At 54.8% G+C, this 56,558-nt stretch carries 52 protein-coding genes and 3 tRNA genes (2 of these 55 only partly in view); 32 read left to right on the top strand and 23 right to left on the bottom strand.

Going from position 1 to position 56,558, the window contains the following annotated elements:
- Window positions 1-3,484: the 5' portion of an exodeoxyribonuclease V subunit gamma gene (gene recC, locus ACT3UM_RS08960; RefSeq protein WP_498897997.1), read on the bottom strand. The gene continues 134 nt to the left of window position 1, outside the view; the window shows 3,484 of its 3,618 coding nt (coding positions 1-3,484); the start codon lies at window positions 3,482-3,484; the stop codon falls past the left edge of the window.
- Window positions 3,485-3,659: 175 nt separating this feature from the next.
- On the opposite strand from recC, the gene ACT3UM_RS08955 reads away from it, so the two are divergent.
- From ACT3UM_RS08955 to chrA, 4 genes are all read left to right on the top strand, one after another.
- A complete protein-coding gene (locus ACT3UM_RS08955) occupies window positions 3,660-4,091 on the top strand; it encodes a DUF2384 domain-containing protein (protein WP_498897995.1) in 432 nt (143 codons plus the stop codon).
- On the top strand, window positions 4,088-4,606 hold the full coding sequence (locus tag ACT3UM_RS08950; RefSeq protein WP_498897994.1) for an RES family NAD+ phosphorylase: 519 nt from the start codon (window positions 4,088-4,090) through the stop codon (window positions 4,604-4,606). Before ACT3UM_RS08955 ends, ACT3UM_RS08950 begins: the two co-directional genes overlap by 4 nt.
- Window positions 4,607-4,708: 102 nt before the next feature.
- Window positions 4,709-6,391 (top strand): dihydroxy-acid dehydratase, encoded by a 1,683-nt coding sequence (ilvD, locus tag ACT3UM_RS08945; RefSeq protein ID WP_498897992.1) that lies wholly within the window; start codon window positions 4,709-4,711, stop codon window positions 6,389-6,391.
- 91 nt (window positions 6,392-6,482) lie between these two features.
- Entirely contained in the window at window positions 6,483-7,676 is a 1,194-nt protein-coding gene (chrA, locus tag ACT3UM_RS08940; protein WP_498897990.1) for a chromate efflux transporter, read from the top strand.
- Between the two features lie 126 nt (window positions 7,677-7,802).
- On the opposite strand, the gene ACT3UM_RS08935 is transcribed toward chrA, so the two are convergent.
- A complete protein-coding gene (locus tag ACT3UM_RS08935) occupies window positions 7,803-8,075 on the bottom strand; it encodes an XRE family transcriptional regulator (RefSeq protein WP_008958942.1) in 273 nt (90 codons plus the stop codon).
- A 221-nt stretch (window positions 8,076-8,296) separates the two neighbouring features.
- Between ACT3UM_RS08935 and purE the strand changes: the two genes are divergently transcribed.
- The 3 genes from purE (at window position 8,297) to ACT3UM_RS08920 (ending at window position 11,820) form a co-directional block, all read left to right on the top strand.
- Entirely contained in the window at window positions 8,297-8,812 is a 516-nt protein-coding gene (gene purE / locus ACT3UM_RS08930; RefSeq protein ID WP_022522693.1) for a 5-(carboxyamino)imidazole ribonucleotide mutase, read from the top strand.
- 11 nt (window positions 8,813-8,823) lie between these two features.
- Complete coding sequence (locus ACT3UM_RS08925; protein ID WP_498897987.1) at window positions 8,824-9,993, top strand: 5-(carboxyamino)imidazole ribonucleotide synthase; 1,170 nt, start codon at window positions 8,824-8,826, stop codon at window positions 9,991-9,993.
- A gap of 612 nt (window positions 9,994-10,605) precedes the next feature.
- Window positions 10,606-11,820 (top strand): diguanylate cyclase domain-containing protein, encoded by a 1,215-nt coding sequence (locus tag ACT3UM_RS08920; protein ID WP_498897985.1) that lies wholly within the window; start codon window positions 10,606-10,608, stop codon window positions 11,818-11,820.
- Between the two features lie 9 nt (window positions 11,821-11,829).
- Here ACT3UM_RS08920 and ACT3UM_RS08915 read toward each other — a convergent pair whose 3' ends face one another.
- The 7 genes from ACT3UM_RS08915 to ACT3UM_RS08885 form a co-directional block, all read right to left on the bottom strand.
- Window positions 11,830-12,633, bottom strand: coding sequence for a TraX family protein (locus ACT3UM_RS08915; protein ID WP_498897983.1), 804 nt, complete (start codon window positions 12,631-12,633; stop codon window positions 11,830-11,832).
- Between the two features lie 150 nt (window positions 12,634-12,783).
- Window positions 12,784-13,551, bottom strand: a complete 768-nt coding sequence (locus ACT3UM_RS08910) for a transporter substrate-binding domain-containing protein (RefSeq protein ID WP_498897981.1) — start codon at window positions 13,549-13,551, stop codon at window positions 12,784-12,786.
- A gap of 177 nt (window positions 13,552-13,728) precedes the next feature.
- The gene (locus tag ACT3UM_RS08905) at window positions 13,729-14,460 is read right to left on the bottom strand and encodes an ABC transporter permease (RefSeq protein WP_498897979.1); all 732 of its coding nucleotides are present in this window, start codon (window positions 14,458-14,460) and stop codon (window positions 13,729-13,731) included.
- Complete coding sequence (locus tag ACT3UM_RS08900; RefSeq protein WP_498897977.1) at window positions 14,460-15,164, bottom strand: ABC transporter permease; 705 nt, start codon at window positions 15,162-15,164, stop codon at window positions 14,460-14,462. The genes ACT3UM_RS08905 and ACT3UM_RS08900 overlap by 1 nt, the downstream gene beginning before the upstream one ends.
- Before the next feature lie 15 nt (window positions 15,165-15,179).
- Entirely contained in the window at window positions 15,180-15,950 is a 771-nt protein-coding gene (locus ACT3UM_RS08895; protein ID WP_498897975.1) for an ABC transporter ATP-binding protein, read from the bottom strand.
- Between the two features lie 207 nt (window positions 15,951-16,157).
- Window positions 16,158-17,159 carry a succinylglutamate desuccinylase gene (locus tag ACT3UM_RS08890; protein WP_498897973.1) on the bottom strand — a complete coding sequence of 334 codons (1,002 nt, stop codon included), beginning with the start codon at window positions 17,157-17,159 and terminating at the stop codon, window positions 16,158-16,160.
- 239 nt (window positions 17,160-17,398) lie between these two features.
- Entirely contained in the window at window positions 17,399-17,839 is a 441-nt protein-coding gene (locus ACT3UM_RS08885; RefSeq protein ID WP_035584209.1) for a hemerythrin domain-containing protein, read from the bottom strand.
- A gap of 215 nt (window positions 17,840-18,054) precedes the next feature.
- On the opposite strand from ACT3UM_RS08885, the gene wrbA reads away from it, so the two are divergent.
- A complete protein-coding gene (wrbA, locus tag ACT3UM_RS08880; protein WP_498897971.1) occupies window positions 18,055-18,654 on the top strand; it encodes an NAD(P)H:quinone oxidoreductase in 600 nt (199 codons plus the stop codon).
- 93 nt (window positions 18,655-18,747) lie between these two features.
- Here the strand turns inward: wrbA and ACT3UM_RS08875 are convergent, their stop codons facing one another.
- Entirely contained in the window at window positions 18,748-19,776 is a 1,029-nt protein-coding gene (locus ACT3UM_RS08875; RefSeq protein WP_498897969.1) for an SMP-30/gluconolactonase/LRE family protein, read from the bottom strand.
- Between the two features lie 160 nt (window positions 19,777-19,936).
- Entirely contained in the window at window positions 19,937-21,025 is a 1,089-nt protein-coding gene (locus ACT3UM_RS08870; protein ID WP_498897967.1) for a tartrate dehydrogenase, read from the bottom strand.
- A gap of 163 nt (window positions 21,026-21,188) precedes the next feature.
- Between ACT3UM_RS08870 and ACT3UM_RS08865 the strand changes: the two genes are divergently transcribed.
- Complete coding sequence (locus tag ACT3UM_RS08865) at window positions 21,189-22,112, top strand: LysR family transcriptional regulator (protein ID WP_498897966.1); 924 nt, start codon at window positions 21,189-21,191, stop codon at window positions 22,110-22,112.
- A gap of 4 nt (window positions 22,113-22,116) precedes the next feature.
- Here ACT3UM_RS08865 and ACT3UM_RS08860 read toward each other — a convergent pair whose 3' ends face one another.
- Window positions 22,117-22,653 (bottom strand): lipocalin family protein, encoded by a 537-nt coding sequence (locus ACT3UM_RS08860; RefSeq protein ID WP_498897964.1) that lies wholly within the window; start codon window positions 22,651-22,653, stop codon window positions 22,117-22,119.
- Between the two features lie 173 nt (window positions 22,654-22,826).
- Between ACT3UM_RS08860 and ACT3UM_RS08855 the strand changes: the two genes are divergently transcribed.
- Window positions 22,827-23,255 (top strand): secondary thiamine-phosphate synthase enzyme YjbQ, encoded by a 429-nt coding sequence (locus tag ACT3UM_RS08855; protein WP_035584192.1) that lies wholly within the window; start codon window positions 22,827-22,829, stop codon window positions 23,253-23,255.
- A gap of 112 nt (window positions 23,256-23,367) precedes the next feature.
- Window positions 23,368-25,614: a glycosyltransferase gene (locus ACT3UM_RS08850; protein ID WP_498897962.1), complete on the top strand. Its 2,247-nt coding sequence runs from the start codon at window positions 23,368-23,370 to the stop codon at window positions 25,612-25,614.
- On the opposite strand, the gene ACT3UM_RS08845 is transcribed toward ACT3UM_RS08850, so the two are convergent.
- From ACT3UM_RS08845 to ACT3UM_RS08835, 3 genes are all read right to left on the bottom strand, one after another.
- Window positions 25,596-26,300: a TVP38/TMEM64 family protein gene (locus ACT3UM_RS08845; protein WP_498897960.1), complete on the bottom strand. Its 705-nt coding sequence runs from the start codon at window positions 26,298-26,300 to the stop codon at window positions 25,596-25,598. The genes ACT3UM_RS08850 and ACT3UM_RS08845 overlap by 19 nt on opposite strands.
- Before the next feature lie 76 nt (window positions 26,301-26,376).
- A complete protein-coding gene (locus ACT3UM_RS08840; protein ID WP_498897958.1) occupies window positions 26,377-27,315 on the bottom strand; it encodes an ABC transporter substrate-binding protein in 939 nt (312 codons plus the stop codon).
- Between the two features lie 75 nt (window positions 27,316-27,390).
- Window positions 27,391-28,566 carry a TauD/TfdA family dioxygenase gene (locus tag ACT3UM_RS08835; RefSeq protein WP_498897956.1) on the bottom strand — a complete coding sequence of 392 codons (1,176 nt, stop codon included), beginning with the start codon at window positions 28,564-28,566 and terminating at the stop codon, window positions 27,391-27,393.
- Window positions 28,567-28,746: 180 nt separating this feature from the next.
- On the opposite strand from ACT3UM_RS08835, the gene ACT3UM_RS08830 reads away from it, so the two are divergent.
- The 3 genes from ACT3UM_RS08830 to ACT3UM_RS08820 all read left to right on the top strand — a co-directional run bounded on the left by ACT3UM_RS08830 (window position 28,747) and on the right by ACT3UM_RS08820 (window position 30,716).
- Window positions 28,747-29,625, top strand: coding sequence for a LysR substrate-binding domain-containing protein (locus ACT3UM_RS08830; protein WP_498897954.1), 879 nt, complete (start codon window positions 28,747-28,749; stop codon window positions 29,623-29,625).
- Between the two features lie 139 nt (window positions 29,626-29,764).
- Window positions 29,765-30,373, top strand: a complete 609-nt coding sequence (locus ACT3UM_RS08825) for an FMN-dependent NADH-azoreductase (RefSeq protein WP_498897952.1) — start codon at window positions 29,765-29,767, stop codon at window positions 30,371-30,373.
- Between the two features lie 43 nt (window positions 30,374-30,416).
- Window positions 30,417-30,716, top strand: coding sequence for an MGMT family protein (locus ACT3UM_RS08820; RefSeq protein ID WP_007113353.1), 300 nt, complete (start codon window positions 30,417-30,419; stop codon window positions 30,714-30,716).
- Between the two features lie 153 nt (window positions 30,717-30,869).
- Here ACT3UM_RS08820 and ACT3UM_RS08815 read toward each other — a convergent pair whose 3' ends face one another.
- On the bottom strand, window positions 30,870-32,438 hold the full coding sequence (locus ACT3UM_RS08815) for a carbon-nitrogen hydrolase family protein (protein WP_498897949.1): 1,569 nt from the start codon (window positions 32,436-32,438) through the stop codon (window positions 30,870-30,872).
- Window positions 32,439-32,477: 39 nt separating this feature from the next.
- Window positions 32,478-33,395 (bottom strand): DMT family transporter, encoded by a 918-nt coding sequence (locus ACT3UM_RS08810; protein WP_498897947.1) that lies wholly within the window; start codon window positions 33,393-33,395, stop codon window positions 32,478-32,480.
- 181 nt (window positions 33,396-33,576) lie between these two features.
- Here ACT3UM_RS08810 and ACT3UM_RS08805 point away from each other — a divergent pair, with 181 nt between their 5' ends.
- The 5 genes from ACT3UM_RS08805 to ACT3UM_RS08785 all read left to right on the top strand — a co-directional run bounded on the left by ACT3UM_RS08805 (window position 33,577) and on the right by ACT3UM_RS08785 (window position 42,154).
- On the top strand, window positions 33,577-35,598 hold the full coding sequence (locus tag ACT3UM_RS08805; RefSeq protein WP_498897945.1) for an FAD-dependent oxidoreductase: 2,022 nt from the start codon (window positions 33,577-33,579) through the stop codon (window positions 35,596-35,598).
- 356 nt (window positions 35,599-35,954) lie between these two features.
- The gene (locus ACT3UM_RS08800; RefSeq protein ID WP_498897943.1) at window positions 35,955-37,001 is read left to right on the top strand and encodes a threonine aldolase family protein; all 1,047 of its coding nucleotides are present in this window, start codon (window positions 35,955-35,957) and stop codon (window positions 36,999-37,001) included.
- A 292-nt stretch (window positions 37,002-37,293) separates the two neighbouring features.
- Window positions 37,294-39,216, top strand: a complete 1,923-nt coding sequence (locus ACT3UM_RS08795; RefSeq protein ID WP_498897941.1) for a PrkA family serine protein kinase — start codon at window positions 37,294-37,296, stop codon at window positions 39,214-39,216.
- 38 nt (window positions 39,217-39,254) lie between these two features.
- Window positions 39,255-40,541, top strand: coding sequence for a YeaH/YhbH family protein (locus tag ACT3UM_RS08790; RefSeq protein ID WP_498897939.1), 1,287 nt, complete (start codon window positions 39,255-39,257; stop codon window positions 40,539-40,541).
- A 44-nt stretch (window positions 40,542-40,585) separates the two neighbouring features.
- Window positions 40,586-42,154, top strand: coding sequence for a SpoVR family protein (locus tag ACT3UM_RS08785; protein WP_498897937.1), 1,569 nt, complete (start codon window positions 40,586-40,588; stop codon window positions 42,152-42,154).
- A gap of 80 nt (window positions 42,155-42,234) precedes the next feature.
- Here ACT3UM_RS08785 and ACT3UM_RS08780 read toward each other — a convergent pair whose 3' ends face one another.
- Entirely contained in the window at window positions 42,235-42,549 is a 315-nt protein-coding gene (locus ACT3UM_RS08780; protein ID WP_498897936.1) for a high-potential iron-sulfur protein, read from the bottom strand.
- 375 nt (window positions 42,550-42,924) lie between these two features.
- On the opposite strand from ACT3UM_RS08780, the gene ACT3UM_RS08775 reads away from it, so the two are divergent.
- Window positions 42,925-43,200 carry an Lrp/AsnC family transcriptional regulator gene (locus ACT3UM_RS08775; protein WP_008958975.1) on the top strand — a complete coding sequence of 92 codons (276 nt, stop codon included), beginning with the start codon at window positions 42,925-42,927 and terminating at the stop codon, window positions 43,198-43,200.
- Window positions 43,201-43,304: 104 nt separating this feature from the next.
- Window positions 43,305-44,150 carry a DNA/RNA non-specific endonuclease gene (locus ACT3UM_RS08770; protein ID WP_498897933.1) on the top strand — a complete coding sequence of 282 codons (846 nt, stop codon included), beginning with the start codon at window positions 43,305-43,307 and terminating at the stop codon, window positions 44,148-44,150.
- Between the two features lie 86 nt (window positions 44,151-44,236).
- Here ACT3UM_RS08770 and ACT3UM_RS08765 read toward each other — a convergent pair.
- The 3 genes from ACT3UM_RS08765 to ACT3UM_RS08755 form a co-directional block, all read right to left on the bottom strand.
- Window positions 44,237-44,323 (bottom strand) — tRNA-Leu (locus ACT3UM_RS08765).
- 45 nt (window positions 44,324-44,368) lie between these two features.
- Window positions 44,369-44,455: transfer RNA gene (locus tag ACT3UM_RS08760), tRNA-Leu, on the bottom strand.
- 59 nt (window positions 44,456-44,514) lie between these two features.
- Window positions 44,515-44,601 (bottom strand) — tRNA-Leu (locus ACT3UM_RS08755).
- 249 nt (window positions 44,602-44,850) lie between these two features.
- Here ACT3UM_RS08755 and rnr point away from each other — a divergent pair.
- The 9 genes from rnr (at window position 44,851) to ACT3UM_RS08710 (ending at window position 52,828) form a co-directional block, all read left to right on the top strand.
- On the top strand, window positions 44,851-47,268 hold the full coding sequence (gene rnr, locus ACT3UM_RS08750) for a ribonuclease R (protein ID WP_498897931.1): 2,418 nt from the start codon (window positions 44,851-44,853) through the stop codon (window positions 47,266-47,268).
- 2 nt (window positions 47,269-47,270) lie between these two features.
- Complete coding sequence (gene rlmB / locus ACT3UM_RS08745) at window positions 47,271-48,056, top strand: 23S rRNA (guanosine(2251)-2'-O)-methyltransferase RlmB (RefSeq protein WP_498897929.1); 786 nt, start codon at window positions 47,271-47,273, stop codon at window positions 48,054-48,056.
- Between the two features lie 234 nt (window positions 48,057-48,290).
- Window positions 48,291-48,668 carry a 30S ribosomal protein S6 gene (gene rpsF, locus ACT3UM_RS08740; RefSeq protein ID WP_007113338.1) on the top strand — a complete coding sequence of 126 codons (378 nt, stop codon included), beginning with the start codon at window positions 48,291-48,293 and terminating at the stop codon, window positions 48,666-48,668.
- A gap of 33 nt (window positions 48,669-48,701) precedes the next feature.
- Window positions 48,702-48,929, top strand: a complete 228-nt coding sequence (rpsR, locus tag ACT3UM_RS08735; protein ID WP_007113337.1) for a 30S ribosomal protein S18 — start codon at window positions 48,702-48,704, stop codon at window positions 48,927-48,929.
- A gap of 12 nt (window positions 48,930-48,941) precedes the next feature.
- Complete coding sequence (locus tag ACT3UM_RS08730) at window positions 48,942-49,793, top strand: hypothetical protein (RefSeq protein ID WP_498898032.1); 852 nt, start codon at window positions 48,942-48,944, stop codon at window positions 49,791-49,793.
- A gap of 15 nt (window positions 49,794-49,808) precedes the next feature.
- On the top strand, window positions 49,809-50,255 hold the full coding sequence (gene rplI / locus ACT3UM_RS08725) for a 50S ribosomal protein L9 (RefSeq protein WP_498897926.1): 447 nt from the start codon (window positions 49,809-49,811) through the stop codon (window positions 50,253-50,255).
- A 259-nt stretch (window positions 50,256-50,514) separates the two neighbouring features.
- Window positions 50,515-51,903 (top strand): replicative DNA helicase, encoded by a 1,389-nt coding sequence (dnaB, locus tag ACT3UM_RS08720; protein WP_007113333.1) that lies wholly within the window; start codon window positions 50,515-50,517, stop codon window positions 51,901-51,903.
- Between the two features lie 122 nt (window positions 51,904-52,025).
- A complete protein-coding gene (locus tag ACT3UM_RS08715; protein WP_064234698.1) occupies window positions 52,026-52,319 on the top strand; it encodes a hypothetical protein in 294 nt (97 codons plus the stop codon).
- A gap of 206 nt (window positions 52,320-52,525) precedes the next feature.
- Entirely contained in the window at window positions 52,526-52,828 is a 303-nt protein-coding gene (locus ACT3UM_RS08710; RefSeq protein ID WP_308337978.1) for a DUF6482 family protein, read from the top strand.
- Window positions 52,829-52,834: 6 nt separating this feature from the next.
- On the opposite strand, the gene ACT3UM_RS08705 is transcribed toward ACT3UM_RS08710, so the two are convergent.
- Together ACT3UM_RS08705 and ACT3UM_RS08700 are read right to left on the bottom strand one after the other, a co-directional pair.
- A complete protein-coding gene (locus ACT3UM_RS08705; protein ID WP_498897923.1) occupies window positions 52,835-53,239 on the bottom strand; it encodes a thiol-disulfide oxidoreductase DCC family protein in 405 nt (134 codons plus the stop codon).
- The gene (locus tag ACT3UM_RS08700) at window positions 53,239-54,864 is read right to left on the bottom strand and encodes a cryptochrome/photolyase family protein (RefSeq protein ID WP_498897921.1); all 1,626 of its coding nucleotides are present in this window, start codon (window positions 54,862-54,864) and stop codon (window positions 53,239-53,241) included. The genes ACT3UM_RS08705 and ACT3UM_RS08700 overlap by 1 nt, the downstream gene beginning before the upstream one ends.
- Window positions 54,865-54,994: 130 nt before the next feature.
- Here ACT3UM_RS08700 and hemH point away from each other — a divergent pair, with 130 nt between their 5' ends.
- Together hemH and ACT3UM_RS08690 are read left to right on the top strand one after the other, a co-directional pair.
- A complete protein-coding gene (gene hemH, locus ACT3UM_RS08695) occupies window positions 54,995-56,074 on the top strand; it encodes a ferrochelatase (RefSeq protein ID WP_498897919.1) in 1,080 nt (359 codons plus the stop codon).
- Between the two features lie 237 nt (window positions 56,075-56,311).
- Window positions 56,312-56,558 carry the start of a putative monovalent cation/H+ antiporter subunit A gene (locus tag ACT3UM_RS08690; RefSeq protein WP_498898030.1) on the top strand. It continues 2,105 nt past the right edge of the window, so 247 of the gene's 2,352 nt are visible here — the first part of the coding sequence; it begins with the start codon at window positions 56,312-56,314; its stop codon lies off the right edge, out of view.

The following is a 56,558-nucleotide window of genomic DNA, read 5'->3' as shown; positions in this document are numbered from 1 at the left end:
CTTCTCCGGTTTGGAAACGGCCACCTTCGTAGGCCGTTTCGGCGGCGGCGTGGGCGTCGCTGTCGGCCTCAGTATCTGGAGTGCCTTGCTTGGCCAGCCAGGCAAAAGCGGCTTGTGGGGCCAACGGTAGCGGGGCTCGCATACCATCGCACCAGGCATTGAGCAGTGCTTCTAGCTGGAAGCGCGCATTGTCGGCTTCTAGAGGCTCCAGGCGCACGTGGCCCGCTTTGGAAAGCAGCTGAGTGGTCATTGGCTGCTCAATATTGCCCGCCAAGTGGGCGACCCAGGGGCGTAGCAGATGCTGCCAGCGGTATTGGCCGCGGCCACGCCCTTGGCTGATTAAACTACTGCTGAGCAGTAGCAAGCGGCAGCGGTTGCCTGCGTCATCCTGGCGTAGCTCTCCCAGCCAGTCTTCCAGCGTTACCTTTCCTTCCGCTGTTTCAACTACATGCACCGCCTGGGGCGCTGCGACTACCTGGGGCCACTCTTGCAGTGCTTCTTCGTAAGCGCCAAACAGCGCCTCCATCGGTTCCGCCAGCGCTTCGCGCATCCGGTCACCAAAGGCGCCCACTGCCAGCACGCCCTGGCCTTTGAAGCGTTCCAGTGCTGCATGCAGCGCTTCTATTCTCGGTTGGCCGTTATCCACGGCGTGGCGCTGGGCGGCGATTAGCTGATCCTGTAGTTGCCAGTTCTGTAGCCCGTCCAGGGTGAAGGGTTCAACGTCCAGCTGGGTAAGCTCCTCCTGCTCGAAGTAGACCCCCAGGCGAGTGTTGAAAAACGCCTTGGCGGGTTCGCGTAGAAAGCTGCCTAGCTGGTTCAGGGTTAACGTGCTCTGCTGCTCGTTGTCCGCCTTAAGCTCTGGTGACTTTGAGTCTTGGATGCTTGCGCCACTGGGGGTGTGTAGGGCGTGCCATTCGTGAGCATACGTAAACAGCCGTGCTTGGGCAGGGGAATCGCTGATTTGTTCGGTAAAATAGCGGCGGCTAAACGGCTGCAGCGGATGCTCGGTGGTCAGGGCTTCCAACAGCGGCTCGCCGTTTTGGGTGTGCCAGCCCGCTGCTAAGTGGTCGCGCAGTTGGCCGACCAACACCGAGGGCGGCATGGGGTTGTTGTCGATCTGGCTGCGACCCACCCAGCTAATATAGAGCTGTTGGCGGGCAGAGAGCAGCGCTTCCAGAAACAGGTAGCGGTCGTCTTCCCGCCGTGAACGGTCACCGGGGCGGTAGTCGCTGCCCATTAGGTCAAAATCCAGCGGCGGCTGCGAGCGCGGGTATTCGCCGTCGTTCATGCCCAGCAGGCATACGTGCTTGAAGGGGATGGCCCGCATCGGCATCAGCGTGGCGAAGTTGACCGCCCCGGCTAGAAAACGCTGGGAAAGGCTGTGCTCGTCGATTTGCCCTAGCCAGTGTTCACGCACCATGGAGAGCGGCAGCGGGTCAAAAAGCTCCGCCTCTTCGGTGCTGTCCAACAGCTGCTGCAGCGCGGTTTCCAGCTTGGTGAGCATCACGCTCTCTTGAGCGTCGTCGGTAAGGAAGTAGGTTTCTAATAGCTCTCGCAGCCGGGCTACCCAGGTGGCAGCGTCGGTGGGCTGGCAGAACGTTTCCCAGGTGCTTTCCAGCTTTTCCAACAGGTTCGCCAGCGGGCCTGCCAGTGAGGCTTCCAGCCCACCAATATCATCAAACGGTTCGATGCCTTGCCACGCCTCCGCACTACCAACCGAATAACCCAGCAGCAAGCGGCGCAGGCCAAAGGCCCAGGTGTTCTGGGTGAGGCCTTCGGGCAAATCTAATCGGGTGCGCTGCTCGGCATTAAGCCCCCAGCGGATGCCCGCGCCCTCAATCCAGCGGCTCAGGGTTGGCAGGTCGTGTTCATCGATGCCAAAGCGGGTGCGCAGCGCGGGGACTTCTAGCAAGTCGAGCAGATCGCTTACCGAGAGGCGTAGCTCTGGCAGGCGCAGCAGTTTTTCCAGCGCAATCATCATCGGCAAGCGGTGGCGGCTGGCCTGATCCGAAAGGGTGTAAGGGATGTAGCGCGGGTCGTCGGGTCTAGCGTTCGCGTTGTAGCTACCGAAGGCGGAGCGGTACTGGCCGAACACGGCTTCAATATGGGGCGCGTAGCGGTCGATATCCGGCACCATGACGATGATATCCCGCGGGCGCAGATCCGGGTCGGCGCTGAAGGCCGCCAGCAGCTGATCGTGAAGTATCTCCACTTCCCGCTGGGGGCCGTGGGCAATATGAAACACGATGGAGTCGTCGCTGGCCGGGTCTAGCGCGGGCCAGTGGGTTTGGGTTTCCGCTACTGGGCGCAGCTCGCGGATATCGTCTTGGAGCTGGCTGAGTAGGCAGCTGTGTTCGCCATCGCTAAACGGCTCGAACATATCGATGCGCAGCGCCTGCTGCTCGAATAGGGTTTGGTAGTTGCCCGCGTCGTCGTGTTCATCGAGCAGGCGCAGGTAGTCGCGCCCCTGTTTACCCCAGGCGGCCAGCAGCGGTTGGGCGTGAAGGTGCAGGGCATCGTCGGCATCCCCGGTGCCCAATACATCCAAAGCGTCGGGCATGCCTGCCTTGCGCTGCTGGCGGTAGCGGCTGGCGCGCAGCAGGTCTTTGTGCTCAATGATATCCGCCCAGTAGTACTGGCAGGGGTTGTGCACGCAGAGCACGATCTGGCAGCAGCGCGACAGCGCCGCCAGGGCTTCTAATGTCTGTTGCGGCAGCGATGAGATGCCGAAAATAATCAGTCGCCGGGGCAGGCCGTGTGGGCAGTCCTGGCCTTCAAGCTGAACGGCGGCTTCCAAAAAGCGGCTGTGCACCTGGGCGCGGCTGCTGTTGAGGCCCGCCTCGCCTAGATTATTAGCCACATCATCGCGCAGTGCTCGCCACAGCTCTGGCTGCCACAGCTGGTGCGCTTCCAGCGGGCGGGCTTCGCCACGGGCGGTGATCAGCACATCGTTGCCCTTGGCCCAGGCGTCCAGCCAGTCGGCGCGATACACCTGATACTGGTCGAATAGATCCGCCAGCCGCTCGGCCAGCTGGTAGTGCTTGCGCTGGTCGCGATCCACTGCTAAAAAGCGCGCCAGTGGCGCGAAGGCTTCCTGCTCGGCAAGGCTGGGCAACAGGCGCAGAAGGCGCCATATCAACCGCGACTTATCGAACGGCGAGGTTTCAGGAACGGCTTGGTTGTCATGGGTTAGCTGCGTCAGCACCGTGCGGTAGGCCTGCCATAGGAAGCGCGCGGGCAACGTGACGTTCAATGCCGCAGCAATGCCCGCACCGCCTTGGGCAGGGTCTTCTGCCAGCGCCAATTTTAGCCACTGCCCAATGCCGTTGCTCTGCACCAGAATGGTCTCGTTCTCCAGCGGCGAGAGCGGGTGTTTGCGCATCCACTCCACCGCCAAACCGCGCAAATCTTCCAGGCGATTGGCATGCACCACCATAAAGCCCGGTGTTAGCGGCGTTTGCGAGAGCAGAGAGTTTGCAGACATGCACGATTCCTTAATGGATGGTGCCTCACGGCGGTGGCGGGGCGACTAAGTGTATGGTGCCATAAGTTTAGTTCTGAAGCTTGAAACCCTAGCGTCCTGTTTGAGAGCTGCTATGATGAATATGTGATGCATATAAGTTGTATATTGGTTGTATAGGCGTAGCAGGAGGTTGCCGATGGCAATGGGCAATGTAAAAGAATCACTTAATGAGCCTTCCGGGTATCTTGTGCCTGATTCGTTCGAGCGGTTTTTGGCTGACTTGAAGGGCGTTGCTCGAGAAGAGCGTCACCCATTGATTAACCCGAAGTTGTTTGCCAGTGCATTGAGCATCGATATTCAAACGCTTGCTAGTCAAGCCCACGTTCATCGTACGACGATCTCACGTGCCCAGGGGGCAGAAAAACTTCAACGTTATCTTCGTGATGCACTTCGTGTGCTCGGTGCAGCGGCGGATATTAATGGTGACTTCCATGACGCTCTGTTTTGGTTTCGCAACGAGCCGCTTAGCGCATTTGACTATAAAACACCCGAGCAACTCGTGAGTGAAGGGCGCTCAAATGACCTTCTGCGCTATGTTCAGTCGCTGCAAGCAGGTGTGGTGGGATGATATTGCTGCCAGAGCTGAAAACTCAGGCATACCGGGTACATGTTCCACGCTGGGCGTTTTCTCCTACTAGTGGGGCCGGTGCGAGAGAGCATGGCGGGCGACTGAACCGTGTTGGTGTAGAGGCGTTATATCTTTCACTTGAGGAGCAAACAGCGTTAGCGGAGTACAAGCAGCTTTCTGCATTGATGCCGCCTGGGCTGATTGTCAGCTATTCGGTTAGCGTGACTCATATTGTCGATTTTCGAGCAGGCTATCACTCGAAATGGGATAGCCTGTGGCAAGAGCTTAACTGTGACTGGCGTAAGTATTGGTTTAATCAGCGTATTGAGCCGCCTAGCTGGCTATTAGGCGATATGGCGTTGGAGCAAGGTGCTAAAGGAATACTGTTTCCTTCTTTGGCACATGCTTCAGGTACTAATCTCGTCCTCTATACCGAAACGTTAACAGAAAACGAAAGCCTAGAGGTCTATGATCCGAACGGTGATTTGCCGCGTGATCCACGCTCTTGGCAATAATTACTTTTAATAAACTTACTTATGCGACCTCTTCCCTTGCGCGAACGCCGTGGCATCGCCAAGCTATGCGGATACCGTGAACAACGCTAAGAGAGATTTCTAATGTCTGATTCATCGCAAAACTCCCGCCGCCACTCTTCCCAAGTGGTCGATGGCCCAGGCAAAGCCGCCAGCCGTGCTATGCTGCGCGCCGTGGGCTTTAACGACGAAGATTTCAAAAAGCCTCAGGTGGGTATTGCCTCTACCTGGAGCATGGTGACGCCCTGCAATAGTCATATTAATGAACTGGCCGAGTTTGCGCGTGACGGTGCCGATGCGGGCGGTGGTAAGGGTGTGATTTTCAATACCATCACCATTTCCGATGGTATTGCCAACGGCACCGAAGGCATGAAGTACTCGCTGGTCTCACGTGAAGTCATCGCCGACTCCATCGAAACCGTTGCGGGCTGCGAAGGCTTTGATGGCCTTGTCGCCATTGGCGGCTGCGATAAGAACATGCCGGGCTGTCTGATGGGGCTGGCACGCTTAAACCGCCCCAGTGTGTTTGTTTACGGCGGCACTATTATGCCCGGCAAGGGACACACCGATATCGTCTCGGTTTTTGAGGCCATGGGCGCTCACTCCCGTGGTGATATCGATTTGATCGAGCTTAAGAACATCGAAGAGACGGCGATCCCTGGCCCTGGCTCCTGTGGCGGCATGTACACCGCCAACACCATGGCGTCGGCCATTGAAGCCTTGGGCATGAGCCTGCCGGGCAGTTCGGCGCAGAACGCTACCTCTCAGGAGAAACGCGACGACTGCAAAGCGGCTGGCGAGGCGGTACTGGCGCTGTTAGCCGACGATATCAAACCCTCCGATATTATGACCCGCGAGGCGTTTGAGAACGCGATTACCGTGGTGATTGCCTTGGGTGGCTCCACCAACGCGGTACTGCACCTTATCGGCATGGCGCGCACCATAGGCGTTGAGCTTACCCTTGCTGACTTTACCGAAATTGGTAAGCGTGTGCCGGTGCTGGCAGACCTTCGCCCTAGCGGTCATTACATGATGAGCGAGCTGGTGGCGATTGGCGGTATTCAGCCGCTGATGAAAATGCTATTGGATGCTGGCCTACTCAATGGCAACTGCTTGACCGTCACCGGCAAAACGTTGGAAGAGAACCTTGCTGAGGTTGAGCCTTATCCCGCTGAACCACCAATTATTGCTCCGCTCGGTAATCCGATTAAAGCGGAAAGCCATCTGCGCATGCTTTACGGCAATCTTGCACCGGAAGGGGCGGTTGCGAAGATTACCGGCAAAGAGGGCACGCGCTTCTCTGGTTCAGCGCGGGTATTTGGCTCGGAAGAAGAAGCCCAAGCGCGCATTAATGATGGCACCGTAGTCGCTGGCGATGTGGTGGTGATTCGCTACGAAGGGCCGAAAGGCGGGCCCGGTATGCGCGAAATGCTCACACCTACTTCGGCGATTATGGGCCGCGGCCTGGGTAACGACGTGGCGCTGATTACCGACGGCCGTTTCTCGGGAGGCAGCCATGGTTTCGTGGTCGGCCATGTGTCGCCGGAAGCCTTTGACGGTGGCCCGCTGGCGCTGGTAGAGAATGGCGATATCATCACTATTGATGCTGAGGCGGATACCATTGAGGTGGATTTGTCTGATGAAGAGCTGATCCGCCGTCGCGCTGCCTGGCAGCAGCCTGAACCCCGCTACACTCGCGGTGTGCTGGCTAAGTATGCTCGCCTCGTTAGCTCGGCCAGCACCGGTGCGGTGACCGACCAAGAGTAACGCACATTAAAATGACGTTGTCATAAAGCGTTAAAGCGCAAGGCTTAGAATTAAAGCCTTGCGCTTTTTTAATTGGGTAGCAGGTGACCAGATGGTGGAGAAAACGCAGGTACGAGGGCGTGTCAGTGAGGTTTTTTGGGCTTTTTTAGCGCTCGGCTTAACGTCCTTTGGCGGCCCGGTAGCGCACCTGGGGTATTTTCGCACGGCCTTTGTGGAGCGCCGCCAGTGGTTAACTGAAAGCGCCTACGCAGATCTAGTGGCGCTGTGTCAGTTCTTACCTGGGCCCGCCAGCAGTCAGGTGGGCTTTGCGCTTGGCCTACTGCGCGCAGGCCCTTGGGGGGCGGCCATGGCGTGGTTGGCGTTTACGCTGCCCTCGGCGATTATCTTGGTGCTGTTTGCGTTTGGTGCGGCGGTGCTGGATGGCCCTATTGCGAGTGGCATTATCCATGGCTTAAAAGTAGTGGCGGTGGCGATTGTGGCCCACGCGGTGTGGGGCATGGCGCGTAATCTTTGCCCGGATAAAACCCGCACGGGCATTGCGCTTGCGGCGGTATTTGTGGTGGTGCTAGTCAGCGGCCCGCTGGGCCAGGTGTCGGCGATTGTATTGGGTGGCTTAGCTGGGCTAGCGCTGTGTCGCGATAGTGCTGCTGTCACAGCAAGTGAATCGCTGCATTTTCCAGTAACGCGCAAGGCAGGCATGGTGGCGCTGGGGATGTTCGCAGGGTTGTTAATTCTGCTGCCGCTATTGGCGGGAGTCGCCGCTTGGCTGGATATCGCCGACGCGTTTTATCGTTCAGGTGCATTAGTATTTGGCGGCGGTCACGTGGTGCTGCCGCTGTTGGAAGCAGAAGTGGTGCAGTCGGGCTGGGTGACGCCGGATGAGTTTTTAGCCGGTTACGGCGCCGCCCAGGCGGTACCGGGGCCGCTGTTTACGTTTGCTGCTTACCTGGGAGCGCTGCTGCCCGGCACTAATGGTTTAGTTGGTGCTTTGCTAGCGCTATTGGCCATCTTCATTCCTGGCTTTTTGTTATTGGTGGGCGTGCTGCCTTTCTGGAATCAATTTCGTCAGTGGAGTAGCGCGCAAGCGCTAATGCGCGGTGCCAATGCCGCAGTGGTGGGTATTTTAGGCGCAGCGCTTTATCAGCCGGTGTGGACTAGCGCGATCATTGGTGCAGAAGAGTTTGCACTGGCGCTTACAGGTTTCTTGCTATTAACCGTATGGAAGCTGCCCGCTTGGGTCGTGGTGGTTGTTGTAGCGTTTGGGGGGATTGCGATTGCGCCATGAGCCGTCATTACGAACGAAGTGAAGTAATCTCGGGATTGGGGTAAGCGTGAAAAAAAATTTCTTTGCAGACCGCCGGGAGGCGGCCTGCGTGGAGTGGAGAAGTGGGAACAGCAGAAAAAGTGTCTGCTATGGCGCCTCCAGCTCTAAGGTGCGACGCAGGGCGTGAAGTTCATCCACTCCCAGGTGCTCAAGCCTTCCGGCGAGCAAGTCGCTAATTTTCTGAACGGGAAGCCCTGCCCGGCGGGCAATTTCTCGGCTTCCTAGGTCTGATACGGCGATCAGACGCGTGATAATACGCATTAATCGCGTACGTTTTTCAAGTTCCCTGACGTCGAGGTCAGGGCTGCTTCGCGGAGGATCAAGCTGTTCCGCTGTGGCAGTTGCGCGTGCCGTGCTCATGTGGCTCCATCAGTCTGAAATGACCTTCACACAATGCCGCCAACCGATGCGCATTTCAATGCCTATTTTGATGAAAATTTCACGACCTCAGCAAAGCCCGCAAAGGGGCTAGCTCTGGTAAACTATGTGCCTTCCTATTTTTATGTGTATCGGGTTCGGTGCACGCTACTTTTTCGATTTTTTATCTCGCTTTTATAGGCCGTTGGGCCGAGGAGTTTTGCATGTCGTCGAACAGCGCACCCAAGGTGGGCGTGATCATGGGATCCAAGTCTGATTGGCCGGTCATGGAGCACGCTGTCTCCATGCTGGAGCGTTTGGGCGTGGCTTATGAAACCCGCGTGGTCTCGGCGCACCGCACGCCTGACCTGCTGTTCGATTATGCCAAGAGTGCTGCCGAGCGCGGCTTGCAGGTTATCGTGGCGGGGGCGGGCGGTGCAGCCCACTTGCCGGGCATGGTGGCCTCGCAAACGCCGTTGCCCGTGCTGGGAGTGCCGGTGGAGTCGAAAGCCCTTAAAGGCTTGGATTCACTGCTCTCCATTGCGCAAATGCCGGGCGGTATTGCGGTGGGCACCTTGGCGATTGGCAAAGCGGGCGCCACTAATGCGGGGTTGCTGGCGGCGCAAATTGTCGGCCTGCAAGATGCGACAGTACGCAGCGCGGTAGAAGCGTTTCGCGCTGAGCAAACTCAGAAAGTCCTCGACAACCCTGATCCGCGCCCCGAGCCGGAAGCGGAATAAGGAGTCTGGCTATGAACTCTGGTATTGCAAAGAGCGACGTTGTTAAAACTGACGTCGTACAAAACATTGGCGTACTGGGTGCAGGTCAATTAGGCCGCATGTTGGCGCTAGCGGGTTATCCGCTGGGCAATCGCTTTACCTTCCTGGATACCACCGGGAATCCCAGTGCGGGCATCGGTGAGGTGATTATCGATCCTGACAACCAGCACTTGGCCGAGTTTTTGGCCAAGGTTGACGTAGTGACCTACGAGTTTGAGCACTTGCCCGTTCAGTTGGTGCGTGAGATCGAGCAGCACAAACCGGTCTATCCCAGCAGCCGTGCCATTGAAGTGTGTCAGAACCGAGTCGAGGAGAAGACACTGTTTGATCGCTTAGGCATCCCCACGCCTGCCTACCGGGTGGTTGAGAGCGCCGAGCAGCTAGAAGCCGCCGCCCGTGAGCTGGGTTGCCCGGTGGTGGCTAAATCGGTCACTGAAGGCTACGACGGTAAAGGCCAAGCAGTATTAAAGCAGCCTGAGCAGGCGGCGGATGCGTGGAGCGCTATCGGCCATTCGCAGTTAGTCGTTGAGGCCTTCGTCGACTTTGTGCGCGAAGTCTCAATGATTGCCGTTCGTGGTCGTGATGGCGAGGTGGTGTTCTACCCCATGGCCGAGAACCAGCACGTAGACGGTATTTTGCGCTACTCGGTGGCGCCTCTGCCGGATTTGGATGCCAGTGTTCAGCAGACCGCCGATGGCTATATTCGCGCGTTGCTTGATGAGCTGGATTACGTGGGCGTGCTGGCGCTAGAGCTGTTTCAAACCCGCGATGGCAGCCTGCTGGCCAATGAAATGGCCCCCCGTGTGCATAACTCCGGCCACTGGACAATGGATGGCTCAGTGACCAGTCAGTTTGAAAACCATCTACGTGCGATACAGGGCTTGCCCTTAGGCGATACCCAGGCGATTGCCCCCACCTGCATGATTAACGTGATTGGTCGTGAAGGTGACAACGCAGCGATTCTAGCGCTTGCCAATACGCACCTGCATCGCTACGACAAAGCCGAGCGCGCCGGGCGTAAGCTTGCCCACGTCAATATCCTCGCGCCTAATCATGCCGAACTGCTGGAAAAAGTGAACGCCTGCAGTGCGTTACTGCCGGAAGCACCGCCTCCAGCGTTGAGCTTTTCCATCAATCAGTAGTTTTTAAAATCGCCTGCTTTAAGCTGTACCCCAGCCATTGGGTTAACTTCCAAGGGCTGAGGTGCATTTAATTTCAGACTAGACAGTTGAATTAGCGTTTTCCAACGTTCATAAAATTTAACAATGATTGCGGTGCTAATCATGAGTCCTTTAATTTACTCTGGTCTTACTCATCACATGAATACTTATAGCGCGGTTTTTCTAGCCCGGTAGGTAGATACCTATTTTTACGCATTTAAATTTGTCGATTTTTGGCATATTTAGGCAAAAGCATATGGATAACTAGATATGGGCAGCTCACCCGACGTGTTAACTCATGCGCAACGCCTGCGTCATGAAAAATTGCGTTTACTGTATACCACTGTTAAGCAGCCTGTCGTATCAGGTATATTAGCGAGTGTTTTCTTAGTTATTCTTATGTGGGGCATGGTCAGCGCCGTAATGTTAGCGGGTTGGCTTATCGCGATACTGCTGGTTTATGGGTTACGTTTACTCATAGCTACCCGCTTCTTACGTGCCTCTTCGCCAGATCAAGAGCATCGACGTTGGCTAGGTATTTTTGCGCTTACTATATTACTTACAGGATGTGTGTGGGGTGCCGGCGGTGTCTTAATGTTTGATGTTGGACGCCCTGAGCAAGTGGCAGCGTTAGTCATTGTACTATGTGGCGTAGCGGCGGGCTGCGTTACAATGCTCTCGTCAATTTGGTGGATGGTTCTGCTTTTCACACTGCCTATTGTGGTACCGCTACAGCTATTGTTCGTCACTTCCAATGCCCCTATGCATAGTATGCTTGCCGCGTTAGCGGCAATTTTCGTGTTTTCATTAATTGCCACCAGCTACCGATTAGGCCAAGTCATTCACGACAATATTGAATTGAATCTCACGATGGCAGCCCGTGAAGTACAATTGCTTGAAAGCGAAAATCGCTATCTGTCGATTTTTCAGCATTCACCGCTGGGCGTCTTACATTTCGACAGGAAAGGGTGTGTCACAGACTGCAATAACAAGTTACTAGAAATACTGTCCATCGATCGAGCTAGGTTACAGGGAGTCTGTATTCGGAAGGGGGCGGATGCTGATGTGGCTTCGGCTGTTCAGAACGCCCTGGATAAAGGTGCGGGATATTACGAAGGTAATTTGTTGATGCCTGCTTTGTCCAACCGCATAAAAGGTACGCCTGTGCGGGCTTTCTTTAATGGCGTACGTAGCGTTGATGATGAGATTGTGGGTGGCGTGGTCATTGTAGAGGACTTCACCGAACGTAAGCGTAACGAAGAGGTTATTTATCGCCAAGCCTACTATGACGCGTTAACCGATTTGCCTAATCGGCGCCTATTTATCGAGCGCTTGGAAGCGCTCTGCGACAAAACACAAACCGCAGTGCAGCGCGGGTTACTGATGTTCTTAGATCTGGATCGCTTTAAGTTGATTAACGATACCTGGGGGCATGCCACCGGGGATGATCTGTTGGTTCAGGTCGCAGGTCGTTTGCAAAATTGCTTACGTGAAGGAGATGTTGCGGCAAGGCTCAGCGGCGACGAATTTGTTCTGCTGGCGCGACTGGGAGAGAAACCAAACGAGGCTGTAGAGGCATCCGCGGAGGCTTACATGCGGACGGTACAGCAGCTGCTTTCACAACCTTACCGACTTGCCAATCGCGAGGTAGAGGTAACCCCTAGCATGGGTTATACCTGTTTTACCGCTGCCGCCTGTGACCACGAAGAAGTGCTCAAACAGGCGGATATTGCGATGTACCGCGCCAAAACCGAAGGGCGGGCGCGGCTGCGTCGCTACCAACCCTGGATGCGCGATAAAATGCAGTAATCCGAACGCTTAAGCCAATTGACCGATTAGCAGCACCCACAACGCGATTAACGCAAAGTGGCCGGGGTACCACGCTAGCCATAAACGCCTTGGCATCACTAAGTAGACGGGCGGGATTAGTTGCGCTGCACCTGCAGCAAGCAGTAGCACGGTGAGACACGTACCTACGGTAAACGATTTGGCCATGTCAGAGGCATTCATTTGCCCGGCAATCCAGAGCACTGGGAACGCCGCCAAGCCTGCCCATAGGCGCGCTTGAAAATGGCTTTCTGCTTGGCTCAAGGCGTGCATCGCGAACATTAATAATGGAATCAGCAGCAGCCCGTTGTGACCATACTCCACCCAAAAACCGAGCAAGTACCACACGGTAACGCCTACCGCCGCACCTGCTAACAGCCAGGGCAGGCCTAACGTTTGCTGCTGGTAGTGCTGCCAGCCTTGGCGCACTAGCGTACCTAAGGCCAAGCCACTGGCCAGCGTAAAACAGACATTTAGGATAAAAGCGTCTGATGAACGCGGCATCATCATGTAGGGGAGTTGGGCGACCAGGCCGATAATCAGAATACGCCGTGAGTAGCGCAACGGGTTACGGGTATTAAACAGCCCGTGCCAGGCAACCATGGCGGCAAACAGCGGGAAGGCGATACGGCCAATGGAAGAGCCTGCCCAGCTTAAATCCCAATCACCGGGCAATACATAGCGGGTGAGGTGGTCAATGGTCATAGTGATCAGCGCCAGCCATTGGCCCCAACCTGTCCAGTGGGAAGACGGGCGAGGGAGAGTGCCTGCATGTGGGCTAGTCGAGTGAGCCATAAAACCTCCGTGTTGAATAGGCGCAATGATACACAGACAGAGGTAGCTTTACCTAGTTCACTAAACTGGCTACGTTAGGCAGAAACGCATCACCCCAGCAAATGCCAGGGTGATGGTCGGGCTGATAGACATTAAGTCTTGCTGTGAAGCTTACTCTTGCCCACCGAAATAACGGTTGTAAATCTCGTCGTAAGTACCGTCTTCTTGCACTTCAGCCAGGGCTTCGTTGAACTGCTCGGCGAGTGCTTCGTCGCGTTGACGGAAGGCGATACCAAAGCCATCACCAAAATATTCTTTAGGTTCGGTGAGCATCTCGCCGACAACAACGTAGTTGCCTTCTTCGCTATCCAGCAGCGTGGACTTTCCGACCGGGTAGTCGAGGAACAAGATATCCAAACGCTCGGATTCCATGTCCAGCACCATGTCGTCGGCGGTAGAGTAGCGGTTGATGTCGGCGACATCGCCGTACATGTCGGTGACGTAGTTGTCCTGCAGAGTGCCGCGCTGAACGCCGATGGTCATGCCGGCGAGTGATTCTTCATTGGTTGCATCAAGGTCGGTGCCTTCAGGGGCAAACCAAGCGGACGGCGGGGTGATGTAAGGGTCAGAGAACAACACTTGCTCTCGACGGTCATCATTGATCGTCATAGAGGACATAATCGCGTCGTATTTGCGGGCCATGAGACCCGGGATAATACCGTCCCAGCCCTGTACTACCCATTCACATTCAACGCCGATACGCTCGCATAAGGTGTTGCCCAGATCGATATCAAAGCCGGTCAGCTCGCCATCCGGCGTGCGATATTCCATCGGCTCGTAAGGCACATCAACCCCGATACGTATTGGGTCTTCTTGTGCCTGGGCAGCGCTTGCTGCAACGGCTAAGCCTAGCAGTGAGACGGACAGCAGTTTTTTCATTATGTATCTCCTTGGAAACAGAGTTCATCTAAGCAACCTCTGCATAATGGATGGCGCTGCCTATACGGCGTTGACCACGTTAATCACAGGTTGCTGTGTGATGATCATTATTAACCTATCCTAACTCGGCGTTGACGAAAAGCGCTTGATGGTATGTAAACCAACGTTTGTTTCTCATTAGGTGTTCTGCGGCTGTAGATGTGCGAGCAGTTTTTTCTCTAGATAACGAAAGAAATACAGGATAGTGAAGGTTAAACACAGGTATATCGCCGCCACAAACAAGAAGGCGTCAAAAGGCGCATAAAAACGCGCATAGACAAAGCGTGCTGCGCCGGTCAGGTCCATAATCGTCACCACGCTGGCAATAGCGCTGGCGTGTAGCATGAATATGACTTCGTTGCCGTAGGCCGGCAGGGCGCGACGAAAAGCGCTGGGGATAATAATGCGCCGCATGGTCTGTTGGGGCGACATGCCGTAGGCTCGAGCCGCTTCAATTTCACCTTTCGAGGTAGACTTAATTGCACCGCGAAAAATCTCGGTCGTATAGGCGGCGGTGTTGAGGGTAAATGCTATGAGAGCGGGAACGAACGGCTTTTCAAGTATCACCCATAGCCAAGTGTCTTGGATACCGTCGACAAATACCACACCGTAATAAATCAGGTAGAGCTGGATGAGCAGCGGTGTGCCACGAAAGACATAGGTGTAGGCAAAAATAGGCCATTTAATCCAGCCATGTTTTGAACCACGCCCAATGGCCAGGGGAACCGCGGCGATTAAGCCGATGATCAGCGATAAAAATACCAGTTGCACCGTGGTGGCCAGCCCATCGCCATAGTAGGAAAGCGTTTGCAGCGTGAAAATACTGTTCTCGGCAAGCTGATTTTCGAGCCATGTTATGAAAGCGGTCATTAATCTGCCTCCCCATAGCCAATGTCGTAGCGTTTTTGCAGACGAGCAAATATCCACTCCGAAACGCTGGCGATGAGCAGATAGATAAGCGCAACAATAATCATGAAGGTGAAAGGTTCACGCGTCGCTTTAGAGGCTTCTGAGGCGACGCGCACCATGTCAGAAAGCCCGATGACCGAGACCAGCGCTGTGGTTTTGAGCAATACCATCCAGTTGTTGGAAAGACCGGGTAGCGCATGGCGCATCATCTGTGGAAAACGGACGCGACGAAAAACCAGCCCATCGCTCATGCCATAGGCTTTACCTGCTTCGATCTGCCCATTATCGACCGCCATAAAAGCGCCGCGGAAGGTTTCCCCCATATAGGCCCCGAAGATCAGCCCAATGGTGACAACGCCCGCAACGAAGGCATTGATATTGATAAAAATATCGATATCGAAGGAGTAGTAAAGCCAGTCGGTGATCATGTTGACGCCAATTTGGCCACCGAAAAAAAACAGCATCATCAACACCAGATCGGGCACGCCGCGAATAAGGGTGGTGTAAAGCGTGGCAAGACGATGCGCTAACCAGCTCCGTGACATCTTCGCGCTAGCAGTTAGTAGCCCCAAAATAATCGCTAAAATCAGCGATAACACCGCTAATTGGATGGTGACGCCTGCCCCCTCAATCAGCCGGGGGCCATACCCTTGTAGATCAATCATGGTAAGCCTCGCGGATCAGTATTTGGGGGCCAGAAATTGCTGCAGGCGCGGTGATTGTGGATTACCCAGGACGTCAGCAGGCGGTCCTGCTTCTTCCACTAAACCTTCGTGAAGATAGATGACTTGGCTGGAGACATCACGGGCAAAGCTCATCTCGTGGGTAACCACTACCATGGTGCGACCCTCTTCAGCGAGACCATGCATGACTTTCAATACATCGCCGACCAATTCTGGATCGAGGGCAGAGGTAGGCTCGTCAAACAGCATGACTTCTGGATCCATCGCCAGCGCGCGAGCAATTGCCCCACGCTGCTGTTGGCCGCCAGACATCTGTGCGGGGTAGGCGTTGGCGCGAGCGGTTAAGCCGACGCGATCGAGCAGGGCATGGGCATGCTCCAAGGCCTCTTTTTTAGGTTTTTTCAGCACATGAATCGGCGCTTCGATGATGTTTTCCAACAGCGTCATGTGGGCCCACAAGTTAAAGCTCTGAAACACCATGGAGAGCTTGGCGCGCATTTGTACTACCTGCTTCCAATCTTCCGGTTCGCGGCCATGCTTAGTGGTTTTAAAGCGAATGGGTTCGCCATGAACAATGAGGTCGCCATCGTCGGGCTGCTCAAGTAAGTTCATGCAGCGCAAAAAAGTACTTTTACCCGACCCAGAGGCACCTATCAGGGTAATCACATCGCCCTTTTGGGCTTGTAGTGAGAGACCTTTCAGAACTTCCGTATCGCCAAAGCGTTTTTTAATATTACGCACTTCAAGGGGAGTAGGCGTAGCGGCCATATCATTGGCTCCAGTACAGAGTTGCCGCAGCAACAGGTGGGTTTGATGCGGCTGGCGCGAAAAAAGGGGCGATTCTATCAGGCTGGGCGCATTATGCGCGCTTTCCTTATAACATTATGCACTCGACGTTGGTCGTATCGACGCCAAGGGGCCTGTTATCGCCTTACCATTGTTATTGTCTTAGCTAGATTGCCTGCCTGGGAGTCTCTAAGCGATTGGCGCCACCAGTAGCGCGGCACGGGCGCCCACTTCCACCTGGGCGTTGGGGAACACCACGTAAAGTGGCGTATCGCCCACCCGAAAATCACCTGCCTTACCATCCTGCGCCAGCAGGGTGCCAGGCTCAAAGCGGCTAAAGTTCGCCGTGTTCTCGGCAAAACAGAGCTGGAAGTCATCGGATTGACGAATTAACTCGTGATGCACCTGAAAAAACAGAATTTCTGCGGCTGGCTGACTGGGCGGGGCGCGTCCTTCACTAAGCGCCGAGAGCAGAGCGCGCATCGGTTGTAGGGAGGCCATATCGTTTTCACCGAAAGGGGCGACGCGGCCCAGCTCAAAGGTAAATGCCTGGGCGGCGTGATAGTGCTTGCTGTAGTGTGAGAACGTCCAACTATGCTGATGTTGGTGCAGCACCGCCTGCATATCCGCCGCTGCTAGCCAGCCCCACTGCTCGGCGTCTGTGGGGACGTCGGCATAGGGTTCTACAACGAAACGGGTATAACGGCTATCCCGAATCGCGGTATGTAGGTCGTAATGCAATTTGGGTAGCCCGGAATGGCGCGCATAAAAACCATCTACAGCGGCCATTAACGCCCGGGCGCGATCTGGCTCGTCACCTTCAGCGCGTAGTTCGTTGTGTAGTTCGTTGTGTAATTCGCGGCTAAATAGCCGGTTTAAATTGGTAGTAACAAAACGCTGCTGTGCCTTAAGCGCGGGTAGATTGCCTAAAATCACCAGGACGGGCGCGCCGAGCTTTATGCTGCCTGCTTCTAAGCCGCTTAGCCATTCTCCTACCAATTCAACGGGCGCGGTTTCATTGCCGTGGATGGCTGCTGAAAAAATGCACGCGCGTGCGTCCTGACTGGCGGTGTGGGGAGTGAGTTCCAAAATGCCCGGCGCATGCAAACAGTAGCTGCCGCTTGCGAAAACGCCTTGGCTGGCGGCGGGGGGCTGCCCGTCAAGCGACCAGTCGAGCCATTGGCCTAGCATTGTCGCTCCTTAGCATCTGTTGACAGTATCGTTGTCAGTTTAAAAGTGAGCCTAGCATTACCATGCTTAACGTTTGTCACAAGCCAGTAGGTCGTTCGCATGTAAAAGCCTAGCTTATTCGTGAAAAAGCGTATTCATGAAACAAGTGAGGCCCCACTGAGTAGCTATTATCAAAAAAGCGCCCACGGAAGGCATGAGCGCTTTTTTCAATTTGCTGAGTAATTTACGTAAAATGCTGGTTACGCAGAACGCTGGCGCTGCATTTCTTCTTGATACTCGCTGGCAAGCGACGTTTTTTGTTGCTCTTGCAACCCACGCCCAGCCAATTGAAACACCTCGTGCTCCTCTTCATCCAAGTGATGAGTGACTAAATGTTGGAGCTGCTTAGCATGGGTTAGCCAATGCGTAGCGCTGTAGTCGGTTTCATCAAGAAGCTCTAAAAGTTCATCAATCTCATGGTGTTCAGCAACGCTATGACGGGCTTTTTCCTGGGTCAGATCAATCGACATCATGGGAATATAGAGCGCCCGTTCTTCGGCGGCAGCGTGATAGTGCAATTCGGCACGCACCTGCTGGTAAAGGTTATCGCGCTCGCCGCTGTCTCCATGTGTCTCAACTAAGCGGGCAAGCAGGTCGCGCTGAATATCGTGATCCTTGCGCAGTGCTTCAAAAATCGTCATTCCAGACTCCTTGGATACGTTTGCGATAGACAAGTCAAAAGCTAGTGGTGGATGACATAAAGTGCAAGGTGGCGTTCGTCGATGAAATCGACGCCCACGGACGAAAACATTCGCTTTTTTCTATTCTTGAGTGCGCTATGTTGTTGGCACTACTTATTACTGGGCGACGCCCGCTGCAAGACTAATGAGTCAATGACTAAGGGAAGGAGATAGTAATGACGAAGGTACTGGTACTCTATTATTCCATGTACGGTCATATCGATACGCTGGCCCAAGCCGTGGCCGAAGGTGCAAAAGGCGTCAGTGGTGTCGAAGTCACCGTTAAGCGCGTGCCGGAAACAATGCCTGACGAGGCGTTTAAAAACGCGGGAGGCAAGCAGGACTACGATACGCCAGAAGCCACGCCCCAAGAGCTTGCCGATTACGATGCGATCATCTTCGGTACGCCCACCCGCTTTGGTAACATGGCCGGTCAGATGCGTACCTTCCTGGATCAGACCGGTGGGCTTTGGGCAAATGGCGCTCTGCGTGGCAAAGTCGCCAGTGTGTTCACCTCTACCGGTACCGGCGGTGGCGATGAAATGACTATTACCTCTACTTGGACCACACTTGCCCACCACGGCATGATTATTGTGCCGATTGGTTATGGTATCGAAGAGCAGTTTGATATTTCTAAGGTAAGCGGCGGCACACCCTACGGTGCAGCGACCCTCGCTGGTGGTGACGGTTCGCGTCAGCCCGATGAGCGCGAGCTCAAAATCGCTCGCTTCCAGGGTGAGTTGGTCGCTAAAACGGCTGCAAAACTAGCCAACTGATGACTCGTTAAATAGTCAGCAACGCAGTGCTAGTCTTAACAAAGCCTCGCCGGAGAGATTCGGCGAGGCTTTTTGACGGACGTTATAATCTCACTACGCCCCGCGCGTTGCTGTGTAAATCGTATAGACGGACTGGCTAGCCGTCATAAAGAGGCGGTTGCGATTTGCGCCAGCAAAACACACGTTGGAACAGACCTCGGGTAACAACACGCGCCCCAACAGCGTGCCTTCCGGTGAGAATACCACCGCGCCATCAATGCCCTCGCCACCGTTAGCACTCGACCAGATATTACCATCTATATCACAGGCCATACCGTCAAAGATCGTATCCTCGCTGGTAACGATGACTTGCCGGTCAGTAACGCTGCGGCCGTCTTCGCCAAGCGACCAGCGAATGATTCGCGCAGGTTCTTCGAAGTGAGTGGGGGCACTGTCACTGGCGTAGAAACCCTTGCCATCCGGCGTGAGTACAATGCCGTTTGGTTTAAAAATATCGTCGGTCAGCATGATGGGCTCATCGAGGCTGTCATCGACGTAATAGATCGCCGTTTCTAGCTCCAAGTCACGCTTTTTGCCCTCATAGTCGAAATGTGCGCCATAGCCTGGATCGGTGAAAATGACGCCCCCCGACGGGAGTGCCACGAGGTCATTGGGTGCATTGAGTGGCTTGCCCTGATAGCGCTCGGCGAGCACGGTGGTGCTGCCATCCCACTCGTAGCGCAACACCCGTGAAGGGTAGTGCTCGCAAGCAATTAGTCGCCCCTGATTATCGAAGGTATTGCCGTTGGAGTATCCAACGTTGTCTCTTAACACGCTGACCTGGCCGGTCGACTCATCCCAGCGCATCTGCTTGGCCCTAGGTATATCGCTGAACACGACGTAACGACCCACGGCATTCCAGGCTGGCCCTTCTGTCCACAGTCCTCCGCTCCAGTGGCGCTCCAACGGACTGTTAAAAATCATGTAATCACTGAAACGCTGATCCTCCACTTTCCATGCATCAATAGGGTATCGGTCTGGAGTGCGACTTTGTGCGCTCTGCAATGCAAAAATATGCGGTGATGTGCCGACCGCGGCCAGGGCGGCCGTTGCCGAGAGGAACTGACGGCGTCCAAGTTTCATGGCATTGTCCTGATGGTTATTGGTTGATGTTGTTATGAGCGGAGCGAAACAGGCGTTTCTTCCACCCTCAGGGCAAATGTAGAACATAGGTGATTAAAAAACATACATTGGCTGCCTGGTTGGCTTTAACCGGGCAGCCAATCGCTATGGCAACTGAGCGTCAGTTCGAACTAGCTTTGGCAGTAATAGCCTTGGCAATCGCCTGACCCAAGCTTGCAGTGGTGCCTTGGCCACCTACATCGCGAGTAAGTACTTGGCTATCGCCTTCGTTCAGCACTGCCTCAATGGCGGTGACCATGGCATCACCCGCTTCCTTATAGCCCAGGTGCTCCAGCATCATCGCGCCCGACCAGATCTGACCGATGGGGTTGGCAATGCCTTTACCGGCGATATCCGGTGCGCTGCCGTGTACCGGCTCAAACAGGCTGGGGAAGTGGCCTTCTGGGTTGATATTCGCCGAAGGCGCAATACCGATAGTGCCGGTACAGGCGGGGCCTAAATCCGAGAGGATATCGCCGAACAAGTTGCTGCCTACCACCACATCGAACCAATCCGGATGAAGTACGAAGTTGGCAGTCAGAATATCGATATGGAATTTATCTACCGCGATCTCGGGGTAGCCTTTGGCCATTTCGACTACGCGCTCATCCCAGTAGGGCATGGTGATCGAGATGCCGTTAGACTTAGTTGCAGAGGTAAGCTTCTTCCGCGGGCGGGTTTGGGCAAGTTCAAAAGCGTACTTCAATACGCGGTCCACGCCGGTGCGGGTCATGACCGTGTCTTGAATGACGATTTCACGGTCGGTGCCTTCAAACATTTTGCCGCCAACGCTTGAGTACTCGCCTTCGGTGTTCTCACGCACCACGTAAAAATCGATGTCCCCGGGTTCGCGGCCTGCCAGCGGGCTTTTGATCCCCGGCATCAGTTTGCAGGGCCGCAGGTTGATGTACTGGTCAAAGCGACGGCGGAACTGCAGCAGTGAGCCCCACAGGGAAATATGGTCGGGCACTTTGTCGGGCCAGCCCACCGCGCCGTAAAACAGCGCATCGAAGCCTTTTAGCTGCTCGAACCAGTCATCCGGCAACATTTTTCCGTGTTCTAGGTAGTAGTCGCAGCTACCAAATTCAAAGGTGGTGAACTCAAGGTCAATATTAAAACGCTTGGCGGTCGCTTCAAGGGCGCGAATGCCTTCGGGCATCACTTCGGTGCCGATGCCGTCACCGGCGATAATGGCAATACGGTGGGTCATAGTGGTTCCTTATCTTGTTAGTTGCTTTTTATGCTTGTGAGTCGTGAGTCGTGAGTCGTGAGTCGTGAGTCGTAAATAGAGTGTAGCGGCTATTTTGGCGGAGATAATCAGGCTACTATTCAAGTTATTATTGCGTGAAAGTGCAGAATGGCTGAGGAGCGATATGGCGCACCTGGATGATTTGGCGTTTTTTCAGCACTTAGCTCGGGCGGGGAGTTTAACGGCGACCGCCCGTGAGCTGGGGCTGTCGCTCTCAGCGGTGAGCAAGCGGCTAAAACAGTTGGAGGCGCGCCTGGGGGTAGAGCTGGCGGCTCGCACCACGCGGCGGTTGACGCTAACTGCTGAAGGCGAGCGTTATCTGGCCCGCGGCGCGCTGATTTTAGATGAGCTGGAGGAGCTGGAAAATGCACTGGGAGAGGGGGCTGATCAGGCGCTGAGCGGTCGGTTGCGGGTTAACGCCACCTTTGGTTTTGGACGTCGCCATATCGCACCGTTGCTGTCGCGCTTTTGTGCCGAGCACCCTGAGGTGGAAGGGTGGTTAGAGCTGACCAATTTCCCGCTTAATCTTAGCGATCACGGTTTCGATATAGGCATTCGTATTGGCGAACCACCGGAGTCGCGCTTGGTAGCTCGGCGGATTTTGGCCAATCGACGAGTCCTCTGCGCGTCGCCTGCTTATATTGCTCAAGCATTACCTATCCACACACCGGCAGATTTGCAGCAGCACGAGTGTTTAGTGATCCGTGAGAACGACAATGATTTTCCACTATGGCGCTTTGAGCTCAGCGATCAACGGACAAAGCTGCAATCGGTGAAGGTGAATGGTCGCTTGGCAAGCAATGACGGCGAGGTGATCACCCGCTTGGCCTTGGATGGGCACGGCGTGATGCTACGCTCCTGGTGGGATGTAAACGAACACCTTGCCAGCGGTGCGTTAGTTGAACTGCTACCTGGCTGGCAGGGAGTGCGGGCGGATTTTTACGCGGTGTACGAGCAGCGCCGCCATGTGCCCGCCCGGCTGCGCGCCTTTATTGACTATGTCCAGCGCGAGATTGCCGGGCGGGTATCGGCAATGCCCGAGAGTTAAGGGGCTATTGGGCAGGACACCCTTCACCTTGGGTAACGTCGATCAGTTCGTCGGTGGGGAAGTCTAGTTCAGCTGCCCTCTCGCGCAGGCGGGTCTCGGTCGCGCTATCCATCTCCGGCGTGCGCGAAAGTATCCAGAGGTAGTCGCGGTTAGGGCCGGCCACAAGCGCCCATTGGTATTCATCGTCCAATTCAAGGACGTTATAGCCGCCGTAGAAGGGGCCGAAAAAGCTGACTTTCAAGCGTCCGACACTCTCTTCATCAATAAAGTAGGCGCGGCCTTCGGCTTCATCCCATTCTTGATTTTCAATATTGTAGCCACGGTTGATTACCCGCACGCCGTCGTCATCGCGCAGGCTATAAGCCGCGGTCACGCAATCCAGGCCGCGTTCAAAGGAGTGATCCAAACGGGCAATTTCGAACCACTGGCCGAGGTAGCGGTCTAGCTCAAAGCCCGAAACTGGCTGCGTACCATCGGGTATGCCGGTGCAACCCGTGAGTAAGGCCATGCTGACGACGCTGCTTCCTAGCAGGTGTTTCATAACGCGCTCCTTGGCGGTGAACGATATGTGAAGGGCTATATGTGAAGAACTATATGCGATGAACTATATGGGCAATCGACTATGGTTAGTGCTATTGGCGGTTATTTTGCCATACAAGAAGGGCACGCTGGTGATGAAGTGTCTCTGTTTACATAACCCACAAAGGAGTGTTTATGTGGTGCCAACAAGAAATCCATTTTCCCGAGCTGTCGCGCGGTTTTCATCTTATTACCGATGAAGTGGCCATGGCGCTACCGTGCGTAAACGACTGCCATATTGGCATGTTGCATTTACAGCTGATGCATACCTCCGCCTCGCTAACGCTGAATGAAAACACCGACCCGGATGTGCGCCACGATTTAGATGCTTTTCTGCGCAGGCTGGTGCCCGAAGATTTAGCCTATTTCCGACATACCTTGGAGGGCCCTGACGATATGCCAGCCCATGTGATTGCCAGCTTGCTGGGGACACAGCTTACACTGGCGGTGCGGGATGGTCGTTTGGCCTTAGGAACCTGGCAGGGATTATGGTTGGGTGAACACCGTAATCAAGCTGGGCCGCGACGGTTACTGGCCACGCTAAACGGGTGTGACGCTCGTTAACCCGAGACGCCAACTCTATGCAGCGTTGCTGTATAGTAAAGGTTTTTTTAGGCTGAGACCGCCAGTGTGGCGGTTATATATCTCCATTTTCATCCTTGAAAAGCGCTTTTAAATGCCACGACGCTCCTTTCTTCGCCTTTCCCGCCAGCGCTGGTTGCGGCTGTTCTTCTATCTTAATCTCGCTCTGGTGGTTGGGCTGATTGCCCATCAAATCTGGCTGTACGTGGCAGAGCCTAAGTTTGAATCGGTGCATACCCTGGAAGTAGCTAATATTCGTGAGGTATTAGCGGAGCGAAGCGACTACCGCTTTGCGGTGGTCGGCAATATCAATAACTCCGTGAGCGTGTTTCAAGATGAGATTGTGCCGCTGATTAACCAGGGCGGTATCGACTTTCTGATTTCGGCGGGGAATGCCGTTAATGGGGGGCAGCAGGAGAGCTATCAGGCGATCTACCGGAGTCTGGAGCTGCTTAATGTGCCTTACCTGCTCACCTACGGCGAAAATGAAGACAGTGATTTTGGTAGCTACCTGTTTTATGAATACTTTGGCCCGCACTTTTACTCCTTTGTCGCGGGCAACAGCCACTTTATCTTTCTGGACGGTACCGGGAAGTCATCCACCTCTTGGCAGCTTGACTGGTTAGCCCGAGAACTGGCGGCCTCCGAAGCGCAGCATAAGTTTTTGTTTGTTGGCCTGCCGCTGCACAATGTGGTGAGCGACGCACCGCTGTTTGAAGCGGACAATTATCTCAATGATCCGCGACTGGCGGATGGCATTATGGCGCTGGCGGAAGAGCATGGGGTTGATACGGTGTTCTCCGCTAACCTAACCCTCTTCTCCCAGCAGACGGTTAACGGTGTGGATTACGTCACAACCGGCGGAGCAGGCGGTATTCTGATCGATGCCGATAGCAGCTTCCATCACTATGTTATCGTCGATGTAGCAGGCGACAATGTCGCCATTGCCCCAGTGCGATTGAACGTGGATAGCCCCGGCTGGTGGCGTATGGTCACCAGCGTCTGGTCGACGCTTTATGCATTTTTCTACGTTAGCTACACGCGGTTTTTGCTGATTGTAGGTGTACTCACGCTACTCGCCCTGCGTTTGCATCGGCTGATTTTTGAAGATCGTGATTACTATCCCGATTTTGATATTGATCCAACGCCTTTCCTGGATAAATCACTGCGCGTGGCGATGGTCTCCAATAACTATTTCCCGTTTGTTTCCGGGGTGTCGGTATCGGTGGATCGCTTGCGCAATGGCCTACGCGCCTTAGGGCACTCCATTCAGCTGTTCGTACCGCGCTATCGAGAAGCGTGGCAGGACGATAGCGCAATAAAGCGCATACCTACGCTGATGGCGTTTGGTCAGAAGCGCGAGTTCCGGTTAACCAACCCGTTTAGCGCGCGGTTTCGGTGCTGCCTGAGGGTCTTCAAGCCTGATCTTATTCACGTTCATCATCCGTTTTGGCTGGGTTCCATGGGGCTGTTTATGGGCCGTCGGCTTAAGGTGCCGGTGGTTTACACCTACCATACCCGCCTAGAGCACTATGCCCACTTTGTGCCGTTGCCTGGCGCGCTGTTTCGTAATCTGATCTCGCATTACCTGATCAAACGCTTTTCTAACCGCTGCCAGGGGGTCATTGTGCCGACCTATTCGGCAGAAGAGTATCTGCGCATGATCGGGGTAAAAACCCCTACACTGGTGCAGCCTACGGGCATTGATGTCGAGCGTTTCTCTCAAGTTGATGAGAGTGAGCTTGACGCGTTGCGCGAGCAATTAGGTGTTAGCGCTTCAGGCAAAATATTGATCAGCGTTTCGCGGATTAGCAAAGAGAAAAATATCGGTTTTATGCTGGAATCCCTCGCCGAGCTTCGGACTCAGGGGCACGAGGATTTTCATTTGCTGCTGATTGGTGATGGGCCAGATCGCGAGGCGATACAAACTCAAATCGATACCTTAACGTTAACCTCGCAGGTCACCCTGGTGGGGGCGGTGCCTCCGGAGCGCATGGCGCTTTATTATCATCTTGGCGATTTGTTTGTGTTTGCCTCCACCTCTGAAACCCAGGGCATGGTGATCCTTGAGGCGATGTCGGCGGGTCTGCCCGTGGTGGCGGTGCGTTCCAGCGGTATTGATGACGTGGTACGCCAGGGAGTCAACGGCTTTAAAACACCGCAAAATCGCCAGGCGTGGGGGCAGAAAGTGGTGGAGTTAAAAGATAACGCCGAGCTACGCCAGCAGTTGGGCAAGCAGGCCAGCCACTTTGCCGAAGAGTTTGATATCGCCAACTTTGCTTCAGCGGTGGCTAACTTCTACGCCGAAGTGCTGGCCAAGCATCACTCACCCTCACGGTGAGTCTGCTTTTTTGATGCTTGGCGCTGGTTGGCATAACGTCTAAGGCCTATTAACAGGCCAACCCCGGCCGCAAGCCCGAAAGCCGCTAAAATGATCTCTTTGGCCGACGCGGCGGTGAATAGCGCCCCCAACTGGCTACCGAGTAGAATCACTGCCGCCAGCCCGGGCAAGATGCCCAGAGTGGAGCCGATCATATAGTCGCGAAACTTAAGGTGGAAAGCGCCCGCCAGCATATTGGTGAGCGTGAACGGAGCGAGCGGCAGCAGGTTGATCACCGTCATGGTACGAATGCCGCGCTTGGATAAGTAACCCGATAGGCCACGCAGATGGCGCCCGCCATAGCGCATCAGCGCCTCTCGACCTAACCAGTGGCCTACCCAGTAAGACACAACCGACGAGGTCAATGTGCCTAGCGTGGCGTAGGCCAATCCCCATATTGGGCCAAACAGTAGACCTGTGACCACCACCAGTAAGCTAAGCGGAAACATCACCAGTAGCGCGCTGGCGTATGTAGCTATTACCGCGGCAAACATCCAGGGCGCGGTACGCCACTGGCGAATGTAACCGATAAACTCGGCAAGGCGCGCCTGGGTCAGTAGGTCGTAGCGCTGTAGCAAATGCCACATAATGCCGAGCAGTACGACGACTACCAGCAGGCCAACGCCCTTGCTTAATGTCCGCGACATGCCCACTCCCATCGGCTAAAAAAGCGCTAGCATACGCTAGCCGTCCGATGGGATGAAGGCGCTTTTACGCTAGGGGCTAGTTGTTGAGCTGGGCTTCAATGATTGGCCATGCGGGGTCGCCGTCGGTGGTGGTGACGTCGGCCAGCATGGCTTCAATACGCTCTGGGTGGTCGTTGATCCACTGCTCGGCCACATCCGCTAGGTCTTGCTCTTCCTGGCCAAAGGCTTGAATCATCCAGCTCTGCTCTTCGGCGGAGAAGGTGAACTGCTCAAAGAAGGTCACCACATTGGGGTTGGCATCCGCATAGCCGCTGCGCAGTAGCGTCAGCACATCGCTTTCGCCGTTGTTTTCACCGAACAGGTCTTCGGGGTCTTCCAGGTAGCGCATGGGCAGTTCAAGGTTCATCCAGTGGGGCGTCCAGCCTACCCAGACAATCGGTTCCTCACGGGAAATGGCATCACGTGCAGCGGAAAGCATGCCTACTTCACTGGTATCGACGATCTGCCAGTCGCCTAGGCCCCAAGTGTCGTTATCAATGGCATTGTGGAGAATCTCGCTGGCGGCGGAGCCTGCACCAAAGCCATAGATCTCGCCGTCGAACTGTTCGCGATTCTCATCCAGATCAGCAAAACTTTGAATGCCGCTCTCATACAGATATTCCGGCACCGCCAGGGTCATTTGTGCGCCATCGACGTTGTTGGCGACATCGATGAGTACACCTGACTCTTTACGGGGATTAAACATTTCCCGCTGGGCGGGTAGCCAAGCGCCCAGGAAGGCGTCGATATCGCCGCTTTCAATGCCTTGATAAATGACTTGTAAGCCAATGTCATGAGTGCTGGTTTCGTACCCGAGTGGGTTTAATAGCTTTTCAGCAATGGCGGTTTTAACCGTAATGCCGGGCCAGGCGGGTACGCCAAAATCTAGGGTTTGGTCGTCGGCATGGACTGCCGAGGCGAGTAGCGTAGCGGTGGCGAAGGCAATGCTTGAGGTGAGAGGTTTAAAGTGTGTCATGGAATCTCCTTGCTTGGTTTTATAATCGACTAGTTTTGTCGGATAGCGGTTGTTGTTAAATAAAGGAATGCCGCGTTAATCGTTGCGAGCAAGCACACGAAGGCGTGAAGCCAGCATATCGCGGTCTAAATAGGTGCCCTGCAAATGGCGTGCGCCGCTGTTGGGATCGAACTCGCGCCGACCATGGAGTACGCGGCGATTATCAAACGCAATCATCTGACCAGGACGAAGGGTGAACTCCAACTGATGCGCTTCGCTATGAAATAGCTTCCAAAGTAGCGCGTAGGCGCTGTACCAGGCCTCCATCTGCTCTACCGGCAGGTGAAGCGCATCGCGAATCCAGTTGTTGAGCCGCATCTCGACCAGGTTACTCGCGCTATCCAGGGTGATCACCGGTGCCCGCATGGAAATATCGTGGGTTTCATCCTGAAAGCGAAAGTCGATGGGCGTTTCGCTAAGAATCGCGAGCGCTGCCGGGTCTTGCTGGCGCAAGGCCTCGACCACACGCGCACCATCGGCAAACAACGACTCGCCACCAGTGGCGCCGTTTTGCAGGCAGTAGAGCAACTGGATATCCGGCGGTTGGCGCCAGTTGGGCAGATCGATGTGCAGCGGCAGCCCGACCGCGGTATAAGCGGCGTTATTGGGATTGGGTTTTGAACGTACATCGAAACGGGCACCAAAGTTGGTGGCGCGCAGCGGCCCAATACGTTCAGCTAAACGGCTCACTTCCTCTTCCACCAGGGGGCCATCGGTCATCAATGCCAGCCCGTCCCGCAGCATGGCAGTGAGCCAAGCTTTCTCGCCTTCAGGGGTTAAAAAGTCGCTATGGCGAATGCGCTCGGGAGCAAAGTTATCTTCCCATGGTGCGACTTTTGGAACGGCTGAAGTAAGGGCGGTTTCTGGGCGGCGCTGGTATAACCAGCCGCTATGAAAGGCACTGACATGACCATCCTGCCAGGTAAGGTGTAAGTGGCCCTCCGACAGCTCAACGCTGGGCGGCTCAGTGATGGGATCAAGAGGTAGGTAGAGCCGTTCACGGGTCTGCGGATGACGGCAGGCCGGGCAGGCGCAGTGGTCGCGCAGCCAGAGCAGCGGCAGAGTGGTTTGCTGGTCATCTTGCCACTCGAGTGCCACCCCCTTTTGAGTCAGCGTCGCGTGGGTGAGTGCCGGGCCTGATTGGTAAGGGCTTAGTTCACCCATGTCAGGTGAATGGGGTACCGTTAGTGAGGTTTGTAACGCGCTATTCATGATAACTCCAGGTAACTCCCATAGCGGCAGTGCCCCAGCAGTCTTGGTGTAAGGGCTGTGCTTAAAGGGCTTTGCATAAAAGGTGTATGTAAGTGATATCTAGGATGGCGAGTAGCCGCGGCAGTGACAAACGATTAATCTGACCCCTAAGATGTCATTTTACTTATAGGTCTCTTTTTCATGAGCCAGTTGCCGCCATTGCTATGGTTACAAGCCTTTGAATCTGCGGCGCGCACGTTGAGTTTTACCGCCGCGGGAAATGAGTTGGGCGTCACTCAGGCCGCGATTAGTCAGCGCGTTCGCTTGCTGGAAGACCGCGTGGGGCAGAAGCTGTTTGTCCGCCATGCGCGCAGCTTAACCCTCACCCCCGCCGGACAAGCCTGGCTGCCGAGCATTCACGATGCTTTTGTGCGTATCAGCGAAGGTACCTTGGAAGTGTTCGGTAGTACGACAGAGCAGCCGGTGACGCTGCGTGCCACGCCGGCGATTCAGCAGTCTTGGCTGGCGCCGCGTTTAATTGCTTTCCATCGCGCGCACCCTCAGGTGGCGATTCGCCTGGTAAGTGCTATCTGGCCCGATGACTTTGGCCCCGAAGGGGCGGATATTGAGATTCGCTATGGCAAAGGGGAGTGGACGGGCATCGAAATGCAGCCGCTAGGCGAAGAGCAATTACTGCCTGTTTGCTCAGCGGCGTTGGCAGAGACGCTAACCGCACCAAGTGATTTGGCTGGGCATACGCTGCTACACGCCGTGGGGTTTGGCGTGGGGTGGCCGGGATGGCTGCAGGAAGCGGGCGTTGCCCATCTGGAAGCTCAGTGCTGGTCGCTCACGTGCGACAATCAAGTCATGACATTGGCCTTGGCTAGCCAAGGTGGCGGTATCGCGCTAACCCACCGGCGCTTAATGGAGCAACGTCACGATTTAGTGGCGCCTTTTGAACTTAGTGTCCCCAGTGATGAGCGCTTCTGGCTGGTGCGGCCAAGCCGACGCCACGTTAGCGACGAATCCGAGCTGGTGTGGCGGTGGCTGTGCAACTCGACTGGCCGTTCGCCGGGCTAGTTGCTGTGTAAATAAAACATTGCCTATTCGCATAATTCGATTTAATCGAATACAAGTCGGAAAACGTTGCGCTTTTGCTTAGCGGAAAGCGCCGTAGAATAGCTCCCATTCATTCCCCTTTACGATTTTGGAGCTTTCAATGACGACGCGTACCCTGGTGATTACTTCTTCTATTCTGGCTGAAAACGGCCAATCCAATGCGTTGGCGAATCGCTTTATCGAGCAGGCTAACGCCCGCAATGGTATCGAGATCACCCAGCGGGATGTCGTCAGCAACGCGCTGCCCCATCTGGATATCAGCGAGTTGGGGGCCTGGCAGGTAGCGACTGCCGAGCGCAGCGCCGAACAACACGAGTTGGCCGCCCGTTCGGAGACACTGCTGGCCGAGCTGCGCGCCAACGATGTGCTGGTGATTGCCGTGCCCATGTATAACCTTGGTATTCCTTCGCAGTTGAAAGCCTGGTTTGACCGCGTGCTACGCGCCGGTGAAACGTTCCGCTATACCGAAAACGGCCCGCAAGGGTTGGTAGAAGGCAAGCGAGCGATTATTCTGGCAGCGCGGGGTGGCCAGTACGCGGGTACGGAATTTGACAGCCAAACACCCCACCTGAAAGCCATGCTCGGGCTGATGGGCATTAAAGACACCCATGTGGTCTATGCTGAAGGTTTGAACATGGGTGAGCAGCACCGCGACGCTGCGCTCAAAGAAGCCTTCCAGGCAATTGATCAACTGGTTGAGGGGCTTTAAGCACGTTTAGAAGCGTTCTCAAGGAACTAAAGGAAAATGTCACATGGCCCGGCCTGAATTACTCGAACAGATCTACACCATTGTCGATCAAATTCCGCCAGGACGTGTGACCACCTATGGCCGTATCGCGGCGATGACCGAAGGCGCGACCCCACGCATGGTGGGGTCGGCGATGCGTCACCTGCCGGATGGCCATCAGTTGCCCTGGCACCGTGTTATCGCATCGTCATTAAAGCTTGCCGACCACGGCGGCGCAGAGCGCCAACACCGAAAGTTGCGTGATGAAGGGATTCTATTCGATGCCAAAGGCCGCGTACCCGCGCACCTGGTTTGGCCTGATTAAGCTATTCTGATTAAGCTAGCTAGTTGGACGCTAGAAACAACAGCGCCGCCCAATTGGGCGGCGCTGTTGTATGTATGAATAGCGTAGGTGATTCTTCTCACGATTCACGATTCACGATTCACGATTCACGATTCACGATTCACGATTCACGATTCACTCTTCCAAATTAGCCCCCGATTTCCAAGACCAGTCGCGCCAGCGTAGATCAAACAGATCCTTGCGGCGGTCTTTAAGGTTGGTTACCGACCCCTCGGCACGTACCACCGTTAGGCGGGTGAGATCCAAGTCCGAGAAGAAGATCATCTCAGTGTTAGGCGTGGTTTCCGCCAGCACCGCATCGTGAGGGAAGGCGAAGTCAGACGGCGAGAACACCGCCGATTGAGCGTACTGAATATCCAGGTTTTCAATCGAAGGTAGGTTGCCGACGCTGCCGCAGAGCACTACGTAGCACTCGTTCTCTATCGCCCGCGCCTGACTGCAATGGCGCACCCGCAGGTAGCCGTTTTTGGTGTCGGTCCAGAAGGGCACAAACAGAATGTCCATATCCTGGTCGGCCAGCAGGCGGCCAAGTTCTGGGAACTCCACGTCGTAGCAGATCAGGATGCCTACGCGGCCTGCGTCGGTATCAAACACCTGCAGTTCATCGCCGCCCTCGATCACCCAGTCGCGGCGCTCCTGGGGGGTAATGTGCAGCTTGGCTTGGCGCTCAACGGTGCCGTCGCGGTGGAACAGGTAGGCGATGTTGTAGAGTCGGTCATCGTCACCCACTTCAATCATCGAGCCGCCGACAATATTGATATTGTAGGAGACTGCCATGCGCGAAAGCTCAGTCTTAAAGCGTTCAGTAAAACCGGCCAAAAAGCGAATCGCGCCCATTTGATCCTGTTGGGCGGCGCGATCTTGAAGGCCCATCAACGGCGCGTTGAACAGCTCTGGAAATACCGCAAAGTCACTTTGATAGTCGGAGAGCGCGTCGACGAAGTATTCGATCTGTTGAAGTGCGGCTTCCACCGAGGAGAACTCACGCATCTGCCACTGCACCGCACCCACTCGCACCTGGGTCGGTTTGTTGTCGAGCACGCTGGCAGCGGGTTCAAACAGAATGTTATTCCACTCCAGCAGGGTGGCGTAGCCCCGCGACTGCTCATCTTCCGGCAGGTATTTGCGCAGTAGGCGTTTTACCTGAAAGTCGTTGGCCTGCTGGAAAGACAGAATCGGATCGTAGATCTCTTTGCGGGAGACTTTATCGATGTATTGAGCAGGCGTGAGCTCATCGGCGTGCTGGTGGTACTCGGGAATACGCCCACCGGCAAGGATCGCCCGCAGGTTCATGGAGCGGCACAGCTCTTTACGCGCTTCGTAAAGGCGGCGGCCCAGTCGGTAGCCCCGGTAATCCGGGTGAATCAGCACATCCAGCCCGTACATGGCGTCGCCATCCTCGTCATTGAGGATGATCTCGCGATGGCCGATCAGGTCATCGTACTTATGCGGGTTGGAAAATTCGTCGTAATCCACCTGCACGGTGAGCGCTACGCCCACCAGAAGGCCATCGTCTTCAATCGCGATTTGGCCGTCAGGGAACTCCTGAATTAATTTGTCGATGGTGTGCTTCGGCCATGACCCGCCGATATCGTGATAGACGGCGTCCATCAATGTCTTGAGCTGATCGTAGTCATCGCTCATTAGGTTGCGCAGATTAAGATGCAGTTCTTCCAGGGACATATCAGGGCTTCCCAGCGTCAGAAATAAACAACCATTCTATCATTGTTGGACGTTGCTCGGCTTATCTGAGGTTAAACCACGTGCTAACGGGCGTGTTAGCGTCTGCGCCATGATGACCCCTGCTAAAATCAGCAGCCCGCCAGCAAAGTGAAAGCCAGCCACACGCTCACCTAAAAAGATCATTGCAATGACGGCACTAAATAGCGGCATCAAGTTGATAAAAATACTCGACTGATTAGCGCCGATTTGACGTACTGCGCGCATCCATAAAAAGGTGGTAATGATCGAGGCAGGAATGCCAGCGTAGACAATCAGCCCGATATTCTGGCCATCAATAGGCGTCATTGGCCCCATCAAATAAGGTGGTAACAAGAACAGCACCGCAAAACAGACTTGGGCATAGAGCATCACCCAGGGCGGTAGGTTCATCGACCAGCGCTTGAGCATCACGCCATACAGCGCGTAGCAGGTTGCCGCCACCACCATCAGCGCATCCCCCAGAGCGACCTCTAGCTGTAGCAGCGAGAGCGGATTACCGCGCCCTAGTAGAACGGTCACTCCCACGAAGGCCAGCACGCCGCCCACGATACCGCCCAGGGTCGGCGGCTCGCGTAGAATCAGCGCGCTAAGCAGCACGGTGAGCAACGGCACCATGGCGGCGAGAATGCCCATATTGGTAGCGGTGGTTGTTTCTGCCGCCACATAGGCCAGCCCTTGCCATAGGCCCATGCCAAGCAAGCCCAATAGCGCAAGCTTAGGCCACTGGCGGCGAATTTCGTCGCGGTGGCGTAAAACTGCGGGCAGCACAAACGGGGTCATCACCGCCAGGGCGAGCAGCCAGCGTAGAAAAGCAATGCTGCTTGGCGCGATGGCGCCTACGCTAAGTTGGTTAATGGTCATATTGCCCGACCAGATAAGCACGGTGGCGAGCGGCGGCAAAAAATACATCAAGGGCATAGCAACGGTTCCTTATCGTTAGCCGGATAATGTGACGTGGATTCGCATGCTGGGCAAGAGGGTAGCTCGGCAAATCTGGCAATATTCAGGTAGGTAAAGGTCTGTACGTTGCGGCGAGTATGTCATACGCTTGTTTGAATATGCTTTAACCGTGCGACTAATAATATCAAGGAGACCCGTGATGACCCGTGCGCCCGCCTATCCGCATCTGTTCCGCCCGCTGACTATTGGCCATTTGACGCTGCCCAACCGCGTTTTAATGGGCTCAATGCACACCAACTTGGAAGAAGCACCCAATGGCTTTGAACGCTTAGCCACTTTTTATGCTGAGCGGGCGCGGGAAGGGGTTAGCCTGATTGTCACCGGCGGTATCGCACCTAATCCAGAGGGTGCGGTGTTCCAGGGCGCCAACGCGCTTGTTAACGAAGCGCAGTTGTCAGAACACCGAGGGGTCGTTGATGCGGTGCATGCGGAGGGCGGCCACCTATGTATGCAGATTCTCCACGCCGGACGTTACGCTTACTCGCCGGACTTGGTTGCACCTTCGGCCATTCAAGCGCCCATCAACCCCTTTTTGCCTCGGGCGCTGAGCAGCGATGAAGTCGAGCAGCAAATCGCCGACTATGTTCGCTGTGCCAAGCTTGCTCAACAGGCGGGGTACGATGGTGTGGAAATCATGGGATCAGAAGGCTATCTGATCAATCAGTTTATCTGCCAGCGGACCAACCAGCGTGACGATGAGTGGGGCGGGGCGTTTGAGAACCGTATGCGCTTTGCTGTCGAGATTGTCCGTCGGGTCCGCGCGGCGGTGGGCGAGCGTTTTGTGATTATCTTCCGCCTTTCGATGATTGATCTGGTGGAAGAGGGCAGCACCTGGGAAGAGGTTGTTACGTTGGGGCAGGCGGTCGAAGCTGCCGGGGCGAATGTGATCAATACTGGCATTGGCTGGCACGAAGCGCGGGTGCCCACCATTGTCACCAGCGTGCCCCGGGCGGCCTTTACCGAAGTGACAAAGCGCATCAAATCGGCGCTATCGATTCCGTTGATCACCACCAACCGCATCAATATGCCCGAGGTCGCCGAGCGCGTACTGGCAGCAGGTCACGCGGATATGGTCTCCATGGCGCGCCCTTTTCTGGCCGACCCCGCCTGGGTACGCAAAGCCGAGGAGGGGCTGGCGGAAGAGATCAACACCTGCATCGCCTGTAACCAGGCCTGCCTTGATCACACCTTTGCCGGAAAGCTGACGTCTTGCTTGGTTAATCCCCGAGCCTGCCACGAAACCGAACTGACCATTGAGCCTACACAAACGCCCAAACGGGTGGCCGTCGTGGGCGGTGGCCCTGCTGGGCTAGCCACTGCAGTGACGGCGGCCAGCCGTGGGCACAACGTGGTGCTGTTTGAACGGCGCAGCGAACTAGGCGGGCAGTTCAACTATGCACGTAAGATTCCCGGCAAAGAGGAGTTTAACGAAACCCTGCGCTACTACCGGGTAATGCTGGAGAAATATGCGGTAGAGGTACGTTTGAATACCACCGCCACTGCAGAAGCGCTTGCCGATTTCGATGAGGTGGTTATGGCCACCGGCGTTCAGCCCCGGGAGCTAAGCTTGCCCGGTCACGATCACTACAAGGTGCTGAGCTACGCCGAGGCGATTGAATCCCCTGAGCGGGTTGGGCGTAAAGTAGCGGTGATTGGCGCAGGAGGTATTGGTTTTGATGTGTCGGAACTGCTGGCGCACCAAGGCCATCCAGCGTTGGACATTGCCGAATGGTGCGACGAGTGGGGCGTTGATTTAGCAGTCGGCGAGCGGGGCGGTTTAAAAGCGCCGACGGCGCCCGTGGTTCCCCGCGAAATTGTCATGCTACAACGTAAAACCTCCAAGCCAGGCAAGTATCTGGGTAAAACCACCGGTTGGGTACACCGGGCATCGCTTAAGCAGCGGGGGGTAAAAACTCTCACCGGCTGCGAATACCTCAAAATCGACGATGGGGGGCTGCACATCCGTCGCGACGGCGTCGATCAAGTGCTCGCCGTTGACAGCATTGTCGTGTGCGCCGGGCAGGAGTCGGTGCGTGATCTGCTGGCGCCGCTGGAGCGTGCAGGAACAGCGGTACATATTATTGGCGGTGCGGATGAAGCCAGCGAACTGGACGCCAAGCGCGCGATTGAGCAGGGCACTCGATTGGCGGCTGGCCTGTAGGCTGGTTAGAGTAAATTCTACAAACGTCCATTCACTAGGTGTGAGGACAGGTTGAAGCGAGGGTCTTTCGCCATGGCCGGAAAATGTTCCTGACAATTCCGGCATTTCCGCCATCCATGGCGGTCAGATGGCGAAAGTAGCGTCCATGGATGGATTTACAGCGCCCTCGCGGAAACCTGTCCTCGTCACCGGTGCGCCATGAGATAGTTCTGTGCAGGAACGTTGAGCAGGTGACGTTAGCCCATAAATGGCGATAGACTAAATGACTAATCTACCTATTAAGCATAGTTAGATATTTAAGGCGCGAGTGGCACCCAGCTCGCGCTGTTCGATTGCCAGATAAAAGGACTGTCGTCATGACCTCGGAGTGTAGCCCGCGATTTTTAGCCAGTGATAACACCTCCGGTATCTGCCCGGAGGCGATGGAATACCTGCTGGAAGCCAACCGTTGCGATGATTTGGCTTACGGCAATGATCTCTGGACTGCCCGTGCTGCGGACCGCTTCCGCGAGATGTTTGACTACGACTGCGATGTCTTCTTTGTTTTCAACGGCACCGCCGCCAACTCACTGGCGCTCTCCGCCATGGGGCGTAGCTACCACAGCGTTATTTGCCACGAGCTGGCGCACATCGAAACCGACGAGTGCGGTGGGCCTGAGTTCTTCTCTAATGGTGCTAAGCTGCTCACTTCGCCCGGGGCCCACGGCAAGCTAACGCCGGAAGGTATCGAGGCGCTGGTCACCAAGCGCAGTGATATTCACTACCCCAAACCCAAGGTGGTATCGCTCACTCAAGCCACCGAAGTGGGCACGCTCTACTCCCGGGAAGAGCTCATGGCGATTCGCGCCATTGCCGATAAGCATGACCTGCGCCTGCACATGGACGGCGCCCGTTTTGCCAACGCCTGTGCCAGTCTAAATATGTCACCGGCCGAGCTTACCTGGCAGGTAGGGGTAGATGCATTGTGTTTTTCGGGTACCAAAAACGGCCTAGCGTTTGGTGAGGCGATCCTGTTTTTTAACCGGGAGCTGGCCGAAGATTTCTCCTACCGTTGCAAGCAGGCAGGGCAGTTGGCCTCCAAAATGCGCTTTGTCTCAGCCCCATGGTTAGGGCTACTAGAGAGCGGTGCCTGGTTAACCAATGCCCAGCATGCCAACGCGATGGCTCGTTACCTATCGGAAGGGCTGCAAGCGCTGCCGGGCGTATCGCTTATGTTCCCTACCCAAGCTAATAGCGTGTTCGTTGAATTGCCGCTTCACGCTATTGAAGCGTTGAAAGCTAAAGGCTGGACCTTCTATACCTTTATTGGCGCAGGTGGCGCGCGTTTTGTATGTGCGTGGAACACCACCGTTGAATTGCTTGATGAACTACTGGCCGATATTCGCGCGGTACTTGAGCGTTAAAGCCGTCAGTTACTCTCTTTTTGTCGCTGTTTGGCGCCTTCGGCCTAGTGACGCCGCGGCTTAATGCAGCGGCGTCACTGCTTTATCACTTTGCGTTTATTTGAGATGTTTGGGGTAACGCAACTATTCGCCTGAATAATTCTCTTATCTATATCGCTGCTGCGTTGAAGGTTTTAGTCATCACTTTTTGCTAATGCTGACTACGCTAAAAAAGCGACACCTCGTTTGGCACACCGTTGCGAGACACTTGGCTTGACGGTGACTGCCTGGGGATGGGCCACAGGAGAGTTCCATGAGCATCTTTGATCACGTTCAAGACCGTTTTTCCCGCGTTCAGCAAGAGGACATGAGCCTTGAGGAGTACTTGGCGCTTTGTCGTCGTGATCCGAAGGTTTATGCCAGCGCCTCCGAGCGTATGCTGGAAGCCATAGGCGAACCTGAAGTGATCGACACGGCGAAAGACCCGCGTCTATCACGTATTTTTTCCAATAAAGTGATTCGCCGCTATCCTGCCTTTGCCGAATTTCACGGTATGGAGGAGGCCATTGAGCAGATCGTTTCCTACTTCCGCCATGCGGCGCAAGGGCTGGAAGAACGCAAGCAGATCCTTTACCTGCTTGGCCCGGTAGGTGGCGGTAAGTCGTCACTCGCTGAACGTCTTAAACTGTTGATGGAACGGATACCCTTTTACGCCATTAAAGGGTCGCCGGTTTATGAGTCGCCGCTGGGCCTCTTTTCGCCTGAAGAGGATGGCGAACTGCTGGAGAAAGAGTACGGCATTCCCCAGCGCTATTTACGCAGCGTGATGTCGCCCTGGGCGGCAAAACGGCTGAAAGAGTACGGCGGCGATATCTCCCAGTTCCGGGTAGTGCGTTTGTACCCTTCACGGCTTAACCAGATCGCGATTTCCAAAACCGAACCGGGGGATGAGAACAACCAGGATATTTCGTCCCTAGTGGGTAAAGTCGATATTCGCCAGTTAGAGCTCTACTCCCAGGACGACCCGGATGCCTACAGCTTCTCCGGTGGTTTATGCCGATCCAACCAGGGCCTAATGGAGTTTGTGGAGATGTTTAAGGCGCCGATCAAGGTGCTGCATCCACTGTTAACCGCCACCCAAGAGGGTAACTACAACCCTACCGAAGGTATGGGGGCGATTCCCTTTGACGGGGTGATTCTGGCCCACTCCAACGAGTCGGAGTGGCAGGCGTTCCGTAACAACCGCAACAATGAAGCGTTTCTTGACCGGGTGTATATCGTCAAAGTGCCTTACTGCCTGCGGGTTACCGAAGAGATCAAGATCTATCAAAAACTGCTCGAAGACTCTTCGCTTAACGCCGCGCCCTGCGCACCGGATACGCTGCGCATGTTGGCCCAGTTCTCGGTACTGTCACGACTCAAGGCGCCGGAAAACTCCAATATCTACTCGAAAATGCGCGTCTATGACGGTGAAAATCTCAAGGACACCGACCCCCGCGCCAAGTCAATCCAGGAGTATCGCGATGCTGCGGGCGTCGATGAGGGCATGCAGGGGCTCTCTACCCGCTTTGCGTTTAAGATTCTCTCCAAGGTCTTCAACTTCGATAGCACCGAGGTGGCCGCTAACCCGGTGCACCTGTTGTATGTGTTGGAGCAAGCATTGGAGCGCGAACAGCTGCCGTCGGAAGTGTTTGAGCGCTACTTGGGCTTTATCAAAGAGTATATGGCGCCGCGCTATGTGGACTTTATCGGTAAGGAGATCCAGACCGCTTACCTGGAGTCCTACAGCGAGTATGGCCAGAATATCTTTGACCGCTATGTGACCTACGCAGACTTCTGGATTCAGGATCAGGAGTACCGTGACCACGAAACCGGTGAGTTGCTAGACCGCCAGGCGCTCAACGAAGAGCTGGAGAAAATCGAAAAACCCGCGGGCATCTCGAACCCCAAAGATTTCCGCCACGAGGTGGTCAATTTTGTGCTGAGGGCGCGAGCGCAGAACAATGGCATGAACCCCAGCTGGCAGTCCTATGAAAAACTCAAAGGTGTTATTGAACACAAGATGTTCGCCAATACCGAAGAGCTGCTGCCGGTGATTTCATTCAATGCCAAGGCTTCCCGCTCGGATCAGAAGAAGCACGAAGACTTTGTGGCGCGGATGGTCGATCGCGGCTACACCGAAAAACAGGTGCGGTTGTTATCCGAGTGGTATCTGCGGGTGCGCAAGTCCCAGTAAGGAGTGGCGTGCTTAAGATGGGTGTCTAAGGAGGTCGTATGACCTACTTTATTGATCGAAGACCGAACGCGAAACATAAAAGCGCGGTAAATCGTCAGCGCTTTTTGGAGCGCTACCGTAAGCATATTAAGCGCTCGGTGGAAGAAGCCGTTAACCGCCGCTCGATTACCGATATGGAGCGCGGCGAGAAAGTCTCGATTCCAGCGAAGGATATCTCCGAGCCGGTCTTTCAGCATGGGCCGGGCGGGGCGCGGAATATCGTTTCCCCCGGCAATAAAGAGTTTGTCGCCGGTGACAAAATCCGCCGCCCCAGTGGCCAGGGGGGCGGCAGTGGCGCAGGCGAGGGCGGGGCCTCTAACCAGGGTGAAGGCGTCGATGAGTTCGCCTTTACCCTTAGCCGTGAAGAGTTCTTGGAGTTTGTGTTTGATGGCCTGGAGCTGCCCCATCTGCAGCGCAAGCCGCTGAAGTCGCTGGAAGAGGTCAAAATGGTGCGGGCGGGGCTCTCCCGCGATGGCGTACCCTCTCGAATTAGCATTACCCGCTCGATGCGTGAGGCCTATGCCCGGCGCATTGCCATGCGCGCGCCGATTAAGCGGGCGCTAAAAGAAGCGATTGATGCCCTGGAGGCCGAAGAACGCAAGGACACGGTTCTGCGTAACCCAGCCCGCATTGCCGAGCTTAAAGCCGAAATTGAGCGCCTGGAGAAGCGCATCGCCGGGGTGCCGTTTATTGACACCTACGACCTGCGCTACCACCAACTAAGCGCCCAGCCGCAGCCCTCCAATCAAGCAGTGATGTTTTGCGTCATGGATGTCTCCGGTTCGATGACCCAAAACCACAAAGACATCGCCAAACGGTTTTTCCTGCTGCTTTACCTGTTTTTGGAGAAGCACTACGAGAAAGTCGAACTGGTTTTTGTGCGCCACCATACGGCTGCCCGGGAAGTCAGTGAAGAGGAGTTTTTCTACTCGCGGGAAACCGGCGGTACGATAGTTTCCAGTGCGCTGAACCTAGTGAATAAAATTATCGAAAAGCGCTACCCCGTTGGTCAATGGAATCTATACGTGGCCCAGGCTTCCGATGGTGATAACTGGGACGATGACTCGAATATTTGCCGTGACTTACTGGTCAAACAGTTAATGCCGCAGCTGCAGTACTACGCCTACGTTGAGATCACGCCCCATGACCATCAGTCACTATGGCATGAGTATGAAAGTGTGGTGAAAGAGTTCCCCGAACGCTTTGCCATGCGCCAGATTGTGGAGGCGGGCGATATTTATCCGGTCTTTCGTGAACTGTTTAAGCGCCGCTTAAGCCAATCCTAGTGACCTTGTATACAGGTTAGTGACCGCGTGCAGAGGAGGGGGCTATGAGTGCGACCCGCAAGCGTAAGCCGATTGCCACCGGCTCCGATTGGAACTTCAGCGTGCTGGAGCGTTTTGATGCGGAGCTGGCCAGGCTCGCCGATGAGTATCGGCTGGATACCTATCCCAATCAGATAGAAGTCATCACGACCGAGCAGATGATGGATGCCTACGCCAGTGTGGGCATGCCAGTGGGCTATCACCACTGGTCGTTTGGCAAGCAGTTTCTAGCCGTTGAGCAGGCGTATAAACGCGGCCAGATGGGCTTGGCCTATGAACTGGTGATTAATTCTGACCCTTGCATCGCCTACCTAATGGAGGAGAACACGCTGATGATGCAGGTGCTGGTGATGGCCCACGCCTGCTACGGCCATAACTCCTTTTTTAAGGGTAACTACCTGTTTCGTACCTGGACCGACGCCTCTTCCATTGTCGATTACCTGGTGTTTGCGCGTAAATATATCGCCAAGTGTGAAGAACGCCACGGCGTGCAGGCCGTTGAGCAGCTACTGGATGCTTGCCATGCGCTGCAAAACTACGGGGTCGACCGTTACAAGCGCCCCTCGCCGATCTCTGCCGAAGAGGAAGCGAAGCGCCAGGAGGAGCGTGAAAGCTACCTGCAAACCCAGGTGAACCTGCTGTGGCGCACGATTCCCGATAACGCTGAGGACGGTGAACGTTTGCTAGGCAGTTTGTCACCAGAAGAGGATGATCCGCTGGGGCTGCATAGTGGCGGGCGTTATCCTTCGGAACCCCAGGAGAACCTGCTCTACTTTATTGAGAAAAACGCCCCGCTACTGGCGCCCTGGCAGCGTGAAATCGTGCGCATTGTGCGTAAACTGGCGCAGTATTTTTATCCCCAGCGGCAAACCCAGGTCATGAATGAGGGCTGGGCGTGTTTTTGGCACTACACCTTGATGAATCGCCTCTACGACGATGGCAATGTCGATGAAGGTTTGATGCTAGAGTTTTTGCAGTCTCATGCAGCGGTCATTAACCAACCTGATTTTGATAACCCCCACTTCAGTGGGATTAACCCCTATGCACTGGGCTTCGCGATCTTTATGGATATTAAACGGATCTGTGAAGCGCCTACCGATGAGGATCGCGAATGGTTTCCTGATATAGCAGGATCGCCATGGCGGGATACGCTGGAGTTTGCCATGCGCAACTTCAAGGATGAGTCGTTTATTCAGCAGTTTTTATCGCCAAAGGTGATGCGCGATCATAAGCTGTTTTTGGTGGTGGACGACGATCAGGTTGAGACGCTTGAAGTCGCAGCAATTCATAACGAACAGGGTTACCGTCAGGTGCGTGAGGCGCTTGCAACCCAGTACGCGCTCTCTGTCCGCGAACCCAATATTCAAGTGGTCGAAGCGGCCATTCGCGGGGATCGCTCGCTAACACTTCACCACGTTCAGGATAGCCGTCGTCCATTAGGTCGCAGTGTTTACCCGGTAATTCGCCATCTTCAGCAGCTATGGGGCTTTCCTGTTCATCTTGTCTCTTTGGAAGAGGGAAGGGTAACGCGGCGTTTTCATTGGCCGGTAGAGGATGAAAGCCCGGCTTCATAGCTGCTAGCGTGCTTAAAACAAAACTACCCCGCTCAAATAGCGGGGTAGGGGTGCTTATACGACTATCAAGTGTTAAATGCTTAAGCTTGAGCCGTCCAGGATTGGCACCAGCCAGCAGGTGCTACGCTATTCTCCGGAAATAGCTGGCAACCCTCAGTCTCTGCATTAAAGAACATGCAATTATCGCAGCGCTCGCCCTCTTCATAAGCAGGGTGGTCGCTGGCTTCGCTGGCGTCTTCTACGTAGTTCAGTGCCTGGGCGTTGCTTGCGGAAGGATCAAGACGCGGCAGCTCTTGGGCGAAAGCACTCTTGGAAAGAATGCCGACACCCAGCGGAAGGGCGGCAAGGCCCAACATGCTGTTGCGCATGAAGTCACGACGGCTTTTATTAGCCATGATTACTCCTCATCGTCACGGTCTGACGTTTGGTCACGTTATCGGGTGGTTATCCACCTCTTGATGCTCCGCATAATCTTACAAGCCGGAGCTCTCTGCTACATCTTTTAATCAGCTGTATTTTTCAACCAGTTATTTTCAACCAGCCATATCTTCTAATCCTATACTTCAACTACATGCTAGCGGATGTACAAGGGTTGTGCGAATACTGCTGCTGGTATAGCGACAATTGGTCACGCTGTCGTTGGGTGCTGCGCTCGCTTCCCCGTCGCTGCTATACTCTGCCCAGCTTTAACACTACTGTTTATGGCTATTTTTTATGGCTATTTTCTCTAAACTATTTTTTTGAATATTTTTTCGCTAAAGAGGCGCGCCATGCAAAACGCAGTCATTTTAATCAATACCGATAAGGGCCAGGTCAAGGCTGTGGCCGAGCGGCTGGCCGATGTGGAGGGGATCAGTGAGGTTTACTCCACCTGTGGCCGCTACGACCTTGTCGCGATTGCCCGCACCCGTGATTTTGAAAGCCTGGCCGAGCTGGTGACTGAGCGCTTAAACGCCGTGGAAGGGATTAGCGATACAGAAACCCTCAATGCCATGCAGGTTCACTCTCGTCACGATCTTGAAACCATGTTCTCTTTGGGTTGGTAACCTTTTATTGCTTGGGTAACTCGCACAACGACCACTAGCGTATTAACAAATGCAAAGCGCTAAATAAGCATTAAAAAGGGGAAAGTCTGTTGGGAACATCGCTTTTGAGCTGGCGTCGTCAGGGGCGACGCTTAGGCATCGCCGTGCTATTTGTCGTCGTTGGCACAGGGCTGTGGGAGTTTCAGGAGCGCCAGCATAAAGATGCCTACACTTGGATGGGGGTGCCCACCTGGGAAGAGTTTAGCCCCACGACAATGCACCGGGTGTTGCGCAATGATGGCTACTTGGTTGGCTGGTCCGATGTGCGGGTCAATCCGCTATGGGTCAGCTATCAGGTTGCAGCGGTAGACGATTCTCGCATCGGTTCGCGGCCTAATTTTCAAGCCGATTGGCGCACGCTATGGCCTGTGGGCACCGACAGCTATGCGGGAAGCGGCTACGACCGGGGCCATTTAGCGCCAAACTACGCCATTGCAGCGGTGCATGGGCGCAGCGCTCAGGTCGATACTTTCCTAATGAGTAATATGACCCCCCAGCGGCCCAACCTGAACCGACAGCTCTGGCAGCGGTTGGAAGAAGCGGTCATGGATCACTTCGCGCCGCGTTTTGACCGTTTGCAAGTGATTACCGGCCCCATTTTTCCAGAACACTTTATGGATAACGTGTTCAACCGGGTGGGACTGGTCGAAGTGCCTTCGGCTTTTTACAAGATCATAGTGGCGCCGCACAATGAGGCACCATTGGCGTTGGCGTTCATCATGCCACAAGACGTTCGGGGCAATGAGCCGCTGGATGACTATTTGGTGACCATCGATGAGATTGAGGCACGCACAGGGCTTAACTTCTTCCCAGAGTTAGCAACGGAAGTAGAGTCTGTATTGGAAGGAGAGTTGCGTATACAGGGGTGGGCACTTGACGAAGTGGCACGACGTCCGGGCAGGTTCCAGTAATCTGGGGAATGCTTCGAAAAAAAGGGGGGGGCGAACAAGCATTTAATAGAGAGAGTAATGATGCGGACTGGCCCATGGATAAATCATGGTGCCCAGGAGAGGACTTGAACCTCCACGTCCATACGGACACTAGCACCTGAAGCTAGCGCGTCTACCAATTCCGCCACCTGGGCGCATCATCTAACGCTTAGATTAACTACTTACCGTTTGTGTTCGTATGGTGCCCAGGAGAGGACTTGAACCTCCACGTCCATACAGACACTAGCACCTGAAGCTAGCGCGTCTACCAATTCCGCCACCTGGGCGAACACAAACCTTGCCTAACACCTTGCTGCTCATATCAATAAATAGCATAAAAGCAGTTTGGTGCCCAGAAGAGGACTTGAACCTCCACGTCCATACGGACACTAGCACCTGAAGCTAGCGCGTCTACCAATTCCGCCATCTGGGCAAGTGGCGCGTATAATACCGGGGTGAAGGTTAAATGCAAGACCCCGCAGGCGCTTTTTATAAAGCAAATTGTGTAAACAACGGCTAAGACGGTTGGGTGATTGCACGTGCAGCGCTATACTGCGCCTATGACTAAACAAAACCCTATTCATTTCAGCCTATCAAGCGTTGAAATACCTAGCCCGCAACGCACCGCGTTTGCGCCTTTTTTATGCCTCGCGCAAATGACGCCTTCAAGGATGTTGCTCGTATGAAGTATTGGACGTTAAGTGATGATCCGCACGCCGAGCGCGAGGCGCATAAATATGGCAACCCAGCGCCAAGCCGTGAGTACCTGCTTGCTGCCTTAGAAAGCTATGGCAAGCCGATCACCCACGAAAATATGAGCCGCATGCTGGGGCTGGAAGACGAAGAACTGATTGAAGCCGTTAGGCGCCGATTAGCGGCGATGGAGCGCGACGGCCAAGTGCTACGCGATCGCCGCGGTGCCTATGCGCTGATCGACAAGCTCGATCTGGTCAAAGGCAAGGTACTTGGGCACCGTGACGGCTTTGGTTTTCTGCTCCGCGATGATGGCAAAAAACCCGACCTGGTATTGCCGCCGCGCCAAATGCGCCGTGTCTTTCACGGCGACCACGTACTGGCGCGGATTAGTGGGCGCGATCGTCGTGGCCGTGATGAAGCCACCATTGCCGATGTGATTGCGCGTAACACCCAGACAATGGTCGGTGTTTATCGCAGCAATACCCCTGAATTTGGCATTCTGATACCGGAAAACCCGCGTATTACCCAGGAAGTGATTATTCCCCATAGCGCTACCGGCGGCGCTAAAGATGGTCAGGTCATTTCGGCCAGGATTGTCCAGCAGCCGGCGACGCGTGTTCAGCCGGTGGGGGAGGTGATTGAAGTGTTGGGGGATCGTATGGATCCTGGTATGGAAATCGATATTGCGATTCGCAGTTACGATATTCCTGCGGAATTTCCGCCGGAAGTGCTCGACCAAATTGGCGGTATTTCAGCCGAAGTGCTGGAAGAGGATAAGCAGCACCGCGTTGATTTGCGCGATGTGCCGCTGGTCACTATTGACGATGAGTCTGCCAAAGACTTTGATGATGCGGTGTGTGCCTGGAAAACCAAATCAGGTAGCTGGAAGCTTCTCGTCGCCATTGCCGATGTTTCCCACTATGTGCGTCCCGGTACGCCGCTGGATGATGAAGGCCGCACCCGGGGTAACTCGGTCTACTTCCCTGGCCAAGTGGTTCCCATGCTGCCGGAGCTACTCTCCAATGGGCTCTGCTCGCTGAATCCTCACGTGGATCGCCTGGTACTGGTGTGCGAGATGAATATCTCTCAGACCGGTGCGATTAGCCGCTACCGCTTCTATGAAGCCGTCATGAATTCCCACGCTCGCCTTACCTATAACAAGGTGGCCGCGATTCTTGATGAGGAGAGCGAAGAGGGCGAAGCGCTAAGAGCCGAGCACAGCGAGCTGGTGAAGCCGCTGAAAAATCTTGAAGAGCTTTACTATTTACTGCGCGAAGCGCGTGCTGAACGCGGTGCGATCGATTTTGATACCACTGAAACGGCGATCATCTTTAATGATGAGCGCAAAATCGAAAAAATCGTCCCGCGCAGCCGTAACAATGCGCATAAGCTGATTGAAGAGTGCATGCTGGCGGCCAACGTGGCGACAGCGCGCTTTTTGGACAAGCATGACCTGCCAGCTCTGTACCGTATTCACGAGCGGCCGACGCCTGAACGGCTTGATAAGCTGCGCTTGTTCTTGAACGAGTTAGGCCTTGCGGTTGGTGGTGGCGATATGCCCACCCCGCAGGACTACCAGGCACTGCGTGAAACGATTGCCGACCGTCCTGACTTCGATATCATCCAGACGGTCATGCTGCGCTCGATGAATCAGGCGGTCTACTCGCCGCAAAACGAGGGTCACTTTGGTTTGGCCTATCAGGCCTATGCCCACTTTACCTCGCCGATTCGTCGCTACCCTGATCTGCTGGTGCACCGCGCTATTCGTTCGGTGATCCGCGGGCCGCGCCAGACCAACACGGTAGTGCGCGTAGATGGTGCGCCGGTTGAGCCGCCCAGCAAGTGGTGCCCGTATACCTTCGAGCAGATGCTGGAGCTGGGTGAGCACTGCTCAATGACCGAGCGCCGCGCCGACGAAGCCACCCGTGATGTGGAGAGCTGGCTGAAGTGCGAGTTTATGTCCGACAAACTCGGTGAAACCTTCGAAGGTACCATTGCGTCGGTCACCCAGTTCGGCCTGTTTGTACGTCTGGATGAGTTCTATGTGGAAGGCCTGGTGCATGTCACGTCGCTGCCCTCGGACTACTACCATTACGAGGCTGAGAAGCACCGCCTTAAAGGCGAGCGCACCGGCACGACCTACCGCTTAGGCGATGGTCTTACCGTTCAGGTCGCGCGTGTTGATATGGACGACCGTAAGATTGACTTCGGTCTGAATGATGAGAAGCCGCGCCCGCGCCGTCAGCCGCGTAAGAGTCGCGGTGGGGAAGAGGGCGCAGGTGCTAAAAAAGATAGTGCCAAAGCTGCTGGGGACAAGAAATCCAATAGCGAGAAGCCCGCCACCCGTCGAGGCCCACGGCGCACCCGTAATGGCCCGCGCAAACCATCACCAAATAAGGGTTGAGCATGAAGTCGGCGTCTTCTCGGCGGGGGCCCAAGACCCCTGATGGCCTGGATCAGGTATACGGCGTTCATGCCCTGCAAAGCCTGTTAGACAGAGGTGAAGCACCGCAAGAGCTTTGGGTGCAGCAGGGGGCGGGTAGTCGCTTAAAAGAGCTGGTCGCCCATGCTCAGGCCCAAGGCGCCCGAGTGAAGGAGCAGCCACGCGACCTGCTTGATCAGTTAACTCAGGGCGCGGCCCATCAGGGGGTGGTGGCGTTCTGTCCGCCGTTAACCCCTGAAGGTGAAGAGTCGCTCTGGCTTAAGCTGCGCGCCTGGCCCTCGAATACACCGCCGCTTCTGCTGATTTTGGATGGCGTGACCGACGTGCATAACTTCGGCGCCTGCCTGCGCAGCGCTGATGCCGCCGGTGCTCATGGGGTGATTGTGGCGAAGGATAAAGCCGCACCGCTCAACGCAACGGTGCGTAAAGTCGCTTGTGGTGCTGCCGAAGTGGTGCCGGTTTATCAAGTCACCAATCTGGCGCGTACGCTCGCCAAGCTAAAAGATGCCGGTGTGTGGATAACCGGTACGGCAGGTGAGGCTGAAGCCAGCGTCTTTGACATCGATATGACCGGCCCCACCGCACTGGTGATGGGAGCTGAAGGTAAGGGCATGCGCCGGTTAACCCGGGAGGCGTGCGACAATCTAGCCAAGCTGCCTATGGCAGGAGAAGTGTCGAGTCTCAATGTTTCGGTGGCCACCGGTATTTGTCTGTTTGAGGCTGTCCGTCAGCGCCAGCTTGCAAGTTAACCGCCGTACTACTAAGATACATGCGCCCGTTTGTCTGCAAGCGGGCGTTAGCTGTGAGAACTAGTCGTTGAAACAGTAATTGATATCGTTGTTGAAATAAAAGTTCTGTTTGATGCCCCGATGACTGCCTAGCGCGGTGGCGGAGCACTTCAGTTAACTCCTTGCTTCCTTGTCGTCGATTATTGCCTTAAGCAGTAGCACACAATGGAAGCTGTCAAACCGCAAGGAGATCCCATGCGTCATTACGAAATCGTGTTTATGGTCCACCCGGATCAAAGCGAGCAGGTGCCGGCGATGGTCGAGCGCTACACCAGCATCGTTACCGAAAATAGCGGCACTGTGCACCGTCTGGAAGATTGGGGTCGTCGTCACTTGGCTTACCCGATCAACAAGATCCACAAAGCCCACTACGTGCTGATGAACGTTGAATGTTCCGGCGAGACTCTCGACGAGATCGAGAACATCTTCCGTTACAACGACGCCATTATCCGCAGCCTGGTTGTTCGCTGCAAAGAAGCTGTTACCGAAGCTTCCCCGATGATGAAACCGGCAGAAGAAAAACGTCCGCGTCGCGAAGAAAAACCGCGCGCTGAAGAAGAAGAAACTGCCTGATTTTATTCACTGCACGTTTTAAGGAGCTAGTCCATGGCACGTTTTTTCCGTCGCCGTAAGTTTTGCCGCTTTACCGCTGAAGGCATCAAGCAGATCGACTACAAAGATCTGGACACGCTGAAGGCCTACGTAACCGAAACCGGCAAGATCGTTCCAAGCCGTATTACCGGCACCAAAGCACGCTATCAGCGTCAGTTGGCGACTGCTATTAAGCGCTCGCGTTATCTGGCACTGCTGCCCTACTCCGATAGCCACCAGTAAGCGTTTAACGTGATGCTGGCACTAGCCCGGTGGCTAATGCGGGGCACGCCTTACGCTGCAGGCGGGGCGGCTCTGGCAACGCTAGTGCCGTGGTTGTTCTGGTTAGGAGCAGCCATTGCTGCGTTGATGACCCTGCGCAAAGGTTTTGCACCTGCGCTACCGGTGATCATCGCCGCAGCACTACCGGCCGGTTGGTGGTGGGCCCAGGGGGACGTGATTCCGCTTGCTAGCATACTGCTGGTAACGCTGATGGCCGTTATCCTGCGCGAGAGGATGCGTTGGGGTGAGACCCTGATTGTGGGGACCTTGGTCGCCGCTGTCATGGTTCAACTGGGCATCTTTAGTCCGCCAGGTGGCACTGAGCTAATGCTTGAGCAACTGCGTGAAGGTTCAGAAGAAGTGGATCGCATGCTCACGGAATTTGCCAATCAGGGCTACGATACTCAAACCATTGCGTCACTGGTGGTGGGTGGAGTGACAGGGTTTGTGGTGCTGTTGGCAGCCATTGTGTGTTTGGCGCTTGCGCGTAGCTGGCAAGCTGGGTTGTATAACCCAGGCGGCTTTCGTGAAGAGTTCCACGCACTACGCTTGACCCCTAAAGAGCTGGCCGTGCTGGTCGTTATTGGGGTGATAGGTATGCTGCTAGGCGCTCATGCTCTGGCGATGCTGGGTTGGATTCCGCTGTTGGTAGCTGGCGTTGCGTTAGTGCACGGGTTTATTGGAATAAAGGGGATGAACGGGCTGTGGCTGGTAGCATTTTATGTGTTACTGATCACGACCTGGCCCACGATTCTCATTGTGCTGCTGTTGGGGCTGATTGATACATTCGCGAACGTTCGCGCACGCCTTGCCCGCAGCAACTGACAAGAGGTTTACGAGATGGAAGTCATTCTGCTCGACAAAATTGGTAAGCTGGGCGGCCTGGGTGACAAGGTCACCGTCAAGCCTGGTTATGGTCGTAACTATTTGGTGCCTTACGGTTTAGCCGTACCGGCCACCAAAGACAATATTGAAGCGTTTGAAGCGCAGCGTGCTGAGCTCGAAGCGCAAGCCGCTGAGCGTAAGGCAGAAGCCGAAGTGCGCGCCGAGCAGTTGAATGATATCGAACTGTCTTTGGTTTCCAAAGCAGGCGACGAAGGCAAACTGTTTGGTTCTATCGGTCCGCGTGACTTGGCTGACGCGATTTCCTCTGCTGGCATCGATATTGCCAAGAGTGAAGTTCGTATGCCGAATGGCCCGATTCGTCAAACCGGCGAATACGACATCACCCTTCACTTGCACTCTGAAGTGGATGCCGTTGTACGCGTAGTGGTCGTTGCAGAGTAATTGAGCGAGTAATGAGGTTAGTAACGACGTAAAATCGTTACTAACTGCAGCTAATATAGCTGCCTCAAAAGGCGCGGGGTTTCTCCCGCGCCTTTTGTTTTTGTGAATATTCGCCATTTTTTGGACGTTGCCAAAACTATCTAGCCCATCCCCCGCTGGGTATTTTAAGACAACGCCTCGATCATGTTGGTAGCCGCAACGCATGCGGCTAAGATAAGCATCTTCACCGGCTACGCAGTAGTGTTTAAAGGAGCTCGCTATGCAGGACCAGCCTTCTGCTGATAAAGAAACGGCAGCGTTAAAACTGCCGCCGCATTCGTTGGAGGCGGAGCAATCGGTACTAGGCGGGCTCATGCTGGACAACCAGGCCTGGGATAACGTCTCAGAGCGCTTGGTCGCTGATGATTTCTACCGCTATGAGCACCGTCTGGTGTTCAACGTGATGATCCATCTGGCGGAAGCCGGTCAGCCACTGGACGTAGTGACGCTTTCCGAAGCGCTGGAAGCGCGTGATCATTTGGATACGGTCGGTGGGCTGGCGTTTCTAGCTGAGCTTGCCCGTAACACGCCCTCTGCCAGTAATATTCGCGCCTACGCTGATATCGTGCGCGAGCGAGCAACGCTGCGTAAGCTGATTCGTGCCGCCAATCAAATTGCCGATAGTGCCTTTACCCCGCAGGGGCGCCCGGCGGATGAGTTGCTCAATGAAGCCGAGCGATTGGTGTTCCAGATTGCCGAGGAGCGTCCCAAGACCGGCGGCCCTATCGGCATGAGTGATCTGCTGACCAAGGCCGTTGATCGTATCGACGAGCTGTTTAACCTGAAAGGTGAGATGACCGGTCTTTCCACGGGTTTCCGTGACCTGGATGAAATGACCACCGGGTTACAGCCTTCGGATATGGTGGTCATCGCCGGAAGGCCCTCAATGGGCAAAACCACCTTCGCTATGAACTTGGTGGAGCATGCGGTTATCTCCAGCGACAAGCCGGTGATGGTGTTCTCCATGGAGATGCCCGCAGAGTCGCTGATGCTGAGGATGCTGTCGTCGCTAGGTCGGATTGATCAAACCCGAGTGCGTACCGGACAATTGGAAGATGAAGATTGGCCGCGCTTGACGTCTGCGGTCAATCTACTCAAAGACAAGCAGCTGTTTATCGACGATACCGCGGCTTTGTCACCCAACGAAATGCGCTCACGGCTTCGCCGGGTGGTGCGTGAGCACGGTAATATCGCACTGGTGATGATCGATTATCTTCAGCTGATGCAGATCCCCGGCTTTAGTGAAAACCGTACCGGTGAGATTTCCGAGATTTCGCGCTCCTTGAAGGGGTTGGCGAAAGAGTTTAATTGCCCCGTCGTGGCACTTTCCCAGTTGAACCGTTCCTTGGAGCAGCGTCCTAACAAGCGCCCGGTTATGTCGGATTTGAGGGAATCGGGAGCAATTGAGCAGGATGCGGACGTCATTGCCTTCGTTTATCGCGATGAAGTCTATAACCCAGATAACCCTGACAATCAGGGGATTGCTGAATTAATTATCGGTAAGCAGCGTAATGGCCCTATCGGTACGGTGCATATGGCGTTTATCGGCAAATATACCCGCTTTGAGGACTTGGCCCCGGATAGTTACGGCCAAGCCTTCGGCGACTAGGTTTGTAATATCTAAGTTAGTGATGACGGGTTTGTGGTGACAGGTTAGTGATAAGTCACTTGAGGATGAGGGGCGAGCTCGTATAATGCCTCACCCACGATATGTAAAAACGGGAGCAGCAAATGGCAGGTGGATTTCGGCGCGGTAACCGGCAGCGTCTTCCTAAGTTAGAAGGTCGCGGCGAGCTAGAGGCGATAGAACGGGAAGGCCCTTTCAAAGAGTGGCTGGGTATGCCAGACCTTTATCGCTACCATTTGGTGGTCGCGGGCGAGAAGTATAGTTACCAAACGGAAGATGGTGAGCTGCCGGTAACAGTGGGAGACAACGTCGTGTTCCGCTATAAAGAGACTAAAGGCGGCAATTGGATTGACCGCAATTCGCTTGGCAAAGCCATCGATCCCTCTGAATACCAATGATTGATATTTTGACCTTTTGGTCAGGAACTCTCTTGGACTATTGACTTCCTAGCTATTAATGTTTGTTTATTGCTTGTTGTCATTACACTGCAATAACGAGGCAACAGAAGTGTCATCGGGTGCAGGCATGCTGTGCCCTGATGACATATGCTGAAGACATACCGTCTGACATAATGTATGCAATAGCCAAATAATAGGAGGGAACCATGGAACTGAAGGATCTTAAGCAGTTTGTCGCCAGTCACGACAACTTTGAAATTCGCGTGATTACCCATTCGGGCAGCCGTTTTTATCAGATTGAGCTGGAAGACGTTGAAGGCGAGCGCCATATGCTGATGCAGCGTGCCAAGCCGATGCTATTTCGCTCGTTGGACGATGCCTATATGGATCTCAAGCGCGCAGGGATACACCGCGCCTACCTGGTTCAGCACGTGCCCCACGATGAAGTGATTGGCCGCGATGCGCACTATAGTGAGCCGCTAACATCGCGTATGCCGCTTGTCTTTTAACACTACTCATCTCTGACGTTTAGCCTGACGCTTTTCCCACCACCGCCCAAGCCGAATTCGGCGACGGGCAAAAAACCGGTAACCGGCGTTCATTGCGCCGTATAGACCCGGTAAGCACGACAACCTCACCAGCCGCCGATAGCCCAACACTGCATAGAGGGCACGGCTGGCATCCATACCGATAAACCACGCTCCTTGGCTGTCGCGCAGGTGCAACTGGCCCATCATGGCGTTAAATTCTTTCTCATACTCATGGGCGTTAAAGTCCCGAGCCTGAATATCCACCAGCGTAATATGTTCCCGGTAGCGATGCTTCTCCAGCCACGCGACTTCCTGTTGGCAGAAGGGGCAGTGGCCGTCGTGAAATAGCGTGACCGGTGGTGCAGCGTGCAGTGGTGCATAGCGGCTCATTATGACTCCTGGTGTGTACTGATCGTATGGGTATCGATCGTATTGGCATCGCTTGTGGGAGTGGCATAACCTGCGGTGTGACAGGCTTGCCCGTAGCCAGGTGATACTTCCAGTTGCGCCAAGAAGCTTTCAGCCTGTTGGCGCATTGCTTCGCGCTTGTCATCGGACATTCTGCTAAGCGAGCCGTAAATTAGCTTCATGCGCGGGTTCTGGTTCAATTGCTCGGCGTTGTTTTCTAGAAAGTGCCAGTAAAGGCTGTTGAAAGGGCAGGCCTTTGGCCCTGTAAACTGCTTAGGTGAGTAGCGACAGTGCTGGCAATGATCTGACATCTTGTCGATATATTTACCCGATGCACAATAAGGTTTGGAGCCCATTAAGCCGCCATCCGCATGGAGTACCATGCCCAAGGTATTGGGCAATTCCACCCATTCGCTGGCATCGGCATAAACAGCCAGGTACCAGTCGCATAGCGCCTCGGGTTTGACCCCACACAGCAGGGCAAAATTGCCCGTGACCATTAGTCGTTGAATATGGTGGGCGTAGCTATTGTCGATGGTCATCTGTATGGCACGCTGCAGGCAGCGCATGTCGGTATTTGCATCCCAGTAAAACGCTGGTAGCTCGCGGTTGAAGCCGAGCTGATTAGCGCTTTTGTAGTTGGGCATCTGTGTCCAGTAGAGCCCGCGTACGTATTCTCGCCAGCCAAGAATTTGGCGGATAAAGCCTTCGGCGGCGTTGATTGGCACATCGCCGTCATAGTAGCGCTGCTCGACGGCTGCACAGACTTCATGGGGCGACAGCAAGCCGAGGTTCATCGCGGCTGAGAGCCGTGAGTGATATAGATAGGGCGCTGAATCGCTGATCGCATCTTGATAGCAGCCAAAGTCAGCCAGCCCATGCTCAGTGAAGTGATTTAAATCTACCAGCGCTTGTCGGCGGGTGACCGGCAGGTTGAAGTTTTCCACACAACCTATGTGATCACCAAAGTGGCGTTCCGCATCGGCCAATGCGTCTTTTGTCAGCGCGTCAAAGCGGTGTTGTGGTAGGTCAGGAAACTCAAGCGCTGCTTTGATAGGTTGGCGATTGTCGTGGTCAAAATTCCACTTGCCGCCAGCGGGTTCATTGCCCTCCATCAAGATCCCGGTACGCTTGCGCTGCTCGCGATAAAAGTATTCTAGGCGCAGCTGCTTGCGGCCTGTGGCCCAGTTGGCGAAATCCTTTGGCGTGGTAAAGAAGCGCTCATCTTCAAGTAGCCGCCATGGAGTCGTTGCGTCTTTGCGCTGCTGCATCGCCTCCCACAGCCGCCATTCACCTGGTCGGGCAACGCGTATCTCATCGCAGCCATACTGTTGGGCGATGCGCTCAGCTTCATCAATGAGGGAGTGACAGTTATCCGCATCGTCCAGAGCGCTGTAGTGGACTTGAAAGCCTTTTTCACGCAGCGCTTGGGCAAAGTGACGCATGGCGGCCAAAAAGAGGCCGATTTTATGTATATGATGCGGCACATAGCGGGCTTCTTCAGCCACTTCGCAAAGGGCAACCACGGCATTGGCGGGGGCGTCTTGCAGCGTTGTTAGTGAAAAAGAGAGCTGGTCACCAAGAACCAAAAGCAAAGGCTTGGACATGAATTGCCTCGGAGTTATACAAATAATGTTGATAGTATAACTTTATGCCGCCAGTTTGCCGAAAAGTGATAGCATTTAATTAGCTTGTACCGAGTGTTAGCGAGATCGTAATTTTCCAGGAGCATGACTAATGACCGAGAATGTCGTCAAGGATCAGCCGGGCGAGGGCCGCTTGGCCCATGCACCTAGCGATCATCCACCGGTGCCACGTGCCAAAGTGGGCGTGGTGCTAGCGAACTTGGGAACACCGGATGCCACTGACTATTGGTCAATGCGTCGTTACCTGAATGAATTTCTGTCTGATAAGCGCGTGGTCGACTATGCCGGTTGGAAATGGCAGCCGTTGCTACAGCTGATTATTTTGACCAAGCGGCCATTCTCATCGGGTAAAGCGTACCGAAGTATTTGGAACAACGAGAAAAACGAAAGCCCGCTGCTGACAACTACGCGCGCTCAGACTGAAAAAATGACCGCACGGTTAAAAGCGCTTTACGGTGATGACGTCGAAGTCGATTTTTGCATGCGCTACGGCAATCCCTCGACGGAAAGCGTGCTGACGCGATTAAAAGAGAAAGGATGCGAGCGAATCGTGTTTTTTCCGCTTTACCCTCAGTTCGGTTCACCGACCACGGCCACGGCGAATGACCAGGCATTTCGCACCCTGATGAAGATGAAATGGCAACCTTATATACGCACGGTGCCGGCTTATTTTGAACATCCTGCCTACATTCAGGCGTTGGCCAATTCAGTACAAGAAGCCTACGACGGTTTATCAACCCGGCCTACTAAGCTGGTGGCCAGCTACCATGGTGTTCCCGAGCGCTATCTGATGGAGGGGGATCCTTACCACTGTCAGTGCCAGAAAACCACGCGGCTGCTGCGTGAGAAGCTTGGTTTTAGTAAAGAGGAGGTGGATACCGCTTTTCAGTCGCAGTTTGGGCCCGAAAAATGGGTCGGCCCGCAAACCGTTAAGCATGTGGCGGAACTCGCCAAGCAGGGGCATAAACACATTGCCATTATGTCGCCTGCCTTCTCTTCCGACTGTGTCGAAACCTTGGAGGAGATCGAGGAGGAGATCCACGATAGCTTTATGGAAGCGGGTGGCGAAACGTTCAGCTATATCCCTTGCCTGAATGATCGTGACGACCATATCGAGGCCTTGCTTGCCGTCATCAATAATGAATTAGCCGGATGGCTATCGGCTCCCTAGCGCAACATTTATCGTCAATGCTGGCTCAAACTAGCCACAGTGCGAATCAAGACGCCTGTGGCTATCTGCGTTTAAGGGTTTGACTGGTCAGCCAAAACTGACTGTTATAAGGTGTAAAGCGCCAACAGATCCTAAATCACTATTATTCAACGCTGGCATGCCAGTGATAAGGCACGATGCCTGGGCTTTAGCCGCTGTTTGATGGTGAGCCTTGCATTATTCAGGAGGTTTCGCTTGATACAATTCGCCGTATTAATGGGTTTCGTGCTGGCGGCGTTGTCGCCAATGTTGAACGGCTGGTTCGGTCAGCGCGCAAGCCAAGTGCTGGCTATGTTTCCCGCCGGCCTGGCGGCGTGGTTGGCACTCCAAGCCCCCGCGGTCATTGAGCATGGCAGCCTACTGTTAGAGTGGCAGTGGGTGCCTTCGCTGGGTATTAGCCTTACTTTCCTGCTGGACGGTTTATCGCTGCTGTTTGGGCTGCTGA

It is taken from the genome of Halomonas sp. AOP13-D3-9 (assembly GCF_052379125.1).
Taxonomy (GTDB): Bacteria; Pseudomonadota; Gammaproteobacteria; order Pseudomonadales; family Halomonadaceae; genus Vreelandella.
Note: the sequence above shows the minus strand (reverse complement) of the source record. Positions and strands in the feature narration are given on the sequence as shown.

Bases quoted from the DNA above. Each gene is read 5' to 3' on its own strand.
- ACT3UM_RS08845 (WP_498897960.1), bottom strand. From the start codon at position 26,300: ATGTCGCGGACATTAAGCAAGGGCGTTGGCCTGCTGGTAGTCGTCGTA.
- dnaB (WP_007113333.1), top strand. From the start codon at position 50,515: ATGCAGGACCAGCCTTCTGCTGATAAAGAAACGGCAGCGTTAAAACTG.
- ACT3UM_RS08935 (WP_008958942.1), bottom strand. From the start codon at position 8,075: ATGAGCACGGCACGCGCAACTGCCACAGCGGAACAGCTTGATCCTCCG.
- ACT3UM_RS08795 (WP_498897941.1), top strand. From the start codon at position 37,294: ATGAGCATCTTTGATCACGTTCAAGACCGTTTTTCCCGCGTTCAGCAA.
- ACT3UM_RS08950 (WP_498897994.1), top strand. From the start codon at position 4,088: ATGATATTGCTGCCAGAGCTGAAAACTCAGGCATACCGGGTACATGTT.
- ACT3UM_RS08820 (WP_007113353.1), top strand. From the start codon at position 30,417: ATGGCCCGGCCTGAATTACTCGAACAGATCTACACCATTGTCGATCAA.
- ACT3UM_RS08825 (WP_498897952.1), top strand. From the start codon at position 29,765: ATGACGACGCGTACCCTGGTGATTACTTCTTCTATTCTGGCTGAAAAC.
- ACT3UM_RS08910 (WP_498897981.1), bottom strand. From the start codon at position 13,551: ATGAAAAAACTGCTGTCCGTCTCACTGCTAGGCTTAGCCGTTGCAGCA.
- ACT3UM_RS08895 (WP_498897975.1), bottom strand. From the start codon at position 15,950: ATGGCCGCTACGCCTACTCCCCTTGAAGTGCGTAATATTAAAAAACGC.
- rplI (WP_498897926.1), top strand. From the start codon at position 49,809: ATGGAAGTCATTCTGCTCGACAAAATTGGTAAGCTGGGCGGCCTGGGT.
- ACT3UM_RS08800 (WP_498897943.1), top strand. From the start codon at position 35,955: ATGACCTCGGAGTGTAGCCCGCGATTTTTAGCCAGTGATAACACCTCC.
- ilvD (WP_498897992.1), top strand. From the start codon at position 4,709: ATGTCTGATTCATCGCAAAACTCCCGCCGCCACTCTTCCCAAGTGGTC.
- ACT3UM_RS08810 (WP_498897947.1), bottom strand. From the start codon at position 33,395: ATGCCCTTGATGTATTTTTTGCCGCCGCTCGCCACCGTGCTTATCTGG.
- rnr (WP_498897931.1), top strand. From the start codon at position 44,851: ATGAAGTATTGGACGTTAAGTGATGATCCGCACGCCGAGCGCGAGGCG.
- ACT3UM_RS08715 (WP_064234698.1), top strand. From the start codon at position 52,026: ATGGCAGGTGGATTTCGGCGCGGTAACCGGCAGCGTCTTCCTAAGTTA.
- ACT3UM_RS08790 (WP_498897939.1), top strand. From the start codon at position 39,255: ATGACCTACTTTATTGATCGAAGACCGAACGCGAAACATAAAAGCGCG.
- ACT3UM_RS08915 (WP_498897983.1), bottom strand. From the start codon at position 12,633: ATGGCTCACTCGACTAGCCCACATGCAGGCACTCTCCCTCGCCCGTCT.
- ACT3UM_RS08885 (WP_035584209.1), bottom strand. From the start codon at position 17,839: ATGACGATTTTTGAAGCACTGCGCAAGGATCACGATATTCAGCGCGAC.
- chrA (WP_498897990.1), top strand. From the start codon at position 6,483: ATGGTGGAGAAAACGCAGGTACGAGGGCGTGTCAGTGAGGTTTTTTGG.
- ACT3UM_RS08775 (WP_008958975.1), top strand. From the start codon at position 42,925: ATGCAAAACGCAGTCATTTTAATCAATACCGATAAGGGCCAGGTCAAG.
- ACT3UM_RS08855 (WP_035584192.1), top strand. From the start codon at position 22,827: ATGTGGTGCCAACAAGAAATCCATTTTCCCGAGCTGTCGCGCGGTTTT.
- wrbA (WP_498897971.1), top strand. From the start codon at position 18,055: ATGACGAAGGTACTGGTACTCTATTATTCCATGTACGGTCATATCGAT.
- ACT3UM_RS08870 (WP_498897967.1), bottom strand. From the start codon at position 21,025: ATGACCCACCGTATTGCCATTATCGCCGGTGACGGCATCGGCACCGAA.
- ACT3UM_RS08710 (WP_308337978.1), top strand. From the start codon at position 52,526: ATGGAACTGAAGGATCTTAAGCAGTTTGTCGCCAGTCACGACAACTTT.
- ACT3UM_RS08700 (WP_498897921.1), bottom strand. From the start codon at position 54,864: ATGTCCAAGCCTTTGCTTTTGGTTCTTGGTGACCAGCTCTCTTTTTCA.
- ACT3UM_RS08835 (WP_498897956.1), bottom strand. From the start codon at position 28,566: ATGAATAGCGCGTTACAAACCTCACTAACGGTACCCCATTCACCTGAC.
- rpsF (WP_007113338.1), top strand. From the start codon at position 48,291: ATGCGTCATTACGAAATCGTGTTTATGGTCCACCCGGATCAAAGCGAG.
- ACT3UM_RS08865 (WP_498897966.1), top strand. From the start codon at position 21,189: ATGGCGCACCTGGATGATTTGGCGTTTTTTCAGCACTTAGCTCGGGCG.
- ACT3UM_RS08805 (WP_498897945.1), top strand. From the start codon at position 33,577: ATGACCCGTGCGCCCGCCTATCCGCATCTGTTCCGCCCGCTGACTATT.
- ACT3UM_RS08875 (WP_498897969.1), bottom strand. From the start codon at position 19,776: ATGAAACTTGGACGCCGTCAGTTCCTCTCGGCAACGGCCGCCCTGGCC.
- ACT3UM_RS08850 (WP_498897962.1), top strand. From the start codon at position 23,368: ATGCCACGACGCTCCTTTCTTCGCCTTTCCCGCCAGCGCTGGTTGCGG.
- ACT3UM_RS08815 (WP_498897949.1), bottom strand. From the start codon at position 32,438: ATGTCCCTGGAAGAACTGCATCTTAATCTGCGCAACCTAATGAGCGAT.
- ACT3UM_RS08830 (WP_498897954.1), top strand. From the start codon at position 28,747: ATGAGCCAGTTGCCGCCATTGCTATGGTTACAAGCCTTTGAATCTGCG.
- ACT3UM_RS08840 (WP_498897958.1), bottom strand. From the start codon at position 27,315: ATGACACACTTTAAACCTCTCACCTCAAGCATTGCCTTCGCCACCGCT.
- rpsR (WP_007113337.1), top strand. From the start codon at position 48,702: ATGGCACGTTTTTTCCGTCGCCGTAAGTTTTGCCGCTTTACCGCTGAA.
- purE (WP_022522693.1), top strand. From the start codon at position 8,297: ATGTCGTCGAACAGCGCACCCAAGGTGGGCGTGATCATGGGATCCAAG.
- ACT3UM_RS08890 (WP_498897973.1), bottom strand. From the start codon at position 17,159: ATGCTAGGCCAATGGCTCGACTGGTCGCTTGACGGGCAGCCCCCCGCC.
- rlmB (WP_498897929.1), top strand. From the start codon at position 47,271: ATGAAGTCGGCGTCTTCTCGGCGGGGGCCCAAGACCCCTGATGGCCTG.
- ACT3UM_RS08780 (WP_498897936.1), bottom strand. From the start codon at position 42,549: ATGGCTAATAAAAGCCGTCGTGACTTCATGCGCAACAGCATGTTGGGC.
- ACT3UM_RS08920 (WP_498897985.1), top strand. From the start codon at position 10,606: ATGTTTGATGTTGGACGCCCTGAGCAAGTGGCAGCGTTAGTCATTGTA.
- ACT3UM_RS08905 (WP_498897979.1), bottom strand. From the start codon at position 14,460: ATGACCGCTTTCATAACATGGCTCGAAAATCAGCTTGCCGAGAACAGT.
- ACT3UM_RS08860 (WP_498897964.1), bottom strand. From the start codon at position 22,653: ATGAAACACCTGCTAGGAAGCAGCGTCGTCAGCATGGCCTTACTCACG.
- ACT3UM_RS08730 (WP_498898032.1), top strand. From the start codon at position 48,942: ATGCTGGCACTAGCCCGGTGGCTAATGCGGGGCACGCCTTACGCTGCA.
- ACT3UM_RS08900 (WP_498897977.1), bottom strand. From the start codon at position 15,164: ATGATTGATCTACAAGGGTATGGCCCCCGGCTGATTGAGGGGGCAGGC.
- ACT3UM_RS08955 (WP_498897995.1), top strand. From the start codon at position 3,660: ATGGCAATGGGCAATGTAAAAGAATCACTTAATGAGCCTTCCGGGTAT.
- ACT3UM_RS08925 (WP_498897987.1), top strand. From the start codon at position 8,824: ATGAACTCTGGTATTGCAAAGAGCGACGTTGTTAAAACTGACGTCGTA.
- ACT3UM_RS08785 (WP_498897937.1), top strand. From the start codon at position 40,586: ATGAGTGCGACCCGCAAGCGTAAGCCGATTGCCACCGGCTCCGATTGG.
- hemH (WP_498897919.1), top strand. From the start codon at position 54,995: ATGACCGAGAATGTCGTCAAGGATCAGCCGGGCGAGGGCCGCTTGGCC.
- ACT3UM_RS08705 (WP_498897923.1), bottom strand. From the start codon at position 53,239: ATGAGCCGCTATGCACCACTGCACGCTGCACCACCGGTCACGCTATTT.